Below are 50,411 nucleotides of genomic sequence, written 5' to 3'. Positions count from 1 at the left end.
GCTAAGTAAGAACCCTTGAAGATGACAAGGTTGATAGGTCCGAGGTGGAAGTATGGTGACATATGGAGCTGACGGATACTAATCGTTCGAGGACTTAACCAAATGAAATGCTGAGGCGACTGCTCAGCGAGGTACGGACTGGAGCACTTCGCAATGAGATAAAGGAAGCACGATGAGCAGTATGCGAATCGATGTTGACTTATCGGAGTGGAGAAGTGTGAAGTACGCTAGTCGCTAGGAGCCGAAGCTAGACAGCACTGATTACTTTAGTTTTTTTACCTTACATTATCTAGTTTTCAAGGAATAAAAAAAATGAAATTTCCTCTTGCAAAAGTGAGGAAATCATGTATAATAATATTTGTCCTTAAAAAAATTGTCTGGTAACTATGGCGAGAAGGTCACACCCGTTCCCATCCCGAACACGGAAGTTAAGCTTCTCAGCGCCGATGGTAGTTGGGGGTTTCCCCCTGTGAGAGTAGGACGTTGCCAGGCAAATGGAGGTTTAGCTCAGCTGGGAGAGCACTTGCCTTACAAGCAAGGGGTCGGCGGTTCGATCCCGTCAACCTCCACCATTTATGCCGGCCTAGCTCAATTGGTAGAGCAACTGACTTGTAATCAGTAGGTTGGGGGTTCAAGTCCTCTGGCCGGCACCACTTATTTAGACAAACTATAATAATTGATAGAATGTCTGAGTCATTAGCTCAGTCGGTAGAGCATCTGACTTTTAATCAGAGGGTCGCAGGTTCGAATCCTGCATGACTCACCATTTGCGGGTGTGGCGGAATTGGCAGACGCACTAGACTTAGGATCTAGCGCCGCAAGGCGTGGGGGTTCGACTCCCTTCACCCGCACCATTTATAATATTGAATAGACATGTATTTATACTGCGGAAGTAGTTCAGTGGTAGAACACCACCTTGCCAAGGTGGGGGTCGCGGGTTCGAATCCCGTCTTCCGCTCCAATAAATATGTGCCGGGGTGGCGGAACTGGCAGACGCACAGGACTTAAAATCCTGCGGTAGGTGACTACCGTACCGGTTCGATTCCGGTCCTCGGCACCATATATTGCGCCCGTAGCTCAATTGGATAGAGCGTCTGACTACGGATCAGAAGGTTATGGGTTCGACTCCTATCGGGCGCGCCATTAAAACCAGCTAACGGGAAGTAGCTCAGCTTGGTAGAGCACATGGTTTGGGACCATGGGGTCGCAGGTTCGAATCCTGTCTTCCCGATATGAATATTAGTTAAATGGGGCCTTAGCTCAGCTGGGAGAGCGCCTGCTTTGCACGCAGGAGGTCAGCGGTTCGATCCCGCTAGGCTCCACCATTTTTAAAATTTTGGCGGTGTAGCTCAGCTGGCTAGAGCGTACGGTTCATACCCGTGAGGTCGGGGGTTCGATCCCCTCCGCCGCTATTTATAAAAGGACCTTTAGCTCAGCTGGTTAGAGCAGACGGCTCATAACCGTCCGGTCGTAGGTTCGAGTCCTACAAGGTCCACCATTAACATATATTATTTGGAGGAATACCCAAGTCCGGCTGAAGGGATCGGTCTTGAAAACCGACAGGCGGGTTAAACCGCGCGGGGGTTCGAATCCCTCTTCCTCCACCATTTAAATTTCCTTTCAGTACAATTTTAAACATATTATCGTCGCGGGGTGGAGCAGTCTGGTAGCTCGTCGGGCTCATAACCCGAAGGTCATAGGTTCAAATCCTATCCCCGCAATATATGGTCCGGTAGTTCAGTTGGTTAGAATGCCTGCCTGTCACGCAGGAGGTCGCGGGTTCGAGTCCCGTCCGGACCGCCATTATTAATAAAATATGAGTAAATATTATGGCTTGGTAGCTCAGTCGGTAGAGCAAAGGACTGAAAATCCTTGTGTCGGCGGTTCGATTCCGTCCCAAGCCACCACTCAAAAGCCAATAAATGGCGGCTATGGCGAAGTGGTTAACGCATCGGATTGTGGCTCCGACACTCGTGGGTTCGATTCCCACTAGTCGCCCCATTAAGATGCGGGTGTAGTTTAGTGGTAAAACCACAGCCTTCCAAGCTGTTGTCGTGGGTTCGATTCCCATCACCCGCTCCATTTATGGGCCTGTAGCTCAGCTGGTTAGAGCGCACGCCTGATAAGCGTGAGGTCGATGGTTCGAGTCCATTCAGGCCCATTAAAAATTTAATATTATTCCGCAGTAGCTCAGTGGTAGAGCTATCGGCTGTTAACCGATCGGTCGTAGGTTCGAGTCCTACCTGCGGAGCCAAGGAGAAGTACTCAAGTGGCTGAAGAGGACGGTTTGCTAAACCGTTAGATCGGGTTACCGGTGCGCGGGTTCGAATCCCGCCTTCTCCATTGTAATTTTGGCCCGTTGGTCAAGCGGTTAAGACACCGCCCTTTCACGGCGGTAACACGGGTTCGAATCCCGTACGGGTCATTAAGGAAAATCACGCTTTCTGAAAAGCGTGATTTTTTTTAGTTTACTAGAAATATAAAAGTTTTGTGATTACCTTTTCGGTGATTGCATATATAACGAAACAAACAGTTATTAAATACTCATTATTTATCATTATTTACTCCATTGTGCTGATTAATAGTTGTTTAGTCTTATGTTAGGTGGTTTAAGATTAGAAAGAACAATAGTAGCTATATAGGCAAAATAAATACACCAAGATTGTTCTTGGTGTATTGTTATTTATCCTTTGAAAAAGTATGAAAAAATGAATCCAATCGAAAGTAATAAACCGAATATAGTATTTGTTTGAGCTGTAGCTTTCATTGCTGGCATCATCTCGATTGCCATTGTTTTTCCAACGAACTTTTTCACTGCTTCATATGCTTTTGGAATGCTTAATAGTACAATCAATAACCATGGAGTTACATGATAAAATAATATAAGCGATAAAATCCAAACATAAGAAATAATAAAGGAAATCATAAGAATATTTATTGCGTTTTTTCTACCAACTAATATTGGTAATGTTTTTCTGCCGAATTCTTTATCACCATCTAAATCACGAATATTATTAGATAAGTTAATTGATCCTATTAAAATCGTGATTGGAATAGATACAAGAATACTTAGATTTGTAATAGTTCCCGTTTGAATGAAGAAAGAAATTAAAATAATATTAATTCCCATAAATAACCCGGACATTAATTCGCCGAATGGTGTATGTGATATTGGCAGTGGACCTCCAGTATATAAATAACCGACTAAAATGGATACAGTACCAATTAATCCAATCCACCAGCTACTATGCATACATATATATATTCCTAATAAAACGGATATTCCGCAAAGTGCCCAAGCAATGTTCATAATAACTTTTGGCTGAACACCGTCTCGTACAATGGTGCCTCCAATACCAACTGATTCCTCGTTATCTAATCCTCTTTTATGATCATAATACTCATTAAACATATTGGTTGCTGCTTGAATAAGAAGACTAGCAATCAGCATAGCAAAAAATAATCCGAAATGAATATCCGTTATTTCCAATGCCATTGCTGTACCTAACGTAACAGGTATAAAAGCAGCTGTTAATGTATGTGGACGGGTTAATCGCCACCATACTTTCCAGCCCCTTTTGTTTAGACCAGTTGGATTGGATTGAATCTCAGTTTGCATGAAACTCTCTCCCTACCTTTTAAATTTACAATAATAATGAATTTCTATCTTCAGTTTATGCAATATATGCCGTAGTGTCAATGGAATGATAGGCTTTATTAGTATAGTAAATTTTGAGAGTAATGGTAGTAATATTTCTTATTTCTATCCAGTAGATTTCCTTTAATAAATACTATTTTGTCAGATTGTTACTCCATCTATTCTTTTATATCAACGAAAACATAAAGAATATAGGAATAAAATACCGAATAGCGTCAAATTTTGAAGCATTTTGTTCCCCGGGAAATAAATTTTTGAAATACTATTTGTTTTTTATAGAAAAATATATAATATTTATTCCAAATGATAAAAGCTTTCATTGCATTAATATCTATCAACAATTGCATAGCAATCCTTTTATCATTGGAAAGTTTGCAAAAGTGACGTATTCCTGTAAAAATAGTATAGGGACGTATGAATTAAAATTATCTTTGTATAGGAAATAATATGGAAGGTAATTATTCTTTCAACATGAAATAAAAATCCTACCATAAGTAATGCAATTCATGTGGAACAAGCTAAAAAGTTTGGTAAAATAGTATTGGGCTTTTTAAATAAGAAAAGGAGGGACTCTCATGGTAAGAGAATGGATTAATGAACGTAAATATGAAGATATCTTATATGAAACATATAATGGGATAGCTAAAATAACCATTAATCGTCCTGAGGTTAGAAATGCGTTTCGTCCAAAAACAGTGATGGAGCTAATTGATGCATTTAGTTATGCACGTGATGATTCCAAAATAGGAGTTATTGTTTTAACAGGTGCAGGAGATAAAGCATTCTGTTCTGGTGGAGATCAAAAGGTACGCGGACATGGTGGATATGTTGGCGAAGATCAAATCCCACGTTTAAACGTATTGGATTTACAACGATTAATTCGTGTGATTCCAAAACCAGTAATTGCAATGGTTGCTGGCTATGCAATTGGTGGAGGTCATGTTTTACATATTGTTTGTGATTTAACGATTGCAGCAGATAATGCAATTTTTGGACAAACAGGTCCGAAAGTTGGAAGCTTTGATGGAGGATATGGTGCAGGTTATTTAGCGAGAATAGTTGGTCATAAAAAAGCTCGTGAAATTTGGTTCTTGTGCCGTCAATACAATGCACAAGAAGCATTAGATATGGGATTAGTAAATACAGTTGTACCATTGGAGCAGTTAGAAGATGAAACAGTAAAATGGTGTGAAGAAATACTTGAAAAGAGCCCTACTGCATTACGTTTCCTAAAAGCCGCATTCAATGCGGATTCCGATGGAATAGCAGGTATACAACAATTGGCTGGAGACGCAACATTACTTTACTATACTACGGAAGAAGCAAAAGAAGGTCGCGACGCATTTAAAGAAAAACGTAAACCGGATTTTGATCAGTTTCCACGTTTCCCTTAATAACATAGGGAATAAAAAAACAGCTTAATTAATTATTAAGCTGTTTTCCTATAGTACTAGTAAGGGAGTGGTAATAATGTCTTCCTTAGAGAAGATGCCTAATTGGCTATTAAATCGTGCATATTTAACCCCGAATCGAAAAGCATTGGTTTTTAAAGATAAGGAGTTAACGTTTAAAGAGCTTTGTGATTATTCCTTAAGTATGGCACGGAAACTTACAGCCTGTGGGATAAAGCGCGGTGATCGAACAGCAGTTTTATTGAATAACCATATGGATTTCGTTCTCGTCCTTTATGCGCTACAGTTAATCGGCTGTCCTGTAGTATTATTGAATGTTCGATTGACCAATAGAGAATTGGCCTTTCAAATAGATGACAGTGAAGCTGTACATTTAATTACACAAATGGAGTTTGAGAGCATTGCCGTTAAATTAAATGGTCAAACTGGCATTCATACAATTTACAAGGAACAATTGATAGCGGCAAATGAAGTTGATTTTGAAATTGTTACTGAATTTAATTTACAGGATGTCTGTACCATTATGTATACATCTGGAACGACTGGTTTTCCAAAAGGAGTTATTCAAAGCTTTGGAAATCACTGGTGGAGTGCCATTGGCTCTGCACTTAATTTAGGATTGCATGACCAGGATGCATGGCTAGCAGCAGTACCTCTTTTCCATGCTAGTGGTTTTTCGATATTAGTTCGTAGTATGGTCTATGGAATTCCGGTCATTTTATTTGAAAAGTTTGATGAGCAGCAGATAAATCTTGCATTAATGGAAGGAAAGGCTACAATTATTTCTGTTGTAACCTCCATGCTTCAAAATATGATTCGTGATTTAGGGGAGAAGACGTATTCGCCTAGCTTCCGTTGTATGTTAATTGGTGGAGGGCCGGTACCATTATCACTATTGCAAGTATGTAAAAATAAGAATATTCCTGTGTTTCAAACGTATGGGATGACAGAAACCGCATCTCAAATTGTTACATTAACGCCAGAGGATAGTTTAGCCAAGCTCGGTTCTGCCGGAAAACCATTATTTTTTTGTCAAGTCCGAATTGATAAAGATGGAGTTGCAGCAATGCCGAATGAAATAGGTGAAATTGTTGTAAAAGGTCCAAATGTCACTTACGGCTACTATAATCGGGAGGATGCGAATAAAAGGAGCTTCACTAACGATGGATGGTTTTATACAGGTGATGTAGGTTACATGGATGAAGATGGATTTTTGTTTGTTATTGATAGAAGGTCTGATTTAATTATTTCTGGTGGTGAAAATATTTATCCTGCAGAAATAGAAAATATAATTCTTTCCCATCCTGCAATAAAGGAAGCAGCAGTAATCGGAATGGATGACGAAACATGGGGACAAGTTCCTTGTGCTTTTTATGTCGTTGCGAACAATGCTGAGATTAGTGGGGAGCAGTTAGCACAATTTTGTCAGCCACATTTAGCGAAATATAAAGTACCGAAAAAATGGATACAAATAAATGAATTGCCAAAAACCGCTTCGAATAAAGTAATGAGGAAAAGCTTAAGCAAATTCCTTTCATAGAAAAAAGTGGTCCAAAATTAATTGGACCACTTTTTCAATACTTTATAAATCATCTACTGGTTTAAATGTTTTACAGTCAGTTTGTCTGCTATGCTCGGCAGTTTTACCAAAATGACTAACTACATAAATTTGATCGGCACTACATTTATTTCCTGTTTCCCAAAAGACACAGTTATTAACTTCACATAGAACATCTTTAGCCATCAACTATCACTCCTAGGTAAGGATTCATAATTAGTTTCCTCTTTACCTAATTCGATAATGCTAGTAAATATTAGTTATTTAATGCCTGCTTTAATGTATTTAAGTTTTGCTCCATTATGGAAAAATAATCTGCATTGTTCTCGATATCTTTTTCCGTTAATACAGACAGATTATGGATAGGAAGTGGTGTAACATTTGCTTCTTTTTTTACAACATCAATTAATTTATTATTAATGTTTTGCTCCACTAAAATATAATTTAGGTTTTGTTCTTGTACTTCTTCGATAATATGCTGTAGTTGTTTTTGGGATGGCTCATCTGTACTAGACATTCCGGATATACTTAATTGTTCAATGCCATATCGTAGTTCCCAATAGCCATAAGCAGCATGAGTTACAATAATATGGTTAGTTTTCATATTTTTCGTAACTTCCACAAATTCATCATTTAACATATCTAATTGTTTAGCAACGGTCGCGTAATTATCCTCAAAATATTGCTTTTGTTCTGGAATGGCTTCAATTAAAGTGTCCTTAATGACTTCAGCAAGCTGTTTAGCATATACAGGATCTAGCCAAATATGAGGGTTTACTGTCCCGTGATTATGCTCATCATGTCCTTCTTCTTCATCCTGTTCCTCTTCATGTGTTACTTCTGGTAGCTGTACAAATTCCCCAGTCGCAACAACGTTAACTCCTTCATCTTGCAGGATTGGTTTTGTTTTTTCGACAAACCCTTCTAATCCATAACCAATATAAAAGAAGATATCCCCTCCAGCCATATTAATTATGTCTTTTTGGGATGGTTCAAATGTATGCTCATCCATACCAGGTGGATAAATAGTCTCCACATCGACATATTCTCCGCCAATTTTTTCTGCAAAATCCTTTAATGGATATACAGTAGTATAAATTTTTAATTTTCCATCGGCTTTATTTTTAAGTGAATCATTATCATTGCCACATGCAGATAAAAAGGTAACAATTGCAATAAGAAAAATGGTAAAAAACAGTTTATATTTAACCATCTATGTAGTCCTCCCTAAATAGAACAAATCGTATTCATTCCGATTTATAAATCCCTTTGTATAATACATGAATATTTTTCACTTGGCAAGGAAAAAATAAAAAGCTTCCATTAGAAGCTTTTCATCAATCATAGTATATGCTTGGTTTTCCTCTTTTAATTGGTTAAAAATGAAAGGAAATTTCCAAAAGCACCGATATTTACCACATTAATTTTTATGTTATTTTGTATTTTTTTGCGGAAAGTTCCACTCCAATGGAACCGGATCGAACCCACCAGGATGAAATGGATGGCATTTCAATATCCGAACAATTGTCAACCAACCACCTTTTAAAACGCCAAACCTTTCAATAGCTTCTATTCCATAATTTGAACAGGTTGGGTGAAAGCGACAGCTAGGTGGTTTTAGTGGAGATATTCCCTTTTGATAAAAACGAATAAATTTTAGTACTAATTTTTTGATCATGTATAGGCGACATCCTTTAAAAGATCTTTGTATTGTCTATTTTTTCCAAAGAAAATTCATTTATATCTTTTTTCTATACATAATTGTATCATGTTAAGAAAAAATTAGATAATAACGAGTTTGTAAATACTAATTTCTTATTTGGAGGTACGGATAAAATGAATTCACCTTTACATCAAACAATGAATTCCCTCATTGCTAATTTTCAAGTAATGTATACAAAACTTCATCATTTCCATTGGTTTGTTAAAGGTCCGCATTTCTTTAATCTACATGAAAAATTTGAGGAGCTTTATAATGAAGTAACAGAGCATGTAGATGATATTGCAGAGCGTATATTAACCTTGCAGGAAAAGCCAATTTCAACATTAAAGGAATGTTTATCGCTTGCAACGATTAAAGAAGCAATTGGAATAGGCAAAGATTTAGAAATGGTAGAAGAAGTACTTCAAGATTTTCAAACAATCGATAAGCAATTGCTACAAGGGATAAAAGAAGCAAGCGCTGAAGGGGACGAAGGAACGGTAGATTTACTATTAGGGATTAGTAAAAAATTAGAAAAGCACTCCTGGATGTTACGTGCGTTTCTTGAAAAGTAAAAGATCAAATAAGTGAAAGAACCGCCACTATATTTCACATAGTGGCGGTTCGCTTCATTTCTATACAGTTAATGGAGAAAGGTTGATTTATCCGACAATGTTTCTTCTCCATTTTGTGTGTTAATCATTTTCTTACGTAACTCTGTAACTAAATAGTTTCCGGTAATGTGATAAAGCTCTTCTTTATTTAGCTCGGCGAGAATTAATAGCATATCTTCCCGAGAAAAATCTTGTAGCAAGGAAGCGACTAATAAATCAATATCCTCATCATCAGCAGTAAGTTTATTCTTATAGTATTCAAATAATTCGTCTATAAATTTCATTGTACTACCCCTCCATTTATATGACAGGTGCTAATATATAGGAAATATTCTGCGTCTTATTAATCTCTCTTCTTTTACCCAATTCTTTATGCTCTTAAACATTGCATGATGATTTTTTTCTATATTGGAGAATCTACAGTAATTTTCATTTTTAAGCATAAAAGATAGAATTTGTGGGATAACATAAATAAATTTATCGAATGATATCATTAGGAGAAATTGGTGATAGGATGGATAAGGAGAAGTATTATATTAATGTTGCTAGTGGTGAAATAAGTCGTAATAAGACGGCGAGTAGCTGGCATTTTGAAATTGAGGCGACTGCAGAAGAAATAAAACACTTACGGGAATTGTTTCGAACGATGGATTCCGCGAATTTACAGAGTTTTGTCAGATCGCATATTCCGTTTTTGGAATATCATGTCGATCCCGAAAATGATATCTATGACTCGGGAATTATTCAGGTTTATAAAATGATTTATCAGCTAGGAAATCAAGAAACAAAACAACAAATTAGAGAAATGGGAATTTTATTTGGTGGCAATGACCATTTATGAGAGATACCTCCTTTTCAAATTAAACAGAAGGTACACAGGAAAAGGAATCTGTGTACCTCCTTCGTTTTTATTTAATATTGGGCATCAACGGAATTATCAAGTACTTCTTGAGGGACTGTAATCTTTTCTAAGCCATTAATATTTGTATAAGTTGCACTCGTTGATTGTTGAATCGTTATTTCGTCACCTTCCATTGCCATTTTCATAGTTAACTTCATATCTACTTTGTTAGGCAGGAATGTTTCTTTATCAATATGCATGATATAATCGAGTTGTTCAATATTCATATTGTTGAGTATTTCCTCGCCTATTAATTCCTCATCCAGCATATCTCCAGAGAGTTCTTTTACAATATCGAGTAATTTTTCTCCAGAAGTCTTTAATGTTAAAATATATTCTGTACTATTTTGTTGGAAAGAAAAATCATCAACAAATTCTTTAAATTGGTTTAGCTGTACACTTGGATCTGTTTGTTCCTCTGATAGCTGCATCACTTCATTGAACATTTCTTCCGGCATTTTTGCCCATTGATTGGTTGTTGAGTCATATACGAAAAAGCCATCTTCGGTAAAATAGGATTCCATTGCAACGTTTTGTCTAAAATCCCCCATATTCATATCTATGCTCATATCTTGATAAAGGCTCATCGGTTCATTAATTATATCCATATCCGCTTGAATGCTTGTCGAAACTGTTTCATCAGGTGCTGAACTAATACTCATATCTTGATCCATTACCATATTTAATGTAAAGCTATCAAGCGTATTCGAAGCATTTAATGTTTTGTCAAACACTTCTTGTAATGTTAATTCCTGCTCCTGTTTATTGCCAGCATTTTTTTCGTTATTTGTTGGCTCTGCCGTTTGATTACATGCTGTTACCATGAACATAACCAAACCAAATACTGTAGTTGCAATTAATTTTTTCATCCAATACACTCCTTATTCTTTTCTACCCCAACACCTAGTGTACGATGGGCTGGCAATAAAAGATTCAATAAAATCATTATCTTTAAGTAATTGAATCTTTAGACCTATTATAATCGGCTGAAGTGATGGATCTTGTTTCCTATTTATTTGGTGTACTTCTCTATGTATGCTAGGATTATAGAGATTGATAGATTGGAGAGGGGATTGTAATGGAAACATTTCATGATATCAATGGGAACACAATTCATCTTGCTTTTGAAAGGGATGCTTTTGAAATAAAAGCAAAGCATGTATGGGTTATTTGCTTCTATAATGGGCAATGGTTATTAACAAAGCATAAAGTTCGTGGGTTAGAATTTCCTGGAGGTAAATTAGAATGTAATGAAACATTAGAAGAAGCGGCAATTAGGGAGGTATTTGAAGAAACGGGTGGAATCGTGACGGAATTACATTATATTGGTCAATATAAAGTAATAGAAAAAGAGAATGAATTTCTGAAAAATATTTATTTCGCTAACATCCATGCGATCAATAAAAACGAGCAATATTTTGAAACCGATGGTCCAGTATTAGTAAGTGGTAATTTAACAGCTGATGAATTAAATGAAGAATACAGCTTTATTATGAAGGATTTAGTATTACAAAAATGTTTAGCATATATCCGAAAAAATCTACTCAATGAATGATACTGAAATCCTTTCTAGAGGAAATCTCGTTACCGGTGATTCCCTCAAGAAAGATGCGCTATTAAATTTCGATAGTCCAAGCAAAGCTATCTTCCATTTTCCCAAATTGAATATTCGTAATGGTTTCATATAATTTTGCCGTAAATTCACCAGTTTCAAAGTTATTGATTGTCATCACATGATCTTCCCACTTCAGTTCCCCAACTGGAGAAATTACTGCTGCAGTCCCTGTTCCAAATACTTCTTCTAAGTGGCCATCTTGATAGGCCTTATAAATATCTTCTATTGATAAGGTTTCCTCATGAACAGGGATTCCCCATGATTTTATTAATTCTAAAACAGTATCACGTGTGACACCGGCTAATATACTTCCATTTAATTTTGGAGTATAAACTTCTCCGTTTATTTTGAAGAAAATATTCATACTTCCTACTTCTTCAATATATTTTTTCTCTTTTCCATCTAGCCATAGTACTTGGTCATATCCTAAACTGTTGGCTTTTTGCTGTGCAGACATACTTGCTGCGTAATTTCCAGGTGTTTTCGTATGTCCGACTCCACCAGGTATTGCACGAACATATTCATCTTCAACATAGATTTTTACTGGCATTAATTGTTTCCCCGAGTAATAAGCACCTACAGGAGATAAAATGATAATAAACTTGTATTCATGTGCTGGTCGAACGCCTAAATATGGCTCTGTAGCAATAACAAATGGTCTTATATATAAGGAAGTACCATTTAATGTCGGTACCCAATCTTTTTCAACTTCTAGTAAAGCTAAAAGAGCGTCCATCGCAATGGTAGGATCAATTGTTGGTATACAAATTCTTTCGCATGAATGATTTAATCGTGCCACATGCTTATTGGCACGAAACAATAAGGTTCTGCCATCATTTGTTTTATAAGCCTTCAATCCTTCAAAGACAGCCTGTCCATAATGAAATATAAAAGCGGAAGGTGACAATTCCAATGGCGCAAATGGCGTGATTTTTGCTGCATGCCAACCGTTTATCAAATCATAGTCCATAGTAAACATGTAGTCGGTAAAATATTTACCAAATCCTAATTCTTTTGGATTCGGTTTTTGTTTTAACTGGGGTGCCTTAATAAACTCGATCTCGCTGACTTGCTTCATTATGCAATCTCTTCCTTTAGTAATAAAGTTTTGAAAATAATTTTATATACAAATAGTTAGTAAGTCAAGGGCACCTGATAGTTTTGTTTAAATTATTATACTTTTCTGCAAAAGTATCCCCTTACATTATTAATAGCTAATTTCGTAAAGTCTGTAGTTACAAGAACGGAAAATTTTAAAAAATACACCTCGGGCAAAATACATTACCCAAGGATTATCCATTCTTTAATAGTTTTTGTTCGATTACCTCGACGAGCTTATACATGATGGTTGCAAAGACGGCAATTACTAATAATGATAAGAGAACTAGTGTGAAATTAAACACCTGGAATCCATATATAATTAAATAACCTAATCCTTGCTTGGAAACAAGGTATTCCCCTACAATTACCCCAACCCATGACAACCCAACATTTACTTTTAACGTAGAAATAATGGTTGGGAACGAGGAAGGAAGAATTGCTTCTTTAAAGCATTGAAATTTCGTAGCTCCAAAGGATTGAAGCACCTTTACATAATTTGGATCGACCTCACGAAAAGATGAATAAATGACAATCGTTGTAATAATGATTGTTACCAATACTCCCATTGCAACGATGGATGTCATATTCGGACCAAGCGCAACAATTAGAATCGGACCAAGTGCCACCTTTGGCATAGCATTTAAGATAACTAAATAGGGTCCGAATATTTTTGATAGTGTATTGGACCACCAAAGAATGGCGGCAAAAATGGTACCTCCTAATGTTCCAATGATAAAACCAAGAAAGGTTTCAAAAACTGTCGTCCATATGTGAGGGAAAAGAGAGCCATCGCTTACTTTATCGAGAAATAAATTCCAAATAGTTATTGGTGAACTGAAGATTAAAGGATCAATCCATTTAAAGTGACTAGCCACTTGCCAAAAAAGGAAGAAAGCCAAAAAGATTAGAATTTGGAAGAATAGTACCCAGCGCTTCTCCTTACGTAATTGATTTCGGTATTGCTGATGGAGGAGCGGGACATTAATTTTTTCCTTCAAGGCTTTCCAACTCCTTCCAAATGATGGTAAATAGTTCATTGTATTGTTCAGAATTTCGGATTTCTAACGGGGATAATTGTCTAAGCTCCTTTGGAACGGTAAATACTTGAGCGACTTTTCCTGGACCCTTTGAAAGTAAATAAATTCGATCACTCATGGCGATGGCTTCACCAATATCGTGAGTCACAAGTACTGCAGTTTTATGAAATTGCTTTAACGTAAGGTATACAAGTTCTTCTAATGTTAATTTTGTTTGATAATCTAGTGCAGAAAATGGTTCATCAAGTAAGAGGAGCTTTGGATCTGTTGCTAATGTACGTACTAATGCTACTCTTTGACGCATTCCTCCAGATAGCTGAGATGGATATTGGTCCTTCACATTCGATAAGCCAATTTTCTTTAATAACGACAATGTTTTTATTTTTGTTTTATTTGTTAATTGATTCGTTAATTTAAGTCCGAGAAAAATATTCTCCTCAATCGTTTTCCATGGGAACAAATAATCCTGTTGCAGCATATAGCCAGTTTTTTTATTTTTCATATGAATCGGTTCATTATCCAATATAACAGTTCCAACGGTTGGTTTAATTAAGCCGGCAATGATGGAGAGTAAGGTTGTTTTTCCACATCCACTTGGACCGATAATGGAAATAAATTCACCCTCATTGACGGTGAGGCTTATATCATGAAGCGCGGTTGTACTTGTTTGTTTGGAAAAGTAAACATGAGATACATCCTGAATCGTTAGAAAATTCATATACAACCTCCTTACGAATAAAAAGTAAAAATAGGTATCAATTGATCTACTAAACTACCTATTGCTTACAAGCCATGTTAGCTTTTTAACAATGTGTACAAAATGGATGAATACCTATCATTTATTGAGATATTGACTATTCCTATATTTGGTTTATTCAGTTACCATTTCTGCAAATTCTGTATTCACAAAATCCTCATAGTTCAATCTTTCTGGAAGTTCGCCAGCTTCATCCATGATGTTTTGCAAGTTATCCCATTCATCATTATCTAAAATTGGATTTTCAGCGAAGGAATTTTGACTTTTATAACGTTCTACAGAGGAGGTAATTATGTCTAACTCTGTATCCTCAAAAAATGGTTGAATGGCCTTTGCTACTTCCTCAGCAGACTGTTCATATACCCATTGCTGTGCTTTGTAAATTGCGCGTGTAAATTTTTCTGCAACTTCCTTTTGCTCATTTAGAAAGCTTTCCTTAGCCATAAATACAGTGTATGGGACATGACCGCTTTCTGTTCCAAAGGAGGCTACTATATACCCAATTCCTTCTTTCTCGAACACGCTTGCTTGTGGTTCAAATAACTGAACAAAATCACCAGTACCGGAAGCAAATGATGTTGAAATGTTCGCAAAGTCAATGTTTTGAATTAGCTCTAAATCATTGTGTGGATCAATTCCATGTTTTTTTAATACAAATTCACCAACCATTTGTGGCATGCCACCTTTACGTTGACCAAGAAAAGTGGTGTCCTCTAGCATATCCCAAGTGAAATTATCGATTTTTTCGCGTGAAACTAAAAAGGTTCCATCCGTTTGGGTAAGCTGTGCAAAATTAATGATTGGATCATCCGTTCCTTGGGCATTAACATAAATACTTGTTTCGGAACCTACAAGTGCAATGTCAATGCCATCAGAAATTAGTGCGGTCATCGTTTTATCTCCACCTGGAATCGTACTTAATTCCACGTCAAGACCTTCTTCTTCAAAAAATCCCTTTTCCAGTGCAACATATTGTGGTGCATAAAAAATGGAGCGGGTAACCTCACCTATTTGCACTTTTTGTAACGATTCTTTCGAGCTATTACAAGCTGTTAATCCAATGATGAAAACGAAAGACAATAGAATAAGCACACTCATTTTTAGCCATTTTCTCATGTTATTTCCCCCTGCATCGAAGATTCTTCCTTTGCATGAATCTGTTGTGATAGGATATCGTATGAATAACGAAAAAATGTGTGAATGCCTAGAAAAAAATCATTGGCAAAAGGGGGTAACAAAATGAATGGACAAATAACTGATTGCTATCCGTTCCCATCTCCACACCCGAAAATTGCACTTTATTATGTTACATACCTTTCCGACGGACTACGTGTAAAAGGGCTACTGGCAGAACCGAAAGCTGGTGATACGTATGATGGTTTCCTTTATTTACGAGGTGGGATTAAAAATGTTGGAAAGGTTCGTCCTAGTCGAATTACTCAATTTGCTTCCGAAGGTTTTATCGTATTTGCCCCTTTTTACAGAGGCAATCAAGGTGGAGAAGGCGATGAGGATTTTGGAGGAGACGATCGTTATGATGCATTTAGTGGGTTCGAATTATTAGTAAACCACCCACGAGTGAAAGAAAAAAGAGTTCATATATTTGGGTTTTCTAGAGGCGGTATTATGGCTATATGGACAGCGCTACAATATTCAAATGCAACGTCCATCGTTACATGGGGTGGCGTTTCCGATGTTATTTTAACCTATGAAGAGCGGGAGGAATTAAGAAGAATGATGAAACGGGTGATTGGCGGAACACCTTGGAAAAATCCTGAAGGCTATCAAAATAGAACCCCGCTTTATCATCTAGAAAAATTAAATGCTCCATTACTTATTATTCATGGAAAAAAAGATCGTAATGTTTCCATTGAACACGCGATTCTTCTTGAAAAACTGGCAATCACTCATGGAAAAAAAGTAGAAACTTGGTACTTCGAGGAATTTACTCATTATTTCCCTCCGCAAGTCAATCGTAATGTAGTAAGAGAGCTATCTGCATGGATGAAAAAGCAAACTTAATTACGGTTACATTTTTTTTGGATTTAATGAATAACAATAGAAATATAATGAAAAATTTGGTACATTTTAGCTATAGATGATGAAGGAAGGTAGTGTGAAATATGAGTATGCCCATTCAATTAAACACACTAATCATAACAGAAGGAAAAGAAAAACGATTAGAGGATAATAATTTCCAAATTCAGTTTGATGGCTATCATTTGTATCCTTTAAATACTCCTCTCGCTGTACAAAGAGCTATTAACGAGGAGGTAATAGGGGAAGGAAGTATTAGTAAATTAGTGCTAACAGATGAGAAAACGACGATCATCTACAAGCTAACATCGTTAAAGAGTACAAATTAATGCCCGAATGAAAGAAAAAGCTGATACATAAGGAAATACATATGAGTGTATTGCATAAGATGGTTAATAAACCATCTATTTTTTATATCAAAAATTTATAATTAATTATAAAAATCGATTGAAAGCAACACTTTATTTACAGATTATTGTATATTAAAAATAAAATTTAATATTTTTCGACATTTTTTTCTTGCATTTTCAATTAATCTATCTTAATCTAATAAATATAAAATTTTTCGGAACATTCCGTGATAGATTGATTAGTTAATCACTATATAGTTCTAATATTATTTTTCTAAAATAGTTGGATAAAGTTTTGCAGACATATTTATATAAAATTATTAGTTGGAATGGTATAGAATATTTTATCAGAAAATAAATTACTATCATAAAAAAATATTTTGTTAGAAGAAACAAAAAAGTATTGCAAATGAAATAAAAATGTAATAACATTTTATTCAAGTAAATAATTAAATTTATAAAATTATCAAACAATTACTCTTGCAAAAAGAAAATGCTAGGAGGTAAGGATATTGTCGAAACAACCGCTTTTAAAAATTAACAACTTATCAACTTCGTTCCGAATAGGTGATGACTATTACGCGGCGGTTGATGATGTTTCATTAACGGTTAATGAAAATGAAGTAGTTGCAATCGTTGGTGAATCAGGTTGTGGAAAGAGTGCATTGGCACTTTCCATCATGCAATTACATCCACAAGAGCGGACGAAAATGGCGGGTGAAGTTTTATTTAATGGTAAAAACCTTCTATCATTATCTGTCTCTGAAATGAACAAGGTACGCGGAAAAGATATGGGGATGATTTTCCAAGATCCATTAACCGCTCTAAATCCGTTAATGCGTGTAGGGCAACAAATTGAAGAAAGTATGAAAAATCATTTGCAGCTATCGGATGCGGAAATGAAAAAACGTTCCTTAGAATTATTAAATAAGGTAGGAATTCCTAACCCTGAGCGGACCTATATGCAATACCCGCACGAGTTGTCTGGTGGGATGAGACAACGGGTAGTTATCGCAATTGCCATCGCATGTGAGCCAAAATTTTTAATAGCGGATGAGCCAACAACCGCACTTGATGTTACGATTCAAGCACAAATATTAGACTTAATGCGTGATTTACAGTCGCAGATGAAAACTGGAATTATCTTAATTACACATGATTTAGGGGTAGTTGCAGAAATGGCTGATAAAGTAGCCGTAATGTATGCTGGTGAAATCGTTGAGTTTGCAGATGTTTCTACATTATACAATAATCCTTTACACCCATATACAAGATCATTATTTAACTCCATTCCTTCTGCAGCACACGGACAGGATCGATTACATGTAATTCAAGGGATTGTACCTTCCTTAAAAAATTTACCAAGAACTGGTTGCCGGTTCTCAGAGCGGATCCCATGGATAGATAGTGCTACACATGAGGAGCATCCAGCACTACATGAAGTGGAAAAAGATCATTTTGTTCGCTGCTCTTGCTACCAGCATTTTCATTTTCCAAAAGATGCGGAGGACTTAAAATATGACATTTCTTAAATTGGAGAATTTAAAAGTTTACTATCCGGTACGCGGTGGATTTTTTAAGCGAGTAGTAGATAATGTTAAGGCAGTAGATGATATTACATTGGAATTAAAAGAAGGAGAAACATACGGATTAGTTGGTGAATCTGGTTGTGGAAAATCAACCACTGGTCGTACATTACTTGGCCTAAATAAAGCTACATCAGGAAAAATAATTTTCAATGATGTGGATTTACTTAGTCTAAATAGAAGAGAGTATAGCCAATATCGAAAAGATATTCAAATGATATTCCAAGATCCATATTCTTCTTTAAACCCTAGAAAGCGTGTAATTGATATTATTGCTGAGCCGATTCGTAATTTTGAAAAACTTTCCTCAAAGGAAGTAAAACGAAAGGTTCAGGAAGTTTTAGAAAAAGTTGGCTTAAGTCCGGAGTCCATTTATAAGTATCCACATGAATTTTCTGGTGGACAAAGACAACGGATTGGCATTGCCCGGGCACTTACGTTAAACCCGAGATTGATTGTAGCAGATGAACCTGTCTCTGCCTTGGATGTATCGGTTCAAGCCCAGGTTTTGAACTTTATGAAAGATATTCAAAAAGAATTTAATTTAACGTACTTATTCATTAGTCATGATTTAGGGATAATCCGACATATGTGTGACCGCATTGGGATCATGTATAAAGGTCGCATAGTAGAACAAGGCACGACAGAAGATATTTATGAAAATCCTCAACATATTTATACGAAACGATTATTATCTGCAATTCCAGATATAAATCCTGATAATCGAGACAAACATATGGCGTTCCGAAAACAGGTTGATGCAGAATTTAACAATAGCTTTAATCAATATTTTGACACTGAGGGAAAAATCGTAGATTTAAGACCATTGTCAGAAACACACTCAGTTGCACTACCGTAGGAAGGAGCGTATATCATGTTAAAGTTTATTATCAGAAGATTCTTAGTAATGATTCCTCAGTTAGCACTATTGAGTATTTTAATATTTTTATTAGCAAAGGCAATGCCTGGAGATGCTTTAACAGGATCGATGCAGGCTAACCCTAACTTGGATCCAAAAGTATTTGAAGAATTACGTGAAAAATTAGGATTAAATGATCCATGGTATGAACAATATGGACGTTGGATAGGAAATTTATTCCAAGGAGAATTAGGAATGTCCTATATTCATAAAGTGGACATTGCTGATTTACTAGGGGATAGAATGGCAAATACCTTTTGGCTAGGATTGGTTACATTAATATTTACTTATTTAATTGCAGTTCCACTAGGTGTGGTTGCCGGACGATGGAATGAATCATGGGCTGATAAATTGATCGTTGGTTATAACTATGTAAGCTTTGCAATCCCACTCTTTGTTTTTGCATTAATTATGTTGTTTATCTTTGGCTTTGGCTTACATTGGTTCCCAATAGGAGGAAGTGTAGATGTAACAGTTGAGAAAGGAACGTTTGCTTATTTCCTTAGCAGAATTCATCATCTGTTATTACCAGCCATAACGGCTGCATTATTATCTACTGTTGGTACGATTCAATATTTGCGAAATGAAATTATTGATACAAAATTAAAAGATTTTGTTAAAACTGCAAGAGCTAAAGGTACACCAGAAAAGAAAGTATACTCAAGACATATTTTTCGAAATTCCTTATTGCCAGTTGCAGCATTTTTAGGCTATGACATTGTATTTATTATTGGTGGTTCGGTCTTTATCGAACAAATATTTAGTTACCCTGGATTAGGACAATTATTTATCAGTTCCATAAATCAACGGGATTTCAGTGTTGTAAATATATTAGTTATGTTGTTTGGCTTCCTATCAATTTTAGGAACGTTAATATCAGACATCATCCTAAGCATCGTTGATCCGCGGATTCGAATTGATTAATAATTGGACAAATTAGGGGGGGTAAAAATGAGTACACCAATTGTTGAAAAAAATAATATTTCCTTACAACAACAGAAAACCCCATCAGGTTTTAGTGTTATTGTGAGAGAGTTTGCTAAGGATAAACTCGCATTATTTTCATTAGTTCTCTTTTTAGGTATTGTTCTATATGTATATATATATAGCTTTATGTTGGACCAGGAAGCAATTACAAGGGTTGATTTATTTAATATCTTTGCAGAACCAAGTTCTGTTTATTGGCTTGGTACAGATTATGGTGGTAGAGATGTATTTGGTCAGCTGATTATTGGGGCCAGAAACTCTTTGACAATAGGTATTGTTATCACAGTTTTAACAGCAATCATTGGTTTAGTTCTTGGCTTACTTGCAGGATATTTTGGTGGTTGGGTAGATAATGTAATCATGCGTACGGTTGATTTCATCTTGGTATTACCAACAACAATGATCATTATCGTATTTGTGGTAATTGTGCCAGAGTTTAATGTTGCTAATTTCATATTTATTATGAGTATCTTTTATTGGACTGGTAAGGCAAGACTTATCCGGTCAAAAACATTAGCAGAACGTGAGCTAGATTATGTCTCTGCTTCGAAAACACTTGGAACTCCAAACTGGAAAATTATGCTATTCCAAGTGCTTCCGAATTTAAGTTCCATTATCATTGTTAACATGACATTGAATCTTGCAGGAAATATTGGAATCGAAACTGGTTTAACCTACTTAGGATTTGGTTTACCAGAAAGTACACCAAGTCTTGGGACATTAATCAGCTATTCCAGTAATCCCGATGTTATGGAAAATAAATGGTGGGTTTGGTTACCTGCAGCATTACTGATTTTAGTAATGATGCTGTGTATAAATTTTATCGGTCAAGCGTTAAAACGTGCAGCCGATGCAAGACAAAGACTAGGTTAAAAGGGGGAAAAACAGATGAAAAAAGGCAAATGGAAGTTTTTAAGCCTTCTTATCGTCCTAGGATTACTACTTTCTGCGTGTAGTAGTGGTACTAGCGGTAAAAAGAGTGAGGGACAAGAAGGGCAAGGTAGTGAACCTGAATTAGTAGATCCATCTTCCTTCCCTAAAACTGTTGTAAACGAAGAGACAGAGATTGATGGAGGTTCTTTAACTTATGCATTAGTTTCAGATACCGCTTTTGAAGGTATTTTAGACTATGCGTTCTATGAATCGTCTCCAGATGCAGAAGTAATAAGCTTTTTTGCAGAACCAATTTTCGCTTACGATGCTAACTATCAAATTACAAATGATGGAGAGTCAGCTGCAAAATTTGAGATGTCAGAAGATGGAAAAACAATGACTGTTACTATCCAAGATGGAGTAACATGGCATGATGGTGAACCTTTAAAAGCTGAGGATTATGCATTTTCATTCGAAATCATTGGACACCCTGATTATACAGGAGTACGTTATGGTGATGCTTTAATCTCTGGTATTGTAGGGATGGAAGATTATCATAATGGAAAAGCTGATACAATTTCTGGTATTAAAATCTTAAATGATAAACAATTAACAATTACTTGGGAAGAAGCAAATCCTTCTTTATTATCAGGTATTTGGTCTTATGCTGAGCCAAAACATCATTTTGAAGGAATTGAAATCGGTGACTTAGCTTCTTCTGATAAAATTCATACAGATTTACTTGGTTTCGGACCATTTAAGGTAACAAATATCGTTCCTGGTGAATCCGTTGAATATGAAGCATACGAAAACTATTATGGTGGAGCTCCAAAACTTGATTCTGTAGTATTAAAAGTGGTGAGTCCTACTACTATTGGGGAAGCAATTAAAAAAGGTGATGTAGATATAGCGTCATTCCCAACAGATCAATATGATAAAGATTATGTTCCAACTAATTTCCAATATCTAGCAGATATGGATGCGGCTTATACTTATATTGGCTTTAAATTAGGACATTGGGATGCTGAAGCTGGAGTAGCTGTTCAAGATAAGGATACCCCACTTCAAGATGTTAAATTACGTCAAGCTATTGGTTATGCAATGGATAATAAATCAGTTGCTGAACGTTTCTATCAAGGATTACGTGTTCCTGCAACAACATTAATGATTCCATTCTTTGCTGATTTCCATAACCCAGATATTGAAGGTTATAGCTACAATACTGAGAAAGCAAACCAATTATTGGATGAAGCAGGATACAAAGATGTAGACGGTGATGGTTACCGTGAAGATTTAGAAGGAAATGAAATGGTATTTAATTTCGCATCTATGAGTGGCGGTGAAACTGCTGAACCGTTAGCAAACTTCTATATACAAAACTGGAAAGATGTAGGTATTCATGTCCAACTTCTTGAAGGTCGTTTACATGAAATGAATTCCTTCTATGACAGAGTTGAAGGAGACGATGAAGCAGTTGATATTTATCAAGGTGCATGGGGGACTGGTACGGATCCTGATCCTTATGGACTATGGTCTAAACTAGCACCATATAACTATCCTCGTTTTGTAAATGATAAAAATGAAGAGTTATTAGCAGCTGGTCACTCTGAAGATGCATTTGATCAAGAATTCCGTAAAGATATTTATGATCAATGGCAACAATTAATGGTAGACGAAGCTCCAGTAATTCCAACTCTTTACCGTTACTACTTAATGGCAGTAAACAACCGCGTGAAGAACTACTCAATTGAAGCAGGTTCTGAACTTGGTTGGGAAGATGTAGCAGTTACTGCTGAAAAAGCATTCGTAGAAGAATAATTAAGTAAGAAGTATAAGAGTGCTCCTTTTATGGAGCACTCTTTATGTGGTCAATTTGTTATTGCATTTTTTTGCACTATCGAATATTTCTACATTATTATCTTATAAATAAAAGTACACAGGATGTCATCCTGTGTACTTTGCTATATAGGATTATTTAATTGGACCACCAAGTGTTTCAATTTCTTCAGCATCGCTCCGGAATTTTTTGAAGTTTTCACGAAATTGATTTGCTAGTTCTTTTGCCGTCTTTTGATACTCGTCTTCATTATTCCATGTTGCTGCTGGAACTAATACATCATCAGGTACACCTGGAACTTGTGCAGGAATTTGGAGTCCAAAAAATGGATCTGTTCGTGTTTCTGTTTTAGTCAATATGCCTTCGATAGCTGCTTGCACCATTTTCCGCGTATAGTTTAGCTTTATACGCGAACCAATGCCATATTTTCCACCAGTCCAGCCTGTATTAACTAAGAAAACTTGTACTTTATGTTGATCTATTTTTTCCCCAAGCATTTCTGCATACCGTTTTGCAGGTAAAGGTAAGAATGGAGCTCCATAACAAGTAGAAAAAGTTGCCTCTGGAGAAGTTACTCCACGCTCAGTTCCTGCAAGTTTACTCGTATAGCCGCTTAAGAAATGATACATTGCTTGTTCCTTCGTTAGCTTTGATATTGGTGGTAACACCCCAAATGCATCAGCAGTTAAAAATATGATGGTATTTGGGTGACCAGCTATACTTGGCTCGATAATATTTTCGATAGCTTGTAGTGGATATGCAGCCCGTGTATTTTCTGTTAATGTTGAATCATCATAATTTGGTATTCTTGTTTCATTATCTACCACAACATTTTCTAAAACAGCGCCAAATGAAATTGCTGAATAGATTTGGGGTTCTTTTTCAGCAGATAAATTGATACATTTTGCATAACAGCCACCTTCAATATTGAATACACCATTTTCTGACCAACCATGCTCGTCATCTCCAATTAATTGCCGATTTGGATCAGTGGATAATGTTGTCTTTCCTGTACCAGACAGTCCGAAAAATAATGCAACATCGCCATCATGCCCGACATTTGCAGAGCAATGCATGGAAAAAATATCGTTTTCAGGTAATAAATAATTCATTACAGTAAAAATTGATTTCTTCATTTCCCCAGCATATTCTGTACCACCAATTAATACAATTCCATGCTCAAAGGAAATAATGATAAATGTTTCGGATTGAACTCCATCCTCGATAGGATTTGCCTTAAAGGTAGGTGCAAATACAATCGAAAATTGTGGATCATGTGTTTTTAGCTCTTCTTTACTAGGACGAATAAATAATTGATGTGCAAAAAGGTTATGCCAGGCAAATTCGTTAATCACTTGGATGGGTAGACGATATTTTTTATCTGCACCTGCAAAACCTTTAAATACAAAAATTTCATCTTTTGTATTTAAATAATTCATTACTTTTTCATACAAACGATTAAAGACATCGGTAGATATTGGTTGATTTACAGTTCCCCAATCAATTTTATCCACCACTGATTTTTCTTTCACAATATATTTGTCTTTCGGAGATCTTCCTGTATATTTTCCAGTTGCTACACTAATAGCTCCAGAATCGGTGAGTATTCCTTCTTTTCTCTCCAATACTTTTTCCATTAACTGAGGAACAGATAGTTGCAAAGAAATATTTCCTTCATCCATTAAGTGTTTTAAATAATTGAACAAACTTATCGTCTCCACCATAACACTCCCTTTTAGGATTTTACTATATATTTCTATGAAAAGAGTATAACACATTAAACATAATAGTCTATACTATTTATTGAAATAATTTGAATATTTTTCAATGAAGAATGGTATTAAAAAATATATTCCGATTATGGGTAAATAATTTTATATAATTTGACTATTTAAAGCAAAAGTAATTGACATCACTTGATTTTTTCATGTATGATTTAATTTTGAACGGATACTCTTATCCCGAGATGGTGGAGGGACAGGCCCAATGAAACCCAGCAACCTACTCATCCTTGAGAAAGGTGCTAACCTGATGCAAGGAAAATCCTTGAGCGATAAGAGTGAAAGGTATCAAGCGAACATAACCTTTCCTCATAATGGGAAGGTTTTTTAATTGCTATTTATAGTAGTTTGTTGTTATATGATTCGTATCTCGATTGATTTATTGATGCGAATGCGATCATTAGTAACAACCTATTAATAAAATATGCCAACTTAAAAATTGAAAATACTAATTATGTTCCTGCAATCCTAAAATAATAGAAAAGCAATTAATGTTTATAATTAGGGGAATAATTTTACATACTAATTTATGTCCAAACTTTCCAAATTAGGATTGTGACTTATTTCATTAGGATTTCATAATATAGCTTTGAATGGGAAAGAGATAAGTATCCGTACATTGTAGAAAATTAAGGAGGTCTAAAATGACAAATCGACGTTTATTTACTTCTGAATCCGTTACAGAAGGCCATCCGGATAAAATTTGTGACCAAATTTCCGACGCAATTCTAGATGCAATCCTTAGTAAAGACCCAAATGCACGTGTTGCGGCTGAAACTTCTATTACAACTGGGCTTGTATTGGTGGCAGGTGAAATTACGACAACATCATATGTAGATATCTCAAAAATTGTTCGTGATACTGTAAGAGAAATTGGATATACTCGTGCAAAATATGGCTTCGATGCAGAAACATGCGGTGTTTTAACTTCTATAGATGAACAATCAGCGGATATCGCAATGGGAGTAAACCAAGCATTAGAAGCACGTGAAGGTACGATGTCCGATGAGGAAATCGAAGCAATTGGTGCGGGTGACCAAGGATTAATGTTCGGCTTTGCTTGTAATGAGACAAAGGAATTGATGCCACTTCCAATTTCATTGGCACATAAATTATCGCGACGCTTAGCAGAAGTTCGTAAAGAAGAAATATTACCTTATTTGCGTCCTGATGGAAAAACACAAGTAACAGTAGAATATGATGAAAATGGAAAACCTGTACGGATTGATACCATTGTTATCTCTACTCAGCATCATCCAGAAATTTCACTAGACCAAATTCAAAAAAATATTAAGGAATATGTTATTGATCCTGTAGTTCCAAGTGAACTTATCGATGGAAATACAAAATATTTCATAAATCCAACTGGAAGATTTGTTATTGGTGGCCCACAAGGAGATGCTGGATTAACTGGTCGGAAAATTATTGTTGATACATATGGTGGCTATGCACGTCATGGTGGTGGCGCATTTTCTGGAAAGGATCCGACAAAAGTGGACCGTTCCGCAGCATATGCAGCTCGTTATGTAGCGAAAAATATCGTTGCGGCAGGACTTGCAGATAAATGTGAGGTTCAATTAGCCTATGCAATAGGAGTAGCACAGCCTGTTTCCATCTCCGTTGATACTTTCGGGACAGGGAAGGTAAGCGAAAGCGTCTTAGTGGATGTTGTTCGGAATAACTTTGATTTACGTCCTGCAGGCATAATTAAAATGTTAGATTTACGCCGCCCAATCTATAAGCAAACGGCAGCTTATGGACATTTTGGCAGAACAGATGTCAATTTACCGTGGGAAAAAACAGATAAAGCAGAAACATTGAAAGATCAAGCATTAACGAAATAACAAATTAAACCATTAACAGCCTCTCCAAAAGGGAGGCTTTTTTATTTTACGAAAAAATATATTCACTTTTCTATAGTAGGAAAGGCTGCTTTCTATAGACTTATTTTATTGGAATGCTAGCAGAGTATACACATGTGGTCACCGTAAAAAACTAAAACTACACTTTCCTTGACAGTGAAGCTAACTACTTTACTGTTAAGAAATATAGGATTGAAAAATTTTCCAATAAATTTTGGGAAAGAAATGATAATTTTAGGAGGAAATCTTTTTTTGTAAGTGATAAAATAAAAATTAGTTGTTTTTTAAAGAAATAAGCTGAAACAATTATATGGTCTTTTTCGTCTTTAATGATAAAATACATGTAGCTTTAAATTACTATACTAAAACAAATAATAATTGATAGATAGAGTAGGTGCTTATATATAAATGTGTGGATTTATTGGATGTATTCATAATGAACCAAAACAATATACAGAAGAAGAATTGCATTTATTTAAACAAATGAACAATGTTATTGCCCATCGGGGACCAGATGATGAAGGATTCTTTTACGATGAGCATGTTCAGTTTGGTTTTCGAAGATTAAGCATTATTGATATTGAGGCAGGTAAGCAACCATTATCCTATGAAAATGAGCGATATTGGATTATCTTTAATGGTGAAATATATAACTATCTTGAAATTAGAGAAGAATTAGTGGAGCAAGGCTTATCTTTTGCGACACATTCTGATACTGAAGTCATCATTGCGTTGTATAGCCAACTAAAAGAAAAAGCAGTGGAAAAATTAAGAGGAATGTTTGCATTTCTAATTTGGGATAAAGAAGAAAAAACATTATTCGGTGCTCGTGACCCATTTGGTATAAAACCTATGTTTTATTATCACGATGAAGAAAATAATCAAACCTTTTTTGCCTCTGAAAAGAAAAGTATTTTACTGGCAATGAAGGATCAGCACTTAGATGAGAAATCACTTCAATATTATTTAACTTATCAATATGTACCAGAACCATATTCTTTAACTTCCAATATAGAAAAACTATTACCTGGCCATTATTTTATGAAAAAAATTGGTCAACCAATGCAAGTAGAACAATATTGGAAAGCAAGCTTCCAACCGATTCAAAAATCAGAGGAACAATGGGTAAAAGAAATTCGTGATGTATTATATGATTCTGTAAAAATGCATATGCGAAGTGATGTTCCTGTAGGATCCTTCTTATCAGGCGGTATCGATTCAACGATTATTGCCTCAATTGCGAAGGAATTCCATCCTAGCATTAAAACATTTTCTGTTGGCTTCGATCATGATGGCTTTAGTGAAATTGATGTGGCCAAGGAAACAGCGGATAAGCTTGGGCTTGAAAATATTAGCTATATAATTTCTCCTGAAGAATATATGAAGGAATTACCGGAAATTATTTGGCATCTCGATGATCCACTAGCAGATCCAGCCTGTGTTCCATTGTATTTTGTATCGAGGGAAGCACGTAAGCATGTAACAGTAGTATTATCTGGTGAAGGCTCAGATGAATTATTTGGTGGATACAATATTTATCGTGAACCACAATCTTTAAGTGTATTTAACAAAATACCAAATGCAATGAAATCCATTCTTCGTTACATTGCACGTATATTACCAGAAGGTGTGAAAGGAAAAAGCTTTCTTGAACGAGGAACAACACCGATGGAAGAAAGATATATTGGCAATGCAAAAATGTTTTTAGAAGAAGAAAAAATGAAATTAATGGCAAAATACAATAAGTCCATCAACTATTTAGACATTACCAATCCATTTTATAAAGAGACAACAAATTATAATCCAGTGGAGCGGATGCAATATATTGATATTCATACATGGCTTCGAGGCGATATTTTATTAAAAGCAGACAAAATGACAATGGCTCATTCCTTGGAATTACGTGTACCATTTTTAGATAAGGAAGTTTTTGATGTAGCATCGAAAATTCCAGATTCAATAAAAACGGCTAATGGTACAACGAAATATATTTTACGAAAGGCATCAGAGGGTATTATTCCAGACCATGTATTAAACCGAAAAAAATTAGGATTCCCAGTACCAATTCGTCATTGGTTAAAGAATGAAATGTATGATTGGGCTGTAAATATTATTAAATCAAGTGAAACAGATCATGTCTTAAATAAACAAGTCGTTCTTGATTTATTAGAGGATCACCGAAATAATAAAGGTGATTATAGTAGGAAAATTTGGACTGTCTTAGTATTTATGATTTGGCATGCGGTATATGTGGAAGAAAAATATGACTTTGAAGCATCATTAATTAAAGAAAAAGCTTTCGTATAATTTTATGTCTAATATCACGTTAGAAAATGAGTTAAAAAATAGCTACTCGCAATTCGAGTAGCTATTTATTCTTTCATGAATGTAGAAATGATGAAATAAATATTAATCATCGGTATGCTGGATGGATTTATAAAACTGTCCCTTTTCACGGTATTCACGAACGATCCGGTTCATATCTTGTATGTCGGCTTCTGTTAATTCACGAATCACCTTTGCCGGTCTACCAAAAGCTAAACTATTTGGCGGAATGGTTTTCCCTTGAGGAACTAGGCTGCCTGCACCGATAAAAGCACCTTCTCCAATTTCTGCACCATCTAAAATGATTGATCCCATTCCGATTAAAGCATTTTTTCGGATCGTACAGCTATGTAATGTTACTTGATGTCCGATGGTTACTTCATCCTCAATTATTAGAGGATTATTTGGACTTTGATGAAGTACACATAAATCTTGGATATTCGTATTTTTTCCAATTTTTGTCGGTGCAACATCCCCGCGAATAACAGTGTTAAACCAAATGCTAGAAAATTCGTCGATTTCTACATTTCCAGTAATGGTAACAAAGTCAGCTAAAAACACTGTTTCATGAATGTTAGGATAATATTCTTTATATGGATAAAGCTTATACATATTAAAATTCCCCCCTATTCTTGAATTGTGCTAAAAATTTTCCTATACTTCATTATTTTACATTAAATTTAGATGTGTATAGATATCCAATCGAAAGATTTTTAATTTTCATCTTGTTATAATAAGAAGACCATGGAAAACAATACAATTATAGAAGGAAACGGATATTAGAGAATAAATAAAAAACAGGATTGCATATTAGGCAAAATTAATGGAGCGAGGTGAATTTTCGTGTCAGTACCACAAAGTCCGATTTCATTAGTAGTTCATTCGTATAAAAAGATATTCCCAATTGTTCATAAGGAAATCGACTATTGGAAAAAACAAGCAAATGAAATTCCCAATAAGGAACTTAGGAAACAAGCACTTGCTAGCATTGATCGAAAGCTATTTCATTGTGAGGGAGGAGCGATTTTAGCTTTACTTGCAGAAGACTATTATGATAAGGTAATTCCCTTTATTGTAGCATATCAGACGATTAGCGATTATTTAGATAATTTATGTGATAGAAGCACATCACAGAATCCAGATGATTTTGCTGCATTACATGAAGCAATGATACATGCATTAACTCCTGGCGCAAAGACCAAAGACTATTACCGCTATCGTGATGACTTTGAGGATGGTGGTTATCTTACAGAATTGGTTGCTACCTGCCAAACGGTTCTCAAAGAAATTACTCATTATCCATTAATTAAGGAAAACTTATGGACATTATGTCATTATTATTGTGATTTGCAAGTACATAAACATGTTATTGTTGATGAAAGAGTTCCACGATTACAGAATTGGTTTGCACAAAATGAACAGAACCTTCCGGATATGGAATGGTATGAATTTTCCGCCTGTACAGGCTCAACGCTCGGTATTTTTTGTCTAGTTTCTTATGCGATGCGAGAGGATTTTACGGAGAAACACGGACAAGCTATTATTAATGGCTATTTTCCATATATTCAAGGCTTACATATATTATTAGATTACTTCATTGATCAGGAGGAAGATTTGGATGGTGGGGATTTGAATTTTTGTTCCTACTATGAAAATAATGAGACATTATTTAATCGACTGCAGATGTTTCTTCGAGAGGCTGATCGCCATACTGAACAGCTTCCAAATGAAAAGTTTCATCAATTGATTAATCGTGGCTTACTTGGAATATATTTATCAGATAGTAAATTAAATAGTCAGCACAACGTAAGGAAAATCGCAAAAAAATTAATTAAATATGGTGGATCGGCAAGCTATTTCTTTTACATAAACTGTAAAGCCTATCGTAAATTACAAGCGGTTTTTCGGTAATAGCGAAAAAATAGATAGGATGATGCTAAAATGGGAAAAATTACATTAAGTATTTTAGATCAATCGCCAATTTCAGAAGGAGAGCGTGCGGAGGAGGCACTTCAGAATACAGTTACACTAGCACAGGCTGCAGAAACATTCGGTTATCATCGTTTCTGGGTTTCTGAGCATCATGATACGTATAGTTTAGCTGGCTCATCACCAGAAGTGTTAATTGCTTATTTGGCAGCATCTACAAATAACCTTCGATTAGGGTCTGGTGGGGTAATGCTATCACACTATAGTCCTTATAAGGTGGCGGAAAATTTCCGAGTAATTGCAGGACTTGCTCCAGGGAGGATAGATATTGGGATTGGGCGAGCACCAGGTGGTATGCCAAGAGCATCCATTGCGTTAAATAATGGAAAAATGCGAGATGTAGATCATTATCCTGAAAAAGTAATGGATTTGTTACATTATTTGTACGATGAATTACCAAAGGACAATCCACTTTATGGACTAAAGGCATCTCCTATAATACAAACTGCACCAGAGCTATGGATGTTAGGGTCCAGCCGGAATAGTGCGAGTTTAGCGGCAAAAATGGGGCTGCCTTATAATTTTGCTTTATTTATCAACGGGGAAGAAGGAAATCATTTCATGAAATCGTATATAAAGGATTTTACCCCCTCCAAGCATTATCCAAACCCGAAAAATATCGTCACTGTTCATGCTATATGTGCTCCAACAGTGGAAGATGCGGAGCGGATTGCTGCAAGTAATGATTTAGCGATGATTATGCATCTAAACGGAATGGAGTCGCACGGAACTCCAAGCCCGGAAAAGGCACGAGCCTACAGCTATAGCTCCTTTGAATTAGCACATGTGAAAGAAAATCGGAAGCGAATGATTGTTGGTACACCCGAAATGATAAAAGAACAATTAAATAAAATAAGTGATAGCTATGAAACAGATGAAATAATGCTTGTTACGAATGCCTTTGATTTTCAAGAAAAAGTACATTCCTTCGAATTAATTGCAGACATAATGGCTTGAGTAATTTCTTGCATTAAAGAAGCTCCGTACAATTTCGGAGCTTCTCGTTTTATATCTTCATCTTTTTTCAATTGCAATAATGAAAGGTGGATTATTTTTTTGATTGATAAACTGGTACAATAAAACATTTGCCTGTGCTTGATCAATTGTTTTTACGTATTCTAGGATGGCATCCTTTTCCACTTTTCCTTCTGGATGACCATGATAAATTACGAGAACAATGATACCTCCTGGGGCGATATTTTCAAGTAATTGTTCAATAGCAGAAATCGTTGTCACTGGTAGTGTTACAATCGAATGGTCACCGCTCGGTAAATATCCGAGGTTAAAGATTGCTGCTGAAATTTTTTTTTGCTGTTCGATTGGTATTTTTTCTTTTAGCTGTTCATGTCCTGCATGGAAGAGAATAACCTGTTTAGAGACGCCGTGTTGTTGCAGTCGCTCATTTGTACGCTTAATTGCCTGCTTTTGCACATCAAAACCGTATACTATACCTTCTTCACCAACAAGCTGCGCAAGAAAGAGGGTGTCATTACCATTGCCAATTGTCGCATCAACCACAATATCCCCAGCTTTAATTGCATTGCTTAAAAGCTTATGGGAATATGGAAGGACCTTTTCTAACCTCATCTGTAAATCTTCTCCTTTGAAGCTTGTTTAAAAAATTTACCTTGCCAGCTATCTCTTTGTTGTAATTCTGCATCAATGGCATTTAGTACTTGCCATTTATTAACACTCCACATTGGACCAATCATTAAATCAATTGGTCCATCTCCAGTAATTCGATGAATAATCATTTCCGGTGGTAAAATTTCTAATTGATCACATACTAACTGAACATAGTCATCAAAGGAAAGAAATTTGACTAACCCTTTTTCGTATTGCTTGACCATTGGTGTTCCTTTTAATAAATGGAGCAGGTGGATTTTAATACCTTGTACATCCAATGCAGCTACTTGCTTTGCGGTTTCCATCATCATTTCAGGTGTTTCCATTGGAAGTCCGTTAATAATATGACTACAAATCCGAATGCCGTGCTTTCTTAGTTTTGCTACGCCATCTACATAACATTGGTAATCATGTGCACGATTAATTAATTTTGCTGTCCTTTCGTGAACGGTTTGTAATCCTAATTCCACCCATAAATAAGTACGCTCATTCAATTCTGCTAAATATTCAACGACATCATCTGGAAGACAATCTGGTCGAGTAGCAATTGAAAGTCCAACAACACCTTCCTGTTTAAGTACCGTCTCATATTTTTCACGCAAAACCTCTACAGGAGCATGGGTATTTGTGAAGGCTTGGAAATAAGCGATATATTTACCATCCTTCCATTTATGATGCATTTGTTGTTTAATTGTTTCGAATTGAATTTCTAAAGGCTCGACACGGTTCCCTGCAAAATCTCCAGAACCAGCTACACTACAGAAGGTACAGCCACCATGGGCTACTGTACCATCCCGATTAGGGCAATCAAAACCGCCATCTAATGCAACTTTAAAAATTTTCTCACCGAAATGATTGCGAAGATGGTAATTCCATGTATGATATCGTTTATTATCAAATGCATAGGAAAAAGGATGCATATATAATGTAAGCTCCTCTCTAGGCTAAAATAGCATAACGTTTGTACGTAAGGAAAATTTTATCAGTATTTCTTTAGGCAAGCAATCGGTATAGCGATCTTGTTAGAAATTGTTCATCGTTCGTTGGATAATAAATCCCATAAATCTCAAGCTTTTACCAGCAATTTGCTGTTAAATAAAGGAGCAAGCGTGGGACAATAAAACAGAAGGAAAAAATATTCCTTCATAATAGTTTGTAACGTTCACCTAGGGAGGAATCGTTCATGACAACTCGTGATGCGATGAACAGTTTTATTTCAAAATGTGAGGATACACTACAGCTTGCACGTGACCAATATATTGATGGTTCAAGACAAGGCCATTTTCATGACGTAGAATATAGTGAAGCACAGGCCCAATTGGAGGAACGCTACAATGAATTAATGGCTATGTATCATAGTGCAAGTGGAGAACAAAAGGAACGACTAAACCGAATGCGCCTCCAATTACAGCAATTACAAAATGAAATGACGTTATTAAATCATCATTGATGATTTCTACATTTTTGTTTAAAGCTAATTAGAGAGTTGAAAAATTTCCTGAATCTCAAACAAATTGACTGAATACACCATGATTTCTAACTGGAATCTATGTGTATTCAGTCATTTTCGTTTATTAAGATAACCTGTCATTTTATTCAAGTCGATTTTTAACGAATATACGTAATAAACAAAATAAATAATTATTTTTTTAGCAATATTATTCCATTGCACTAATATATGAAAAGCTCTAAAATTATTTTGTTATACGAAATTAACGTAGAACTCATGAACATAACCATGCTTTCATATAGCAATATATATTAAATAAATTTTAAGGAGCGCTTTTATGCCACGTGCTTTATGGATAATTATTATAGGAATGGTAGTGAATGTTACAGGTGGCTCTTTTTTATGGCCATTGAATACTATTTATCTTCATGAACATTTAGGCAAGTCAATGTCAGTTGCCGGATTCGTGTTAATGCTAAATGCTGCCGCAAGTGTTATTGGAAACCTCGCTGGTGGATATTTCTTTGATAAGCTAGGTGGTTATAAATCGATTGTATTTGGATCGGGAATCACGTTAGCTGCGCTTATAGGGATTACCTTTTGGCATGAATTTATGATGTACACCGTATTTTTAATTATTATTGGGTTTGGATCAGGTGTCGTTAATCCTGCGATGTATGCATTAGCGGGAGCTGCCTGGAAAGAGGGAGGACGAAAACCGTTTAACGCAATGTATGTTGCAGCAAATCTTGGAGTTGCGGTTGGTACTGCTATGGGGGGCTTTATAGCATCTATATCCTTTGAATTAATCTTTGTATCTAATATGATGCTTTATTTCATTTTCTTTGCGACGGCTTTCTTTTTCTTTAAAAATATATCAGAGGATACAGTGGCAAGTGTAGCTGTTTCTAAAGCAGAAAATAAATTGCTAACAAAGGAAAATAAACGAGGCATGACCGCATTGCTAATTCTCTCCACAGGCTATGCCCTTTGTTGGATTGCTTATGTTCAGTGGCAATCTACCATTGCGACGTACACACAAGAAATTAATATTTCACTTGAGCAATATAGCTTACTATGGACAGTGAATGGGGCATTAATTGTGCTTGCCCAGCCGTTATTGGCGAAATTTATTAAGCGATTTGCTAAAACAGTGAAATTACAAATCTTAATTGGTCTAGCTATCTTTTTCCTTGCATTTAGTGCCGCTTCTGTTTCCACAGCGTTTATTGGCTTTTTGGCTGCTATGATTATTATGACTTTCGGAGAAATGTTAGTTTGGCCAGCAATTCCAACGGTTGCTGATTCACTTGCTCCAAAAGGGAAAGCAGGAATGTTCCAAGGAATCGTGAATAGTGCAGCAACCGTAGGCAGAATGGTAGGTCCACTATTCGGGGGGATTCTTGTCGACTTATACGGGATGAACGTCTTATTCATCTGTCTCCTATTCTTATTTGGAATTGCAGCTGTAACAACCATCCTTTATGACAGAGGGCTAAAAAAAGAAGAACAACCAAATACAATGTCATTTTAAATAATTGTAAAAAATGGGTAACCAAATGGATGGTTACCCATTTTTTTATGCGAGGCATTTTTTGGAAACATGCGCAAAGTAAACATAGCGATTCATTGACGTTTATTTTCTACACTATTCTTTACTTTCTTATAAAAAATATTACAAACAAATTTCCATTCATGAGGAAAGCATTTTTGTAATATACATTGGACGAAGGAATTGTTTTTTTCGCAAAGCTATCATTATATTAGTTCTGTTCGTTTATCAAATGCTTGTAAAAAGCAGACTCTCTATATCAATGGAAATGTCATCAATAGAGGAAGGGGGAGTTATCTTTTGACAGATTTTTTAGCTGAGCTTATTGGTACGTTTATTGTTGTATTAATTGGAATTGGTGTTGCAGGAGGCGTAATTTTACGTGGAACAAAAGCGAATGGAAGTGGCTGGCTAACGATTTCAATAGGCTGGGGTCTCGCTTATATGGTCGGTACGTACACAGTATTTGCCTATAGTGGTGCACATTTAAATCCTGCTCTTACATTAGGTCTTGCGATTATCGGTCAATTTTCTTGGAGTGAAGTATTTGTTTATATAAGTGGACAATTACTAGGTGCAATATTTGGAGCAGTTGTTGTTTATTTATTTTATTTGCCACATTGGAAAGTTACCCCAGAAGGGAGTCGAAAGTTAAATGTATTCGTGACATCTCCAGCACTAAGGAACACGCCGGCAAACTTATTAAGTGAATTAGTAGGTACCTTTCTATTCGTTTTAGGAATATTAACAATCCGAACGAATAGCTTTAGCGATGGTCTTCACCCCATTATTATTGGATTAATTGTCATGGCAATCGGTATGTCTATCGGGGGAACTACCGGTTTTGCCATCAATCCTGCCCGAGACCTAGGAGCAAGAATTGCCCATTACTTATTACCGATTAATAAAAAAGGCTCATCAGAATGGGGATATTCATGGATTCCAGTTCTTGGTCCAATCATCGGTGGAATATATGGTGCTCTATTTTATCAATCGCTATTTCTAGGAGTTTTTAGTTCTTCTTTTTGGATTGGATCAATTGTCGTGTTCTGTATCGGAATATGGGCATTTCTGCATGATAAAATGGCTACACAATCTGTAAGAAATTAAGCTTTTTGAGTAAACATAATTTCATCCATCAATAAAAACCGAAAATTCGACAAAATAGAATTAAAAATGTATAATTTACGAAGAATTACTTGCTTTTTATAGAAATGTTTTCTATAATATTGCATAATTAATAATAGAAAAACGGTGAAAAGGAGTAGTAATGACTGCAATCCTGATTTAGAGAGCTGACGGTAGGTGCAAGTCAGTCAGGCGCATCATGAACTCGCCTTTGAGTTGCAAATATGAAAGAGAAGTAGTATTTGCCGGATGGTTGACCCACGTTACGGGAAAATGAAGCGAATGTATATCCATTAGGTTATGCATTAATATGGGTGGTACCGCGGGAGCTAACAATCCTCTCGTCCCAAATTTATCATTTGGGATGGGGGGATTTTTTATTTTGTAATTTTTTATTGTCAAGATTGTTTTCCTAATTTATCAAAAGTTTTTAAAAGAAATTGCGCTTATAAAAGAGCATCTTACGGAACACACTGAATGAGTAAGTATAAGGAGGAAGTTTCATGAGTTTTCAACATCATTCGATTGAAAAGAAATGGCAAAAATATTGGCAAGAAAATAATACGTATAAAACAACAGAAGATGAAGGGAAACCGAAATTTTTTGCGATGGGAATGTTCCCATATCCATCAGGAGCAGGGCTACATGTCGGACATCCGAAAAGCTATACTGCTGTCGATATTCAAGCACGGTTAAAAAGAATGCAAGGCTACAATGTCCTTCATCCAATGGGCTGGGATGCATTTGGTCTACCAGCAGAACAATATGCTATTGATACTGGTAATGAACCTGCGGAGTTTACAAAACATAATATCCAAACATTTAAGAACCAATTAAATGCATTAGGATTTTCTTATGATTGGGATCGTGAAGTAAATACTACAGATCCAGATTACTATAAATGGACACAATGGATTTTTATCCAGCTTTACAACAAAGGGCTAGCATATGTGGATGAAGTAGCTGTAAACTGGTGCCCAGCTCTTGGAACTGTTTTAGCGAATGAAGAAGTTATTGATGGAAAAAGTGAACGCGGCGGTCATCCCGTTATTAGAAAACCAATGAAACAATGGGTACTAAAAATTACAGAATATGCGGATCGTCTCCTTGAAGATCTGGAAGAGCTAGATTGGCCAGAGAGCTTAAAGGAAATGCAAAGAAACTGGATTGGTCGTTCGGAAGGGGCAGAAATTACATTTGATATTGCCGGACATGACGAAACGATTACTGTTTTCACTACTCGTCCAGACACATTATTTGGAGCAACATATGCTGTTATTGCGCCAGAGCATCCGCTAGTAAACAAGATTACAACAGCTGAACAAAAAGCGGCAGTTGATGCGTATATAGAAGAAGTGCAAAAGAAATCTGATCTAGAACGTACCGATCTAGCAAAAGAAAAAACAGGGGTATTTACAGGGGCTTATGCTGTAAATCCGGTGAATGATGAAAAAATGCCAATTTGGGTTGCAGATTATGTGCTGATTAGTTACGGATCAGGTGCCATTATGGCAGTACCAGCACATGATGAACGGGACTATGAATTTGCTAGCAAGTTTGACCTTCCGATAGTTGAAGTCGTTGCTGGTGGTGATGTTCAAAAAGAAGCTTATACTGGTGATGGCGAGCATGTAAATTCCGGCTTCCTAAACGGTTTAAATAAGCAAGATGCTATCAGAAAAATGATTGGATGGTTGGAAGAAAAAGGTATTGGTACGAAAAAAGTAACCTATAAACTTCGGGACTGGCTATTTAGCCGTCAACGGTATTGGGGTGAACCAATTCCAGTGATTCATTGGGAAGATGGTACAATGTCAACCGTTCCAGAAGAAGAATTACCATTACGTCTTCCAGTAATGAAAGAAATTAAACCTTCAGGTACTGGCGAGTCACCGCTAGCAAATGCAACCGATTGGTTAGAAGTAGTGGACCCAGTAACAGGTAAAAAGGGTCGTCGGGAAACAAATACAATGCCACAATGGGCAGGCAGCTGCTGGTACTATATTCGCTATATCGATCCGCACAATGATCAATTTATTGCAGATCCACAAAAGCTAAAAGAATGGCTACCTGTTGATATTTATATTGGTGGTGCAGAGCATGCGGTACTACATCTTCTGTACGCACGTTTCTGGCATAAAGTACTATATGATGTAGGCGTTGTACCAACGAAAGAGCCTTTCCAAAAATTATTCAACCAAGGAATGATTCTTGGAGAAGGTAATGAAAAAATGAGTAAATCAAAAGGGAATGTTGTAAACCCTGATGATATTGTCGAAAGCCATGGTGCGGATACACTAAGACTATATGTAATGTTTATGGGCCCACTAGATGCATCTGTTGCATGGTCGACGAATGGCCTTGATGGTTCCCGTCGTTTCCTAGACCGTGTTTGGCGCCTATTTATTGAAGAAGATGGTGGAGTTTCTCCGAAAATTGTTGATAAAGTCGGTGGATCATTGGAAAAAGTGTACCATCGGACAGTGAAAAAGGTAACCGAAGATTACGAGGCACTTCATTTTAACACAGCAATTTCTCAAATGATGGTGTTCATTAATGAAGCATACAAAGCAGAGGAGCTTCCAAAAGCTTATGTGGAAGGATTTGTTAAGTTACTTTCTCCAATTTGTCCACATATTGCAGAAGAGCTATGGGAAAAACTTGGCCATCAGGAGTCAATCACCTATGCAACTTGGCCAACCTTTGATGAGGATAAGCTAGTAGACAATGAAGTCGAAATCGTTATCCAAATTAACGGAAAAGTAAAAGCAAAGAAAATGGTAGCGGCAAATATAAGTAAAGAGGATCTAGAAAAAGTAGCGTTAGCTGATGAAACCGTGAAATCACTATTAGAAGGAGCTACTATTCGAAAAATCATTGCTGTACCAGGAAAACTAGTCAATATCGTCGCAAACTAAAAGCGACCGATAATTGATTTAAACGAACAACAAGATATGAGGCTGGGACATAACAATGGATGTTTAAATGTAAGACGAACAATACTTCGGATAGCGGAGGAAATATACGTAGACTCCTGCGGGAAAAGCATGAGCTGAAGACCCCGCACGAAGCGTAGCGAAAGGAGGAGGCTATGGCCATGCCCGCGGAAAGCGAAGTATATTTCCGGAGCGAATTTACCTACTTAACTTTGTTCGGATTCTCTTACATAAAAATACTTTTGTCCCAGCCTCTATTTTTTTAGTTAAAATAGTAATTATGTAAATTGAAAGGATGATTAATAAATGAAAACTATTACCCCAAATGAGCTACAAGAAAAAATCGAAAATGAAGAACAACTAGAAATCATTGATGTTAGGGAATCAGATGAAGTTGAAGAAGGAATGATACCAGGAGCGAAGCATATTCCAATGGGGGAGATCCCGAATCGATTAAATGAGCTGGATAAGAAAAAAGAATATATTTTTATTTGTCGTTCTGGCGGAAGAAGCGGTAATGTTTGTCACTACCTAGAAGACCAAGGCTATCAAGTAGTGAATATGGTAGGTGGAATGCTAGCTTGGGAAGGCGATCTCGAATGGAATGATGAAAACACTAAATAATAAAATTATTTAGAATTCAGTTATAAAAATAACCAAATTTGACCACGATAATGATAAAAGGAATAGTGGGGAGAAAAATGGTCAGAGTAAAGGTTTTTGATTTCGAGCATGAAAAAGATTTGGAACATGAAATGAATAATTTTCTAGCAAAAATCGACGAAAGTAAGTTAATTGATATTAAATACCATGTTGCAGCAATGATGGAGGAAGAGGAAGAAGAACAAATTTATTGCTTTAGCGCAATGGTAGTGTATAGAAATTAACATTGTAATCGTGTACGAAAATTTTAAAATAACAGTTTAATAAAATAGCCTAAATAATAGAAGCTGGTCGAGAAAGATTTTTTTAATCCTTTTGATCAGCTTCTTTATATTACAAATATATTTATTGAATGGGATTCGTTAATGCAAATTGTGCGGCATTTTTGCCAGCAAGTCTTCCGGTTACCAGAGCAGAAGTAATATTATAACCACCAGTGTAGCCATGGATGTCCAATATTTCTCCACAGAAATAAAGGCCAGCCATTTTTTTCGATGCAAGTGTTTTTGGTTCCACTTCTTTAATCGAAACTCCACCACCGGTAACAAACGCTTTTTCAATCGGTTGTGTACCATTAACGGTGAATCGGAAGTTTTTACAGCTACCAGCGAATGTGCGGATTTTTTCTTTAGATAATGAAGACATTTGTGCGTCAGGATCAATTCCATCTTTCTCAAGTAGAAATAGTAAGTAACGTTCTGGCAACAATCCTTTTATCGCATTTTTTACCGCTTTTTTTGGTTCTTCTTTCACTTTTGACTGGATTGCTTGAACTACTTCTTCTTCTGACTTATCTACAAGGGCATCAAGCTTCATCGTCACGTGTGCCGTATGAAATTTTTTCATCGCTTTGACGACAAATTGACTGCAGCGTAATACTGCAGGACCAGATACGCCGAAATGGGTAAAAATCATATCCATTTGATGGGTAATAATCGGCTTATCTTTTGGATTTAGTACAGATAATGCAACGTTGCGTAACGATAGTCCTTGAAGTGTTCGTTCTTTTACAAATGGTTCATCAGATAGCAACGGTACCTCTGTTGGATATAAATCGGTTATCGTATGTCCAGCCTTTTCTGCCCACGGATAGCCATCTCCTGTAGAACCAGTATGAGGGACTGATTTCCCACCAACAGCAACTACAACTGAACTAGCAGTGATTTTCTCCCCATTTTGTAAAACGACTTCTGAAACATGACCATCCTTATAATGAATATCGGCAACAGGACAGTTTGTTCGAATATCTACATGTAATTCTTCTAGTCGATTTAGTAAGGCATTGACTACGGATTTTGCATCATTGCTTACAGGGAACATTCGCCCGTGATCTTCCTCTTTTAAATAGACACCAAGCTTTTCAAAAAAGCGAATAATGTCCTCGTTATTAAATACGGAAAAGGCACTATATAAAAACCTACCATTTCCAGGAATATGCTTCACAATTTCATCTAGTGGGAGACGATTGGTGACATTGCAGCGACCACCACCAGAAATCGCCAGTTTCCTCCCTAATTTATTTCCTTTATCAACTAGCATTACTTTTGCATTGGATTCGCCAGCGGCAATAGCTGCCATTAGTCCGCTCGGGCCACCTCCGATAACTAAAACATCTACGTTCATTTTTTTATCTCACTTTCATTTAAAATGCATTATATTTTCTCGGGAAAAATCAAGTTATGTCGATTTCCTTAACGCCTCAAGAGGGTGGAATATATTATTATTAGAGTTTCATTTTATTATAGTAAAACAAAAGAGAAAAGGAAAGTTCGACAAAATGTGCAAAAGAAAATTGTCAAATCTACCGAAAAACATGTAAACTACATATAGTGTAATTTTTGCCTATCATTATTTTGGGGCAACCTAGTAATACTACCTTATAACGTTAACCATTGATTTTGTTCGTAGCGCTTAAGTTGATGTTTTAAATATGGACGAATGCTCTATAGCTTTCGATAAAAATAATGAATAGAGAAACGTATGAGGTTAGAGCAATGTGTAATTAAAAAAATTATAGAGAAAATTTGTTGGGAAGGGATTATATGTCTTCAAAATTGATGAGGGGAACGTTTATTTTAACCCTCGGAACATATATTTCAAAATTTCTTGGATTGTTTTATGTTATACCATTTTTTGCGTTAGTCGGTAAGCAAGGTGTAGCACTTTACCAATATGGGTATGTACCATATACGATCTTTATTAGTATTGCTACTGCAGGTATTCCTTTAGCTGTATCCAAATTTATTTCGAAATATAATACGCTAGAGGAATATGCCGTCGGTCGCAAGTTATTCAAGTCTGGTATGGTGATCATGCTGATTACAGGTTTTGCTGCCTTTTTAATTTTGTATTTTTTGTCACCGCTTTTAGCAGATTTCATTATTCCAGATGCAGATGAGGTAAAAAATGCTACAGAATCGGTTGCTGTTGGCGATGTTGTTGCAGTTATACGGGCGGTAAGCTTCGCATTAATTGTCGTTCCGTTCATGAGCTTAATTCGTGGCTTCTTTCAGGGACATCAATCGATGGGGCCTTCCGCCGTTTCACAGGTGGTTGAGCAAATTGTACGTATTGCATTTTTATTAATCGGTGCATTTGTTGTAATGAAAATAATTCATGGGGATATTGTAGAAGCAGTTAAAGTTGCTACATTTGCTGCCTTCGTTGGGGCGATTGGTGGATTGCTTGTCTTATTCTGGTATTGGATAAAGAGAAGGCCATATTTAAACGAGCTGCTTTCGAAAGATAAAGGGACCGTTCAAATCTCCTTGAAGGAAATTTATAAAGAAATTTTTATATCTGCTATTCCGTTTATTATTGTCGGTATTGCTAATCCAATGTTCCAAATGGTAGATACATTAACCTTTAATAAAACAATGGTGTCGTTAGGCATGGGATTAAATGAAGCAAATGATGCTTTTGCAACATTAAATTATAATTCACATAAATTGGTAATTATTCCTGTATCATTAGCGACTGCTTTTTCACTTACGCTTGTTCCGATGATTACGAAATCTTATGTAAATCAAAATATAAAAGATTTGAAACTACAACTTAACCAAACGTTTCAAGTTTTATTATATTTAACACTTCCTGCAGCGCTAGGAATTTCTCTATTAGCTGGTCCATTGTATACTGTTTTTTATGAAGCTGATACATTTGGTGCTGAAATTTTGGCAACCTATGCACCAGTTGCCATACTGTTTGCATTGTTTTCTGTAACGGCTGCGATTTTACAAGGAATCAATGAGCAACGTTTTACTGTGTTTAGCTTATTATTAGGATTATTGATTAAATTGATTATAAATATTCCATTGATTGAAGCATATGAAACAAAGGGTGCTATTTATGCAACAATTATTGGCTATTTAACGGCAATTATTATTAACCTTTTTGTCATTCGTTATTACGCTAATTACCATTATCGTTTAGTATTCCGCCGGGGAATTTTAATTATCATCTTTAATATGATTATGGTGATAACGGTATTTTTCGTTTACAAAATTCTATTACTATTTTTATCACCAGAATACTCGATACAATCGCTAATAATTATTGCGATATGTGCTATTTTTGGAATGGCTGTTTATTTTTATTTAAGTGTGAAATCACGACTAATATACTTTCTATTCCCTGAACAGATGAGCAGCTTGAAACGACGATTAAGTTAAATAAACTTGTATTCAAAAGCTATCTGTGTCATCTAGTATTTTTATTTAGAATGTAAAAGAGGATTTCCCAAATAGAAATCCTCTTTTTTCTCGATATTTAACGTCCTAATTGTCTTTCTATTCTTGTGAGACGACGGTCTAACTGATCGATTTGGTTTTCTAAGCGATTCACTTGTCTTTCTAGTCGTGTAATACGGGTATTCATTCCTGAAAATCCTGGAATAAGGGAGCTTAAGTCCAATCCGCCTTGCCCTCCAAAACCACCACCGGGACCACTAGGGCCACCAAAACCACCAGAACCACCGAATCCGCCAGGGCCACCAGGTCCACCGAAGCCACTCGGAATTTGTTGCTGTCGATAGTAATCCATCATTGTATTGAATAACCTCCTCATTGATGTGATGGAATATTTTATGTGTATTTGTCATAATGGGAATGGGTAAAATGCCTATTCTTACTGTTTCTTTTAGCTATTTAAATAAGGTGCTTACAATGTGAAAGAATGTAATGTTTAATGAAAACCGTTCGATTTTAAAAATGAATCAAATATTAGGGAAATATAAAAGAATGGATTTTATAGGAGGATGATTTTGTGAGAATTGATAAATTACTTGCGAATATGGGCTATGGTAGTCGCAAAGAGGTAAAAAAATTATTGAAGGACCAGGGAATTTTAGTAAATGGTATTACAATTACGGATGCTAAAACACATATAAATCCTGAATCTGATAAAATTGTCATTCATGGAGAAGAGATTCATTATCGAGAGTTTATTTATATTATGATGAATAAACCTGCAGGGGTTATATCTGCGACAGAAGATTTACGAGAAAAAACTGTTCTTGATTTGTTATACATAGAAGATTCGCAATTTGAACCTTTTCCTGTAGGAAGACTAGATAAAGATACGGTTGGGCTATTGCTTTTAACAAATGATGGTCAGCTGGCACATCAATTACTCTCACCGAAGAAGCATGTTCCAAAAACCTATTATGCAATGATTGATGGATATGTTACCGTGGAGGATCAACAGAAATTCCATGAAGGGGTTGAATTAGATGATGGATATGTAACAAAACCTGCAGAGCTTGTTATATTAAAAAGTGGCGAAATTCGCTCTGAAGTCGAGCTTACGATTACAGAAGGTAAGTTTCATCAAGTGAAGCGTATGTTTGAAGCGGTTGGAAAGAAAGTTGTGTATTTAAAAAGATTAAGTATGGGTCCGTTAGCATTGGATGAAGATCTTGAAGAAGGAGAATATCGCGAATTAACTGCGGAGGAATTGCAAGCACTTAAAGAATATCGTGTTAAAAAAGAGTAAAGCGGCCATTGTGGGTTATAGAAGCTAATATAAATATTGCTTTGGTAGAGAAAAAGAAATCGCCTAATTTTGGCGATTTTTCTATAGCACTCTATCTTAAGATGAAATTTTCACTTTTTTATCTGTTGTTGTCCATTTGCCACGACTTGGGCTTTCGACTAAACCATTATATGCCAAAACATTTAAATCTCTTTGAACTGTCCGTGGAGTAATGCCAAACTCTTCTACAAGTTCCTGGGTGGACACAGTCCCATTATCATGAATAAACATGTAGACTGCTTTTATGCGAGTCAGCATCCGGTCTGTTGAATTTTTCAAAAAACCACACCCCTAAATTTTTATTAAATTGGCTATACTGCAAATGACAACTGGGTACATCTAAGTATCCTAATGTAAAATGTTAAGGGTAACTTTTGATCATCCCAAAAACAACAATTTAGAAAAGTATTGTTAATATTATAACTAATTATAACAAAAATAGCTAGTATTATAAAAAAATTTACAAAATAGTGTGGAATTATGTAGTATTTTGTCGGAAATAATTTGTTGTTTTGCTACATTAATATAAGATTAAGTCACCTCCTTTTTTGAAATTATATGAAAATACATAGAATTTATGATACATTTCATCGATTTAATGCTTTTTTACAAAAAGTTATTAATGAAATCTGTATAAATTCATTGGCACAAGAAAATCTAGAATTGGATAAATCTATAGATTTGTTATGTGATTAAGCAGTAAAATAGAGAGAAAGATACATTCGGTTATACGCTTTATAAGGAAAGGAATACTTTATTAAGCGAATGAATATAACCATCTCAATATAATGTAGGAGTGAAAACAGTGGCTGAAATTAATTGGATGGAAGAAGTTCAGAAGAGAAAAGAGCAGTTACTTGCAGATACCATAGGTTTATTAAAAATTAAAAGTGTGTTAGATGAAGAACATGCGACTGAAGATGCTCCCCTTGGAATAGGAGTTCGTGATGCCTTATTGTATATGCTATCGAAAGGGGATAAATCCGGATTTACAACGAAAAATTTAGATAATTTAGCTGGACATATTGAATTTGGTAGCGGTGAGGAACTAATTGGCGTACTTTGCCATGTTGATGTTGTTCCAGAAGGCGACGGTTGGTCAACTGATCCATATAGTGGTGAAATAAAGGATGGAAAGATTTTTGCCCGAGGGGCATTAGATGATAAGGGACCAACTATGGCTGCCTTCTATGCTGTAAAAATTTTGAAGGAGTTAGGTTTATCGTTATCAAAACGAGTACGGATTATTATTGGAACAGATGAAGAGAGTAATTGGCGTTGTGTAAAACATTATTTTGAGCATGAAGAAATGCCTAGTTCTGGATTTGCACCAGATGCTGATTTTCCAATTATTAATGCAGAAAAAGGAATAAGTAGCATGGACCTGTTATATAAGAAAGAAAATAATTCAATAGCTGAGGCTGCATACATAGTAGAATCCTTTACAGCAGGTAGACGTTACAATATGGTGCCAGATTATGCAGATGCAGTACTTGCGACCAATTTGGCAGAAATCAATGGGCTAAAGGAGCAATTTCAGCAGTATATACAAAGCCATCAATTGCAGGGACGAATAGAAGAAGTTAATGGGAAAATCCAACTCGCAGTAGAAGGAATATCTGCACATGCGATGGAGCCTGATAATGGAAAAAATGCCGGTATTTATTTAGCAGCATTTCTTTCCAATCAAAAGCTCGATAAAGCATCTAAAGGATATTTTACGTTTATTAACGAGACATTTTTCGGAGATACACGAGGGAAAAATTTACAGGTTGCATATGCGGACGATATTTCCGGGGAGTTAACTGTAAATGCCGCGATTTTTTCTTACCATTCCAAGGAAGGCGGAAAAATCGGGATAAATTTCCGCTATCCAGTAACATTTAATATGGAAAAAGGAAAAGAAACAATTGAAAAGCTAGTTCAGACAAAGGGCTTTACAATTGGAAGCTTTAGCGATTCGAAGCCACATCATGTAGATAAAAATAACCCGCTTATTAAAACTTTACAGAAGGTATATGAAGAACAAACAGGGGAAAAAGCCGAATTGCTATCGATTGGTGGAGGTACATATGCTCGTTCCTTAACTTCTGGTGTTGCTTTCGGGCCATTATTCCCAGGAAAACCAGATGTAGCCCACCAAAAGGATGAATATATTGAAATAGCTGATTTATTAAAAGCAACTGCCATTTATGCGCAGGCCATTTATGAATTAGGGAAATAAAAATTGGTATGTACATTTAGCAGCACTTACACCTTTATCTCTAGAAATTTAAAATCCTTCAACAATTGTATAGCAATGGCAGTGGTGCAAGGTAATGTAGATAAGTTCTAAATTGAACATGTTTCATCTAAACGTGTAAGACTAATCGAACAAAGTGGAGAGGGGAAACGATTATGTCATTTATTATTTTCAATGGGGATATTACAGATAGACAAAATGCTAAAGTAGATATAGAAGATAGAGGCTATCAATTCGGGGACGGAATTTATGAAGTCGTCCGCATTTACAATGGGCATCCTTTTGCATTAACAGCTCATATCGAACGTTTCTTTGAAAGTGCGGCAAAAATTCAGATGGACATTTCTTATAGTAAAGAAAAAATAGAATCGTTGATTTATGCTTTATTAGATAAGGAAGGAAAATCAACAGCATCTCTATATCTTCAATATTCCAGAGGGATTTCCGTCCGTAACCATGTAATACCAAAAAATATTAACGGTACGTTAGTAGGTTATTTATTGGATGGAGAACGGCCAGTTGCCTTAATGGAAAATGGTGTATCTGCAATAATAGCAGCGGACACTCGCTGGCTCCATTGTGATATTAAATCGATTAGTCTACTTGGGAATATTTTAGCGAAAAGTAAAGCAGTCGAAGCAGGCTGTACGGAAGCAATCCTTCACCGTGATCAAATCGTTACAGAAGGAAGCTCTACAAATATATGGATAGTTCAGGATGGAGAATTAATCACCCACCCAGCTAATAATTTAATATTAAATGGTATTACTAGACAACAATTGATTATGATTGCCACCCAACATGATATGCCATATACAGAAAAAAGCTTTACTGTAACAGAGTTACTACATGCAGATGAGGTTTTTTTAACGAGCACAACATTAGAAATTGTTCCAATCACGATAATCGATGGGAAAAAGATTGGCAATGGAAAGCCTGGCGCAATAACAAAGGAACTTCAAAAATTATTTACACTAAGTATCGAAGCGGAATGTGGATTATTAGTATAAGATGTATTGTTTCAATCAAGAAGATGCAAAATATGGGCATCTTCTTCTCTTTTATGGAAACGATTAGCAGAAAGACTGTTGTTATTTCTTTAGAAAATGGAATGTACTACAGAGCAGACAGGGATACATGGAGGATCTAGACGGAAAGCAGAGTGTATGCAGTCTGTAGATTATTTATAATTTCCAACAAATCATAGAAAACAATCTTTCAGCAAGTAATCTTTAGTTTAAGGAGTATTCGAAATGGAACAACACCATTATTTTTTTGCGGCAAAACTGCCAGATACGGCAAAGGAATTTTTAGATAAATGGGTAGAAAATAATAGGAACACCTACCCCTTTCAGCGATGGGTACATCCATCTGATTACCATATTACATTAGCATTTTTAGGATTTGCACGAGATGATTTATTACAAAAAGCGATTGAAGGAGTAAAGAATATCGCAACAGAGGAATCCTCCTTTTTTTTAGAATTCAATAAAATAGGAACCTTTGGTGCAAAGGACAGTCCGAGAATATTTTGGGCAGACGTCATCCACTCGGAAAGATTATTCCAAATGCAAAAAAAAGTGTATAATCTTTGTATAGATACGGGATTTTCGCTAGACAAAAAACCGTTCCGACCACATATTACATTAGCAAGAAAGTGGATGGGCAATGAAGTGTTTGATGCAAATTCATTAAAAAAATTATCTTCAACAGATGCAATTCTATTCCGCTTTCCAATTAAGGAAATTGTATTGTACGAAACGCATATAAATGAAATCCCAAAATATAAAGAGTTTGCAATCTTCCCTTTAAAATCTTGAAAACAAAATAAAGAGCAAATAGAAAATGGAAATTCAAACTGTAAGGATGGTAATCATGGAATGGGACAACTGGTAAAATTATATGAATATATATCTAGATATGAAATGGATATATATAAGTACCCATCTCGTTTTATTCAATTGAAACGTAGACAATGGGATAATCTTCTGGAAGCTTGGCAATCTGGGAACTGGCAGGGAGTAATAGGAGATGAACAAATTATTTTACAGGAAATAGAAGAGGAGCATCCCCCACATAAGTGGAGATTATTAGGTAAGGTAAAACAATTACTTTCCAAAAGGGAAATAGAATCAATAGAGGAGATGAAGGATAGTCTACTTCCTGAGACAGTGGATGACTTTTCCACTATTGGCAGAGGGCTTAAACAAAAGCCAAGCACATTAGATGAGCTAAAGCATGTTTATTTAAATGAGATTTTCTCTGTGCAAATGCTGTGGGCGAGCTCAACACTAACCTATCAATCCTATATTGATTCCTCCTTTTATCGAGATCGGAATTTAAAATATTTTGCTCAACGATTTCCAGATACTTTTTTATTTCTTTATAAGCCAATTTTTATGTTAAAAAAAGCTCCAGTAGAATGTGAGACCATTCTCTTAACCCCTACAGGAGCTATTTGTATTCGTTTTTTAGAAGAGGTTGATAGTACCTCCTTTTTAGGGTCAGATGATCGTTTTTGGGAGAGACGAAACAAGGATCATACATCTCGTTTTTTAAATCCGCTCATCGGATTAAATCGAACGGAAACCATTATTCAGCAAATATTTCGCTTGCATGATATCGATTTTCCGTTACAAAAGGTGCTTATTTCTAGAAATGGTTATATCGATTATCCATCTACTCCTTATGGTGTACAAATTGTAGATAAACGAAACTATCAGAAATGGTTTGAATCGATGCGATCATTACGATCCCCTTTAAAGCATATTCAATTAAAAGCAACGAAATCGCTTCTCGATTTTTGTAAATCAGTTGCAGTTTCGAGAAATGATTGGGATAAATAGCTGGATAGTGAAATGGCGATAAATAGTAAGGTAGCG

General features: G+C 35.9%; 45 protein-coding genes, 21 tRNA genes, 2 rRNA genes, 1 riboswitch and 1 other annotated feature. Of the genes, 51 read left to right on the top strand and 17 right to left on the bottom strand.

Features of this window, described 5'->3' with window-relative positions; genetic code table 11:
• The 23 genes from OEV98_RS12175 to OEV98_RS12065 form a co-directional block, all read left to right on the top strand.
• Positions 1 to 102: ribosomal RNA gene (locus OEV98_RS12175) — 23S ribosomal RNA — on the top strand; the annotation flags it as partial.
• Between the two features lie 274 nt (positions 103 to 376).
• A 5S ribosomal RNA gene (rrf, locus tag OEV98_RS12170) occupies positions 377 to 492 on the top strand.
• 4 nt (positions 493 to 496) lie between these two features.
• Positions 497 to 572: transfer RNA gene (locus tag OEV98_RS12165), tRNA-Val, on the top strand.
• A 5-nt stretch (positions 573 to 577) separates the two neighbouring features.
• Positions 578 to 653, top strand: a tRNA-Thr gene (locus OEV98_RS12160).
• Positions 654 to 690: 37 nt separating this feature from the next.
• Positions 691 to 766 (top strand) — tRNA-Lys (locus OEV98_RS12155).
• 3 nt (positions 767 to 769) lie between these two features.
• Positions 770 to 854, top strand: a tRNA-Leu gene (locus tag OEV98_RS12150).
• A 32-nt stretch (positions 855 to 886) separates the two neighbouring features.
• Positions 887 to 961, top strand: a tRNA-Gly gene (locus OEV98_RS12145).
• A gap of 10 nt (positions 962 to 971) precedes the next feature.
• Positions 972 to 1,060, top strand: a tRNA-Leu gene (locus OEV98_RS12140).
• Positions 1,061 to 1,066: 6 nt separating this feature from the next.
• Positions 1,067 to 1,143, top strand: a tRNA-Arg gene (locus tag OEV98_RS12135).
• Positions 1,144 to 1,157: 14 nt separating this feature from the next.
• Positions 1,158 to 1,231, top strand: a tRNA-Pro gene (locus OEV98_RS12130).
• An 18-nt stretch (positions 1,232 to 1,249) separates the two neighbouring features.
• Positions 1,250 to 1,325, top strand: a tRNA-Ala gene (locus OEV98_RS12125).
• A gap of 13 nt (positions 1,326 to 1,338) precedes the next feature.
• Positions 1,339 to 1,412: transfer RNA gene (locus OEV98_RS12120), tRNA-Met, on the top strand.
• Between the two features lie 9 nt (positions 1,413 to 1,421).
• A tRNA-Ile gene (locus OEV98_RS12115) sits at positions 1,422 to 1,498 on the top strand.
• Positions 1,499 to 1,514: 16 nt separating this feature from the next.
• A tRNA-Ser gene (locus OEV98_RS12110) sits at positions 1,515 to 1,607 on the top strand.
• 40 nt (positions 1,608 to 1,647) lie between these two features.
• Positions 1,648 to 1,721: transfer RNA gene (locus OEV98_RS12105), tRNA-Met, on the top strand.
• A gap of 5 nt (positions 1,722 to 1,726) precedes the next feature.
• Positions 1,727 to 1,803, top strand: a tRNA-Asp gene (locus OEV98_RS12100).
• 28 nt (positions 1,804 to 1,831) lie between these two features.
• A tRNA-Phe gene (locus tag OEV98_RS12095) sits at positions 1,832 to 1,907 on the top strand.
• 18 nt (positions 1,908 to 1,925) lie between these two features.
• Positions 1,926 to 2,001 (top strand) — tRNA-His (locus OEV98_RS12090).
• 7 nt (positions 2,002 to 2,008) lie between these two features.
• Positions 2,009 to 2,082: transfer RNA gene (locus tag OEV98_RS12085), tRNA-Gly, on the top strand.
• Positions 2,083 to 2,087: 5 nt separating this feature from the next.
• Positions 2,088 to 2,161, top strand: a tRNA-Ile gene (locus OEV98_RS12080).
• 18 nt (positions 2,162 to 2,179) lie between these two features.
• A tRNA-Asn gene (locus OEV98_RS12075) sits at positions 2,180 to 2,254 on the top strand.
• A 1-nt stretch (position 2,255) separates the two neighbouring features.
• Positions 2,256 to 2,343, top strand: a tRNA-Ser gene (locus tag OEV98_RS12070).
• 10 nt (positions 2,344 to 2,353) lie between these two features.
• Positions 2,354 to 2,425 (top strand) — tRNA-Glu (locus OEV98_RS12065).
• Positions 2,426 to 2,683: 258 nt separating this feature from the next.
• Here the strand turns inward: OEV98_RS12065 and OEV98_RS12060 are convergent.
• Positions 2,684 to 3,619 (bottom strand): 1,4-dihydroxy-2-naphthoate polyprenyltransferase, encoded by a 936-nt coding sequence (locus OEV98_RS12060; RefSeq protein WP_263073540.1) that lies wholly within the window; start codon positions 3,617 to 3,619, stop codon positions 2,684 to 2,686.
• 614 nt (positions 3,620 to 4,233) lie between these two features.
• Between OEV98_RS12060 and menB the strand changes: the two genes are divergently transcribed.
• The gene (gene menB, locus OEV98_RS12055; protein WP_263073539.1) at positions 4,234 to 5,052 is read left to right on the top strand and encodes a 1,4-dihydroxy-2-naphthoyl-CoA synthase; all 819 of its coding nucleotides are present in this window, start codon (positions 4,234 to 4,236) and stop codon (positions 5,050 to 5,052) included.
• A gap of 76 nt (positions 5,053 to 5,128) precedes the next feature.
• A complete protein-coding gene (locus OEV98_RS12050; protein ID WP_263073538.1) occupies positions 5,129 to 6,610 on the top strand; it encodes an o-succinylbenzoate--CoA ligase in 1,482 nt (493 codons plus the stop codon).
• Between the two features lie 42 nt (positions 6,611 to 6,652).
• On the opposite strand, the gene OEV98_RS12045 is transcribed toward OEV98_RS12050, so the two are convergent.
• From OEV98_RS12045 to yidD, 3 genes are all read right to left on the bottom strand, one after another.
• On the bottom strand, positions 6,653 to 6,814 hold the full coding sequence (locus OEV98_RS12045; protein WP_263073537.1) for a DUF1540 domain-containing protein: 162 nt from the start codon (positions 6,812 to 6,814) through the stop codon (positions 6,653 to 6,655).
• Between the two features lie 70 nt (positions 6,815 to 6,884).
• On the bottom strand, positions 6,885 to 7,841 hold the full coding sequence (locus tag OEV98_RS12040) for a metal ABC transporter solute-binding protein, Zn/Mn family (protein WP_263073536.1): 957 nt from the start codon (positions 7,839 to 7,841) through the stop codon (positions 6,885 to 6,887).
• A gap of 219 nt (positions 7,842 to 8,060) precedes the next feature.
• A complete protein-coding gene (yidD, locus tag OEV98_RS12035) occupies positions 8,061 to 8,306 on the bottom strand; it encodes a membrane protein insertion efficiency factor YidD (RefSeq protein ID WP_263073535.1) in 246 nt (81 codons plus the stop codon).
• A gap of 158 nt (positions 8,307 to 8,464) precedes the next feature.
• Here yidD and OEV98_RS12030 point away from each other — a divergent pair, with 158 nt between their 5' ends.
• On the top strand, positions 8,465 to 8,905 hold the full coding sequence (locus OEV98_RS12030) for a Dps family protein (protein ID WP_263073534.1): 441 nt from the start codon (positions 8,465 to 8,467) through the stop codon (positions 8,903 to 8,905).
• Between the two features lie 68 nt (positions 8,906 to 8,973).
• Here OEV98_RS12030 and OEV98_RS12025 read toward each other — a convergent pair whose 3' ends face one another.
• A complete protein-coding gene (locus tag OEV98_RS12025; RefSeq protein ID WP_263073533.1) occupies positions 8,974 to 9,228 on the bottom strand; it encodes a DUF6154 family protein in 255 nt (84 codons plus the stop codon).
• A 230-nt stretch (positions 9,229 to 9,458) separates the two neighbouring features.
• Here OEV98_RS12025 and OEV98_RS12020 point away from each other — a divergent pair, with 230 nt between their 5' ends.
• Entirely contained in the window at positions 9,459 to 9,785 is a 327-nt protein-coding gene (locus OEV98_RS12020) for a hydrolase (RefSeq protein WP_263073532.1), read from the top strand.
• A gap of 71 nt (positions 9,786 to 9,856) precedes the next feature.
• Here the strand turns inward: OEV98_RS12020 and OEV98_RS12015 are convergent, their stop codons facing one another.
• Complete coding sequence (locus OEV98_RS12015; protein WP_263073531.1) at positions 9,857 to 10,714, bottom strand: DUF6612 family protein; 858 nt, start codon at positions 10,712 to 10,714, stop codon at positions 9,857 to 9,859.
• A 209-nt stretch (positions 10,715 to 10,923) separates the two neighbouring features.
• On the opposite strand from OEV98_RS12015, the gene ytkD reads away from it, so the two are divergent.
• On the top strand, positions 10,924 to 11,400 hold the full coding sequence (gene ytkD / locus OEV98_RS12010; protein WP_263073530.1) for an RNA deprotection pyrophosphohydrolase: 477 nt from the start codon (positions 10,924 to 10,926) through the stop codon (positions 11,398 to 11,400).
• Positions 11,401 to 11,461: 61 nt separating this feature from the next.
• On the opposite strand, the gene OEV98_RS12005 is transcribed toward ytkD, so the two are convergent.
• The 4 genes from OEV98_RS12005 to OEV98_RS11990 form a co-directional block, all read right to left on the bottom strand.
• On the bottom strand, positions 11,462 to 12,538 hold the full coding sequence (locus OEV98_RS12005; RefSeq protein ID WP_263073529.1) for a branched-chain amino acid aminotransferase: 1,077 nt from the start codon (positions 12,536 to 12,538) through the stop codon (positions 11,462 to 11,464).
• Between the two features lie 214 nt (positions 12,539 to 12,752).
• Positions 12,753 to 13,559 carry an ABC transporter permease gene (locus OEV98_RS12000; RefSeq protein WP_263073528.1) on the bottom strand — a complete coding sequence of 269 codons (807 nt, stop codon included), beginning with the start codon at positions 13,557 to 13,559 and terminating at the stop codon, positions 12,753 to 12,755.
• Complete coding sequence (locus tag OEV98_RS11995) at positions 13,543 to 14,316, bottom strand: ABC transporter ATP-binding protein (protein ID WP_263073527.1); 774 nt, start codon at positions 14,314 to 14,316, stop codon at positions 13,543 to 13,545. Before OEV98_RS11995 ends, OEV98_RS12000 begins: the two co-directional genes overlap by 17 nt.
• A gap of 153 nt (positions 14,317 to 14,469) precedes the next feature.
• Complete coding sequence (locus OEV98_RS11990; RefSeq protein WP_263073526.1) at positions 14,470 to 15,471, bottom strand: ABC transporter substrate-binding protein; 1,002 nt, start codon at positions 15,469 to 15,471, stop codon at positions 14,470 to 14,472.
• A 123-nt stretch (positions 15,472 to 15,594) separates the two neighbouring features.
• Between OEV98_RS11990 and OEV98_RS11985 the strand changes: the two genes are divergently transcribed.
• From OEV98_RS11985 to opp4A, 7 genes are all read left to right on the top strand, one after another.
• The gene (locus OEV98_RS11985; protein ID WP_263073525.1) at positions 15,595 to 16,377 is read left to right on the top strand and encodes an alpha/beta hydrolase family protein; all 783 of its coding nucleotides are present in this window, start codon (positions 15,595 to 15,597) and stop codon (positions 16,375 to 16,377) included.
• A 101-nt stretch (positions 16,378 to 16,478) separates the two neighbouring features.
• Positions 16,479 to 16,721: a DUF2584 domain-containing protein gene (locus tag OEV98_RS11980; RefSeq protein WP_263073524.1), complete on the top strand. Its 243-nt coding sequence runs from the start codon at positions 16,479 to 16,481 to the stop codon at positions 16,719 to 16,721.
• A 533-nt stretch (positions 16,722 to 17,254) separates the two neighbouring features.
• Positions 17,255 to 18,274 (top strand): ABC transporter ATP-binding protein, encoded by a 1,020-nt coding sequence (locus OEV98_RS11975; protein WP_263073523.1) that lies wholly within the window; start codon positions 17,255 to 17,257, stop codon positions 18,272 to 18,274.
• On the top strand, positions 18,261 to 19,187 hold the full coding sequence (locus OEV98_RS11970) for an ABC transporter ATP-binding protein (protein ID WP_263073522.1): 927 nt from the start codon (positions 18,261 to 18,263) through the stop codon (positions 19,185 to 19,187). Before OEV98_RS11975 ends, OEV98_RS11970 begins: the two co-directional genes overlap by 14 nt.
• A 15-nt stretch (positions 19,188 to 19,202) precedes the next feature.
• Positions 19,203 to 20,171, top strand: a complete 969-nt coding sequence (opp4B, locus tag OEV98_RS11965) for an oligopeptide ABC transporter permease (RefSeq protein WP_263073521.1) — start codon at positions 19,203 to 19,205, stop codon at positions 20,169 to 20,171.
• Positions 20,172 to 20,198: 27 nt separating this feature from the next.
• Positions 20,199 to 21,107 carry an ABC transporter permease gene (locus OEV98_RS11960; protein ID WP_263073520.1) on the top strand — a complete coding sequence of 303 codons (909 nt, stop codon included), beginning with the start codon at positions 20,199 to 20,201 and terminating at the stop codon, positions 21,105 to 21,107.
• Between the two features lie 15 nt (positions 21,108 to 21,122).
• Positions 21,123 to 22,925 (top strand): oligopeptide ABC transporter substrate-binding protein, encoded by a 1,803-nt coding sequence (gene opp4A / locus OEV98_RS11955; protein WP_263073519.1) that lies wholly within the window; start codon positions 21,123 to 21,125, stop codon positions 22,923 to 22,925.
• A gap of 153 nt (positions 22,926 to 23,078) precedes the next feature.
• Here opp4A and pckA read toward each other — a convergent pair whose 3' ends face one another.
• Complete coding sequence (gene pckA, locus OEV98_RS11950; RefSeq protein ID WP_263073518.1) at positions 23,079 to 24,665, bottom strand: phosphoenolpyruvate carboxykinase (ATP); 1,587 nt, start codon at positions 24,663 to 24,665, stop codon at positions 23,079 to 23,081.
• Between the two features lie 232 nt (positions 24,666 to 24,897).
• Positions 24,898 to 25,004: riboswitch (SAM riboswitch) on the top strand.
• 365 nt (positions 25,005 to 25,369) lie between these two features.
• Here pckA and metK point away from each other — a divergent pair.
• Together metK and asnB are read left to right on the top strand one after the other, a co-directional pair.
• Positions 25,370 to 26,569: a methionine adenosyltransferase gene (metK, locus tag OEV98_RS11945; protein WP_263073517.1), complete on the top strand. Its 1,200-nt coding sequence runs from the start codon at positions 25,370 to 25,372 to the stop codon at positions 26,567 to 26,569.
• A 426-nt stretch (positions 26,570 to 26,995) separates the two neighbouring features.
• The gene (gene asnB, locus OEV98_RS11940; RefSeq protein ID WP_263073516.1) at positions 26,996 to 28,894 is read left to right on the top strand and encodes an asparagine synthase (glutamine-hydrolyzing); all 1,899 of its coding nucleotides are present in this window, start codon (positions 26,996 to 26,998) and stop codon (positions 28,892 to 28,894) included.
• 102 nt (positions 28,895 to 28,996) lie between these two features.
• Here the strand turns inward: asnB and OEV98_RS11935 are convergent, their stop codons facing one another.
• A complete protein-coding gene (locus OEV98_RS11935; protein WP_263073514.1) occupies positions 28,997 to 29,524 on the bottom strand; it encodes a gamma carbonic anhydrase in 528 nt (175 codons plus the stop codon).
• 231 nt (positions 29,525 to 29,755) lie between these two features.
• Here OEV98_RS11935 and OEV98_RS11930 point away from each other — a divergent pair, with 231 nt between their 5' ends.
• Positions 29,756 to 30,823 (top strand): tetraprenyl-beta-curcumene synthase family protein, encoded by a 1,068-nt coding sequence (locus OEV98_RS11930; protein ID WP_263073513.1) that lies wholly within the window; start codon positions 29,756 to 29,758, stop codon positions 30,821 to 30,823.
• Between the two features lie 30 nt (positions 30,824 to 30,853).
• The gene (locus OEV98_RS11925; protein ID WP_263073512.1) at positions 30,854 to 31,858 is read left to right on the top strand and encodes an LLM class flavin-dependent oxidoreductase; all 1,005 of its coding nucleotides are present in this window, start codon (positions 30,854 to 30,856) and stop codon (positions 31,856 to 31,858) included.
• 57 nt (positions 31,859 to 31,915) lie between these two features.
• On the opposite strand, the gene OEV98_RS11920 is transcribed toward OEV98_RS11925, so the two are convergent.
• Both OEV98_RS11920 and OEV98_RS11915 read right to left on the bottom strand, forming a co-directional pair.
• A complete protein-coding gene (locus tag OEV98_RS11920) occupies positions 31,916 to 32,488 on the bottom strand; it encodes a class I SAM-dependent methyltransferase (RefSeq protein ID WP_263073511.1) in 573 nt (190 codons plus the stop codon).
• The gene (locus OEV98_RS11915) at positions 32,485 to 33,447 is read right to left on the bottom strand and encodes a TIGR01212 family radical SAM protein (protein ID WP_263073510.1); all 963 of its coding nucleotides are present in this window, start codon (positions 33,445 to 33,447) and stop codon (positions 32,485 to 32,487) included. Before OEV98_RS11915 ends, OEV98_RS11920 begins: the two co-directional genes overlap by 4 nt.
• Before the next feature lie 263 nt (positions 33,448 to 33,710).
• Between OEV98_RS11915 and OEV98_RS11910 the strand changes: the two genes are divergently transcribed.
• From OEV98_RS11910 to OEV98_RS11885, 6 genes are all read left to right on the top strand, one after another.
• Entirely contained in the window at positions 33,711 to 33,977 is a 267-nt protein-coding gene (locus OEV98_RS11910) for a YtzC family protein (RefSeq protein WP_263073509.1), read from the top strand.
• Positions 33,978 to 34,314: 337 nt separating this feature from the next.
• Positions 34,315 to 35,511, top strand: coding sequence for an MDR family MFS transporter (locus tag OEV98_RS11905; protein ID WP_263073508.1), 1,197 nt, complete (start codon positions 34,315 to 34,317; stop codon positions 35,509 to 35,511).
• A gap of 318 nt (positions 35,512 to 35,829) precedes the next feature.
• Positions 35,830 to 36,639 carry an MIP/aquaporin family protein gene (locus tag OEV98_RS11900; protein ID WP_263073507.1) on the top strand — a complete coding sequence of 270 codons (810 nt, stop codon included), beginning with the start codon at positions 35,830 to 35,832 and terminating at the stop codon, positions 36,637 to 36,639.
• A gap of 135 nt (positions 36,640 to 36,774) precedes the next feature.
• Positions 36,775 to 37,009 (top strand) — a binding site (T-box leader).
• Between the two features lie 151 nt (positions 37,010 to 37,160).
• Positions 37,161 to 39,575: a leucine--tRNA ligase gene (gene leuS / locus OEV98_RS11895; protein WP_263073506.1), complete on the top strand. Its 2,415-nt coding sequence runs from the start codon at positions 37,161 to 37,163 to the stop codon at positions 39,573 to 39,575.
• Positions 39,576 to 39,899: 324 nt separating this feature from the next.
• Complete coding sequence (locus tag OEV98_RS11890) at positions 39,900 to 40,217, top strand: rhodanese-like domain-containing protein (protein ID WP_263073505.1); 318 nt, start codon at positions 39,900 to 39,902, stop codon at positions 40,215 to 40,217.
• Positions 40,218 to 40,294: 77 nt separating this feature from the next.
• A complete protein-coding gene (locus tag OEV98_RS11885) occupies positions 40,295 to 40,480 on the top strand; it encodes a sporulation protein Cse60 (protein ID WP_263073504.1) in 186 nt (61 codons plus the stop codon).
• A 121-nt stretch (positions 40,481 to 40,601) separates the two neighbouring features.
• Here OEV98_RS11885 and OEV98_RS11880 read toward each other — a convergent pair whose 3' ends face one another.
• Complete coding sequence (locus OEV98_RS11880; protein ID WP_263073503.1) at positions 40,602 to 41,879, bottom strand: BaiN/RdsA family NAD(P)/FAD-dependent oxidoreductase; 1,278 nt, start codon at positions 41,877 to 41,879, stop codon at positions 40,602 to 40,604.
• A 419-nt stretch (positions 41,880 to 42,298) separates the two neighbouring features.
• Between OEV98_RS11880 and OEV98_RS11875 the strand changes: the two genes are divergently transcribed.
• On the top strand, positions 42,299 to 43,927 hold the full coding sequence (locus OEV98_RS11875; RefSeq protein WP_263073502.1) for a putative polysaccharide biosynthesis protein: 1,629 nt from the start codon (positions 42,299 to 42,301) through the stop codon (positions 43,925 to 43,927).
• A 97-nt stretch (positions 43,928 to 44,024) separates the two neighbouring features.
• On the opposite strand, the gene OEV98_RS11870 is transcribed toward OEV98_RS11875, so the two are convergent.
• A complete protein-coding gene (locus OEV98_RS11870; RefSeq protein ID WP_263073501.1) occupies positions 44,025 to 44,300 on the bottom strand; it encodes a hypothetical protein in 276 nt (91 codons plus the stop codon).
• Positions 44,301 to 44,519: 219 nt separating this feature from the next.
• Here OEV98_RS11870 and OEV98_RS11865 point away from each other — a divergent pair, with 219 nt between their 5' ends.
• Positions 44,520 to 45,248: a pseudouridine synthase gene (locus OEV98_RS11865; protein WP_263073500.1), complete on the top strand. Its 729-nt coding sequence runs from the start codon at positions 44,520 to 44,522 to the stop codon at positions 45,246 to 45,248.
• Positions 45,249 to 45,344: 96 nt separating this feature from the next.
• On the opposite strand, the gene OEV98_RS11860 is transcribed toward OEV98_RS11865, so the two are convergent.
• Positions 45,345 to 45,566, bottom strand: coding sequence for a DeoR family transcriptional regulator (locus OEV98_RS11860; protein ID WP_263073499.1), 222 nt, complete (start codon positions 45,564 to 45,566; stop codon positions 45,345 to 45,347).
• Positions 45,567 to 46,092: 526 nt separating this feature from the next.
• Here OEV98_RS11860 and pepV point away from each other — a divergent pair.
• The 4 genes from pepV (at position 46,093) to OEV98_RS11840 (ending at position 50,375) form a co-directional block, all read left to right on the top strand.
• On the top strand, positions 46,093 to 47,511 hold the full coding sequence (gene pepV / locus OEV98_RS11855; protein ID WP_263073497.1) for a dipeptidase PepV: 1,419 nt from the start codon (positions 46,093 to 46,095) through the stop codon (positions 47,509 to 47,511).
• A gap of 173 nt (positions 47,512 to 47,684) precedes the next feature.
• Positions 47,685 to 48,539 (top strand): D-amino-acid transaminase, encoded by an 855-nt coding sequence (gene dat / locus OEV98_RS11850; RefSeq protein ID WP_263073496.1) that lies wholly within the window; start codon positions 47,685 to 47,687, stop codon positions 48,537 to 48,539.
• A 243-nt stretch (positions 48,540 to 48,782) separates the two neighbouring features.
• Positions 48,783 to 49,349, top strand: coding sequence for an RNA 2',3'-cyclic phosphodiesterase (thpR, locus tag OEV98_RS11845; protein ID WP_263073495.1), 567 nt, complete (start codon positions 48,783 to 48,785; stop codon positions 49,347 to 49,349).
• 60 nt (positions 49,350 to 49,409) lie between these two features.
• Positions 49,410 to 50,375, top strand: coding sequence for an NERD domain-containing protein (locus tag OEV98_RS11840; protein WP_263073494.1), 966 nt, complete (start codon positions 49,410 to 49,412; stop codon positions 50,373 to 50,375).
• Positions 50,376 to 50,411: the final 36 nt, after the last annotated feature.

Origin of the sequence: Perspicuibacillus lycopersici (assembly GCF_025660475.1) — a bacterium.
In the GTDB taxonomy this organism is placed as follows: domain Bacteria; phylum Bacillota; class Bacilli; order Bacillales; family Caldibacillaceae; genus Perspicuibacillus; species Perspicuibacillus lycopersici.
This window is presented reverse-complemented; position numbering and strand designations above follow the sequence as displayed.

Excerpts from the sequence above, each read along its gene's own strand:
- OEV98_RS12060 (WP_263073540.1), bottom strand. The coding sequence starts at position 3,619 with ATGCAAACTGAGATTCAATCCAATCCAACTGGTCTAAACAAAAGGGGC.
- menB (WP_263073539.1), top strand. The coding sequence starts at position 4,234 with ATGGTAAGAGAATGGATTAATGAACGTAAATATGAAGATATCTTATAT.
- OEV98_RS12050 (WP_263073538.1), top strand. The coding sequence starts at position 5,129 with ATGTCTTCCTTAGAGAAGATGCCTAATTGGCTATTAAATCGTGCATAT.
- OEV98_RS12045 (WP_263073537.1), bottom strand. The coding sequence starts at position 6,814 with ATGGCTAAAGATGTTCTATGTGAAGTTAATAACTGTGTCTTTTGGGAA.
- OEV98_RS12040 (WP_263073536.1), bottom strand. The coding sequence starts at position 7,841 with ATGGTTAAATATAAACTGTTTTTTACCATTTTTCTTATTGCAATTGTT.
- yidD (WP_263073535.1), bottom strand. The coding sequence starts at position 8,306 with ATGATCAAAAAATTAGTACTAAAATTTATTCGTTTTTATCAAAAGGGA.
- OEV98_RS12030 (WP_263073534.1), top strand. The coding sequence starts at position 8,465 with ATGAATTCACCTTTACATCAAACAATGAATTCCCTCATTGCTAATTTT.
- OEV98_RS12025 (WP_263073533.1), bottom strand. The coding sequence starts at position 9,228 with ATGAAATTTATAGACGAATTATTTGAATACTATAAGAATAAACTTACT.
- OEV98_RS12020 (WP_263073532.1), top strand. The coding sequence starts at position 9,459 with ATGGATAAGGAGAAGTATTATATTAATGTTGCTAGTGGTGAAATAAGT.
- OEV98_RS12015 (WP_263073531.1), bottom strand. The coding sequence starts at position 10,714 with ATGAAAAAATTAATTGCAACTACAGTATTTGGTTTGGTTATGTTCATG.
- ytkD (WP_263073530.1), top strand. The coding sequence starts at position 10,924 with ATGGAAACATTTCATGATATCAATGGGAACACAATTCATCTTGCTTTT.
- OEV98_RS12005 (WP_263073529.1), bottom strand. The coding sequence starts at position 12,538 with ATGAAGCAAGTCAGCGAGATCGAGTTTATTAAGGCACCCCAGTTAAAA.
- OEV98_RS11995 (WP_263073527.1), bottom strand. The coding sequence starts at position 14,316 with ATGAATTTTCTAACGATTCAGGATGTATCTCATGTTTACTTTTCCAAA.
- OEV98_RS11990 (WP_263073526.1), bottom strand. The coding sequence starts at position 15,471 with ATGAGAAAATGGCTAAAAATGAGTGTGCTTATTCTATTGTCTTTCGTT.
- OEV98_RS11985 (WP_263073525.1), top strand. The coding sequence starts at position 15,595 with ATGAATGGACAAATAACTGATTGCTATCCGTTCCCATCTCCACACCCG.
- OEV98_RS11980 (WP_263073524.1), top strand. The coding sequence starts at position 16,479 with ATGAGTATGCCCATTCAATTAAACACACTAATCATAACAGAAGGAAAA.
- OEV98_RS11970 (WP_263073522.1), top strand. The coding sequence starts at position 18,261 with ATGACATTTCTTAAATTGGAGAATTTAAAAGTTTACTATCCGGTACGC.
- opp4B (WP_263073521.1), top strand. The coding sequence starts at position 19,203 with ATGTTAAAGTTTATTATCAGAAGATTCTTAGTAATGATTCCTCAGTTA.
- OEV98_RS11960 (WP_263073520.1), top strand. The coding sequence starts at position 20,199 with ATGAGTACACCAATTGTTGAAAAAAATAATATTTCCTTACAACAACAG.
- opp4A (WP_263073519.1), top strand. The coding sequence starts at position 21,123 with ATGAAAAAAGGCAAATGGAAGTTTTTAAGCCTTCTTATCGTCCTAGGA.
- metK (WP_263073517.1), top strand. The coding sequence starts at position 25,370 with ATGACAAATCGACGTTTATTTACTTCTGAATCCGTTACAGAAGGCCAT.
- asnB (WP_263073516.1), top strand. The coding sequence starts at position 26,996 with ATGTGTGGATTTATTGGATGTATTCATAATGAACCAAAACAATATACA.
- OEV98_RS11935 (WP_263073514.1), bottom strand. The coding sequence starts at position 29,524 with ATGTATAAGCTTTATCCATATAAAGAATATTATCCTAACATTCATGAA.
- OEV98_RS11925 (WP_263073512.1), top strand. The coding sequence starts at position 30,854 with ATGGGAAAAATTACATTAAGTATTTTAGATCAATCGCCAATTTCAGAA.
- OEV98_RS11920 (WP_263073511.1), bottom strand. The coding sequence starts at position 32,488 with ATGAGGTTAGAAAAGGTCCTTCCATATTCCCATAAGCTTTTAAGCAAT.
- OEV98_RS11915 (WP_263073510.1), bottom strand. The coding sequence starts at position 33,447 with ATGCATCCTTTTTCCTATGCATTTGATAATAAACGATATCATACATGG.
- OEV98_RS11910 (WP_263073509.1), top strand. The coding sequence starts at position 33,711 with ATGACAACTCGTGATGCGATGAACAGTTTTATTTCAAAATGTGAGGAT.
- OEV98_RS11905 (WP_263073508.1), top strand. The coding sequence starts at position 34,315 with ATGCCACGTGCTTTATGGATAATTATTATAGGAATGGTAGTGAATGTT.
- leuS (WP_263073506.1), top strand. The coding sequence starts at position 37,161 with ATGAGTTTTCAACATCATTCGATTGAAAAGAAATGGCAAAAATATTGG.
- OEV98_RS11890 (WP_263073505.1), top strand. The coding sequence starts at position 39,900 with ATGAAAACTATTACCCCAAATGAGCTACAAGAAAAAATCGAAAATGAA.
- OEV98_RS11885 (WP_263073504.1), top strand. The coding sequence starts at position 40,295 with ATGGTCAGAGTAAAGGTTTTTGATTTCGAGCATGAAAAAGATTTGGAA.
- OEV98_RS11880 (WP_263073503.1), bottom strand. The coding sequence starts at position 41,879 with ATGAACGTAGATGTTTTAGTTATCGGAGGTGGCCCGAGCGGACTAATG.
- OEV98_RS11875 (WP_263073502.1), top strand. The coding sequence starts at position 42,299 with ATGTCTTCAAAATTGATGAGGGGAACGTTTATTTTAACCCTCGGAACA.
- OEV98_RS11870 (WP_263073501.1), bottom strand. The coding sequence starts at position 44,300 with ATGATGGATTACTATCGACAGCAACAAATTCCGAGTGGCTTCGGTGGA.
- dat (WP_263073496.1), top strand. The coding sequence starts at position 47,685 with ATGTCATTTATTATTTTCAATGGGGATATTACAGATAGACAAAATGCT.
- thpR (WP_263073495.1), top strand. The coding sequence starts at position 48,783 with ATGGAACAACACCATTATTTTTTTGCGGCAAAACTGCCAGATACGGCA.
- OEV98_RS11840 (WP_263073494.1), top strand. The coding sequence starts at position 49,410 with ATGGGACAACTGGTAAAATTATATGAATATATATCTAGATATGAAATG.